The following is a 55405-nucleotide window of genomic DNA, read 5'->3' on the forward strand; positions in this document are numbered from 1 at the left end:
ACCTGGGCGTCAACACCACCGAGCCGGAGCAGTTCGAGCGGCTGCTGGATGTTGCCAAGAGCAACGCCGCGGCGAGTGCGGCGACGGTGCCCGAGGCTTTCCTGCTGTGAACAGCGTCATCAACCTGGGGTTGCTCAGCGAGGTCTTCGTCACGCTGTTCGTGATCATGGACCCGCCGGGCACGGTGCCGGTGTTCATCTCGCTCACCGCGGGCCAGCCGCGCGCGGTGCGGAAGAAGGCCGCGTGGCAGGCGGTGCTGGTCGCGTTCGGGGTGATCGTGGTGTTCGCCGCCTTCGGGCAGCAGATCCTGCACAACCTCGGCATCACGCTGCCGGCGCTGCAGTGCGCGGGCGGTCTGCTGCTCCTGCTGATCGCGCTGCAGTTGCTGACCGACACCGCGGAGGATCCGGTCCAGACGAAGAACGTGAACATCGCCTTCGTCCCATTGGGTACGCCGTTGCTGGCCGGGCCGGGCGCGATCGTCGCCACGATGGTCTTCGTGCAGCAGGCGGACGGCGCGGTCCCGGACGTAGTCGCGATCGCGGTCGGCATCATCGCGATCCACCTGGTGCTGTGGCTGACGCTGCGATTCTCTGGTGTGATCATGCGGATCCTCGGCGAGAACGGCGTACTCCTGGTCACCCGGATCGCGGGTCTGCTGCTGAGCGCGATCGCCGTACAGCTCGTCGCGGACGCGGTGACCGACTTCATCAAGGCCGGCTGATGGACGACATGCTGCCGGGGATGCCGACGAGGTTGTTCGTCGCGACGCCGACGAAGCTGCTCAACTTCGCGGATTGCAAGCGGAAGTACCGCTACACCTACCTGGAGACGCCACGGCCGCCTAAGGGTCCGCCGTGGGCGCACAACACCGTCGGTGCCGTCGTCCACGAGGTGCTCGCCGACTTCTTCGGTCGCTGGCCCGCTGCCCGTCGTACGCCGGATGAGGTCGTCGCCAAGATGCGGTCGAGCTGGCGGAGCGAGGGCTTCCGGGACGAGGTGCAGTCGCTGGATTGGCGGGATCGCTCGACGTCCATGGTGCTGACGTATTTGCGGGATTCCGACCCGTACTACGAACCGCGCGGCGTGGAACGTACGGTCGCCTTCACCACCACGCGGGCGTCCCTGCGCGGCCGGGTGGACCGGATCGACGAGCGCCCTGCCCCGGACGGAAGTGGCGAGACGGAGCTGGCGATCGTCGACTACAAGACCGGTCGCCGGCCGCTGACCTCGACGGATGCGCGGTCGTCGCTGGCGATGGCGTTGTATGTGCTGGGCGCTCGGCGTGTGCTGCACAAGGCGTGTACGCGCGTCGAGCTGCACCATCTTCCGACCAATTCGGTCGCGGCCGCCGACCACGACGACGCTTCGCTGTCTCGGCACCAGGGCCGCGCCGAGTCCATCGCGGATGACGCGGCCGCTGCTGAGGCGCGCTGGCATGAAGGTCTCACGCCGGCCGAAGCCGATGCCGTCTTCCCACCTGAGCCTTCCCCTCTCTGCGGGTGGTGCGACTTCGTCCGTATCTGCCCCCAGGGCCGCCGAGTCGCCCCACCCCGCGACCCCTGGTCCGGCCTCGACGACCTCACTCCCATCCCGGACGCCGAAGCCAGCTGATCCCTTATCCGGGTCATGCCAGCGGCGTGTGCGTGGGATGACAGCGAGAGGTCGGACAGTTTGGGGGTGACTGAGAGGGGTTGCCTGCCATGACTGCGAAGACCGTGAACAAGCTGGCTGTGCCGGGGGCCACGTTGCATTACGAGATCACCGGATCCGGCCCGGTGCTGCTGCTCATCCCGGGCGGCGGGACGGATGCGGGGATTTTCGACGGCATCGTCGGGCAGCTCGCCGCCGACTACACCGTGGTGGCCTACGACCCGCGCGGCAACTCCAGAAGCCCGTACGACGGTGAGCCCACCGACGAGCGGGTCGACCAGTCGGCCGAGGACGCGCTGGCCCTGATCACCGAGGTCGGCCGCGGCGAACCGGCGTACGTGTTCGGCAGCAGCTCAGGAGCGATCACCGGCCTCGAGCTGATCACCCGGTGGCCGGACCGCGTGCGGATGCTGGTCGCACACGAGCCGCCGGCGGTCGAAGTACTGCCGGACGCCGAGGACGCGCGCGCGTTCTTCGAGGACGTCTACGACACGTACCACCGCGACGGCCTCGATGCCGCGGACCTGCTGTTCGGGGTCGGGACCGGCATGGACCAGGACGAGCTGCCGCCGCCGGAGGACCTGCTGCCGGAGTTCCTCGAGCTGTTCCGCCGGATACGGGCGAACGCGGGGATCTTCTACGAGCACAAACTGCTGCCGTACACCCGGTACGAGCCGGACCTGGCCGCGCTGGAGGCCGTCGCGGACCGGATCGTTCCCGCGGCGGGACTGGTCTCCGCGGAATACCTCCCCGGTCGGCCGATCCAGGTGATCGCCGACCACCTCGGCTGGCCGGTCGTCACGTTCCCGGGCGGCCACGTCGGGTACTCGAGCCATCCGGTCCCGTTCGCGACCCTGCTGGCTCGCGTGCTCGAGGCCGAGCTCTGATCCACCGGCCCGGGCGCGGTCTGAGGGGTCCTCGCCCGGGCCGGTTCGCTATTTGAGTTGACGCCCGACCGTTGCACGTCGTACGGTCCGATCCTTTCCTTGACAACGGCGTGGATCACCCATGCCTGTCACAGTGGTGTCCGAACCCCCGGGTCCTGACGGATTCGGGGCAGTTCCGCGTGCCGCTGGACGTCTCGGACACCACCTCTAGCTTTAGGAGAGGAGGTTTGTCGTGGGCGTCTACTGGGCGATCGGCGTACGGTCGTTCCGCCGGTTCTCGACGTACCGGATCGCCACTGCGTCCGGCGCGTTCACCAACACGGTCTTCGGGTTCATCCTGTGCGGGATCTATCTGACCCTGTGGCACGAGCGGCCGGGGCTCGGCGGGTACGACGTATCGGATGCGTTGACGTTCGTGTGGTTGCAGCAGGGACTGCTGATGCCGATCGGGATCTTCGGCGCGACCACCACGGTCGAGTTGGGGGAGCGGGTGCGGTCCGGCGAGATCGCGGTGGACCTGTACCGGCCGACGCATCTGATGCTGTGGTGGTTGTCGGTCGATCTCGGGCGGGCGATGTTCCAGTTGATCGTGCGTGGTGGTGCGCCGCTGCTGGTGGGTGCGTTCGTCTTCGACCTGAAGTTCCCTTCGGGTGCGCTGACCTGGCTCGCGATCGCGCTCGGGCTGGTGCTGGGCATCCTGGTGAGCTTCGGGCTCCGGTACCTGGTGGCGCTGTCGGGGTTCTGGATCACCGACTCGCGCGGCACCGAGCATCTCGCGCTGGTGCTGTCGCTGTTCTTCTCCGGGACGGTCCTGCCGCTGGTGGTGTTCCCCGGCTGGATCGGCGACTTCGCCCGGGCGACGCCGTGGGCCGCGACGCTGCAGGTGCCGATCGACATCTGGCTCGGCCGGAATCCGGGTGGGGTCGGGGCGGCGTTGCTGTTCCAGCTCGGGTGGATCGTCGTACTGCTGCTGATCGGTCAGCTGGCGACGTCGTTCGCGACCCTGAAGGTGGTGATCCAGGGTGGTTGAGCGACCCTTTGACCGGCTGCGCAAGGTCCCGGGCCAGTACTGGATGCTCGTGCTGATGTGGATCCGGTCCGCGCTCGCGTATCCGGCGTCGTTCGTGTTCATGGTGGGTAGTTCGATGCTGATCACGGTGCTGGACTTCGTCGTGATCGTGATCATGTTCAACCACATCAAGTCGTTCGGCGGGTTCTCGCTCGGGGAGATGGCGTTGCTCTACGCAACGGCGTCGATGACACTCGGGATCGCCGACCTGTTCACCGGGTCGATCGAGCGCGTCGGCGAGCGCATCCGGACCGGGTCGATGGACGTCTACCTGATCCGGCCGGTGCCGGCCTTCGTCCAGGCGGCCGCGGATCAGTTCGCGCTGCGCCGGATCGGACGCCCGCTGCAGGCCGGGGTCGTGCTGGTGTTTGCCTTCAGCCACCTCGAGGTCGACTGGACCGTTGCCAAGGGCATCATGCTGGCGCTGTCGATGGTTGTCGGAGGCATCATCTTCGCGGCGATCTTCGTGCTCGGGGCATCGTTCCAGTTCGTCGCGATCGATTCGGCCGAGCTGGCCAATGCCTTCACCTACGGCGGTCAGACGCTGACGCAGTACCCCTTGTCGGTCTTCGGCAAGGACATCGTCCGGGCCGTCACCTTCGTCGTACCGCTTGCCTTCGTCAACTATTACCCAGTGCTGTACGTGCTGGGCAAACCGGCGCCGTTGGGGTTGCCGTCCTGGATCGGCCTGCTGTCGCCGGCGGTCGCTGTCGCGATGGTCGCGCTGGCGTCACTGGCCTGGCGGGGCGGTCTCCGTCGCTATCGCAGTACAGGGAGCTGAGCAGTGGCAGTCATCGAGTTGTCCAACGTGTCCCGCGCTTTCACCGTCACGTCGCGGACCGGGTTCCGCCGTACTCGCCGCGAGGTCCGCGCGGTGGACGGGCTGTCCTTCACCGTCGAGCCGGGCGAGGTGGTCGGCTACATCGGGCCGAACGGTGCCGGGAAGTCGACCACGATCAAGATGCTCACCGGTATCCTGGTGCCGACCGGCGGATCGATCCGGGTCGCGGGCGTCGACCCCTCGCGCAACCGGCTCAAGCTGGCCAAGCGGATCGGCGTCGTCTTCGGCCAGCGCACCACCCTGTGGTGGGACCTGCCGCTGAAGGACTCCTTCGCCGTACTGCAGAAGATGTACGACGTACCGCGGGCCCGGCATCGCGAGAACCTGGCGACGTTCGTGGAACTGCTGGACCTCGGCGACCTGCTCGACGTACCGGTGCGGCAGCTGTCACTCGGGCAGCGGATGCGCGGCGACATCGCGGCGGCGCTGCTGCACGACCCGGAGATCGTCTACCTGGACGAGCCGACGATCGGGCTGGACGTGATCAGCAAGGCCCGGCTGCGCGAGTTCCTGGCCCAGGTCAACGCCGAACGCCGTACGACGATCATCCTCACCACCCACGACCTCGACGACATCGAGGCCCTGTGCTCCCGCGTCATGATCATCGACCACGGCCACCAGATCTTCGACGGCACCCTGGCCCACCTCCGCGCCAGCCAATCCGCCCCCCGCACCCTGGTCGTAGACCTCGCCACCTCCCTCCCACCCATCGAGGTCCCCGGCGCCACCGTCACCAAAGTCAACGGCCCCCGCCAGCACCTGACCTTCCCCACCACCACCAAAGCAGCCCCCTTGCTGGCAGAGATAGCCGCCAACTACCCCCTGGTCGACCTCTCCGTAGCCGAACCCACCATCGAATCCGTCATAACCCAGCTCTACACCCCCACCCCGACCTCATAGCCGATCGCTCCGCAAGGCCGCCGTCGCACTGAACACGGCTCGTGCGAGGCGTCAGACCCGGACGGTGTTGGCGACGTGGGCGCTAGTGGGTCAGGCGAGGTCCGCGGCCATCGAGGCGAACACGACCTCGGCGTCCATCGGCTCGGTGTCTTGCTGCCAGCGCTGAACCGAGTCCGGGAACTCCGCCTCGTCCACCTTGCCCACGCCCGCGCGAATCAGCCGCTGAGCCTCCGCGATCCCGATCTCGACGTACTCCAACTCATTCAAGAAGTAGTAGTCGTGCCGAGCCCCCTCGTTGCGGTGGAACTTCCCCGTGTTCCCGACGTACGTCCAAACATCCTCATCCACCAACGCCGCCACCCACAGCTCGGTCTCCCCATCCTTAACCAAGAACAACCGCGTCATCTCGAAGTTCCGTTCTCTCGGTTCTGAACCCGCTGCTGGATGTGCTCTGGCGCGGCGCTTGCGATGGTCGGGGTTTCGGCCAGGTCGAGGCGTTGCGCCGGACGTTTCTTACCGTAGCTAATCGCACGGACCTCCACCCCGCCGAGTTCCTTCAGATCGTCGATTCCCGCGGGCTGGGACATCTGGTCGGACAAGGCGATACATTCCCGGCGGGCCGCGTCGCGCGCCACGGGATCCTGCTGGACATCGCGTTCGATCTCGTAAAGCGGAGTCGTCCGTTCCTTGACGTCGATCGACTCGGCCGAGTGCACCTGCAGCTCGACCCGTTCGCCCCAGCTCCGCAGGAAGGCGTGCAGCCCTTTGTAGCGGCTACCTTCGACGTACGAATGGTGGGCGGAGTCCATCTGCCAGTGCTGCTGATTGAGTCGATCGATGGTTCTGACTGCTGCCCGCGTCAGCTCGTCCGGATGCTTCACCGCCGCTGTGTAGCGCAGCACGTCCTCGGGCACCTGCTTGGTGCGTCGGTAATAGTCGGCGTACTTGACGAACTTCCGGGCAAGCGACTGTGGGGACTTCACTCTGTTGGCCAGGTGGTATGGAGTGGCCTGGTCGCTCATGGCTGCAAGCATGCTGTCGGTGACCCGTTCCTCCACCGATGCGGCGCGGGCGAGCAGGGTCAGGCTCTGGATGGTTGCTTGAGGGCCGTACTGGGCTGCGATCTCTGATTTTGTCGGGATGGCGTCGCCCCAGTCGAGCGGGCGGGTCGCGCTCAAGTGGGCGTGTAGGTCGGCTGGTTCTGGGAGGTCTTGCAGACCGGGTGACATCGATCCCCCTGACTAGGTCGTTTCCTTGACCGTAGTTAGGTGGGGAGGGGTTGTGGGGTGGTTTTGGGGATTTGTGGATAACTCTCTCGGGTGGGTTACGAAGTGGGGTGGGGCATGACTCGGTGGGGTGGGGGTCGTTGAAATGCGGGTAGGACCCAACCGGGAGTGGGATTCGGGGGTAGACAGGGTATGCCGACGATGACGGATGAGGTGGTGAGTTCGGCGCCGCCGGGGGATGGAGCCGGGTTCGTCGAGTGGGTGCGGCCTCATCTGCCGGCGATGGCGCGGTTGGCGGCGCGGCTTGCGGTGGGCGCGGACCGGGACGACATCGTCCAGGAGTCGCTGGCGCGGGCGTGGTCGAAGCGGAGTCAGTACGACGCCGATCGCGGTACGGCGTCCGCCTGGCTGCTGGCGATCACCGCGGACCAGGCCCGGAAGTCGGTACGGCGATTGCGGCCGGTCGCGGAGCTGGACGATCACGACGGGCCGGTGTCGCGGCCGGATCTGGATGCCCGGATGGACGTCGATCACGCGCTCGCCACGTTGTCGGCCCGGCAACGCCTTGCCGTGGACTGCTACTACTTCGCCGACCTGTCGATCGCCGATACGGCCGCGGTGATGGGCTGCTCCGAAGGCACCGTCAAGTCCACCCTGTCCGACGCGCGGGCCCGCCTGCGCACGCTGCTGGAGGTCACCGAATGAACCCGACCGACGAGGTCGACGAGCTGCTGACGCGCGCCGGCGCACGGTGGCGCGCGGACCAGCCCTCAGCGCCCGAACCAGACCTGGACCATATTCTCGGCGGCCACCGGCGCCCGCGGCGCTGGGTGCCGGCCCTGGCCGCCGCCAGCGTCGCCGCGATCGCCGCCGCGGCGCTCATCGTCCTGCCCGATGGCGGTAAGGAGCCGCTCGCCGGAACGTCGCAGTCAGTTGCTGAAAGCAAGCAACCCGCGAGTGCCCAAGGCGAGCAGGCGAATGATGATCTGCTCATCCGCCCCGGTGACAAAGTGCAGGTCAGCGGTCAGGTGATCGCCGCGCCAGGGAAGGCGCCTGTGTTCTGTCCGCCGCTGCCGACGCCATCGATCGGCTACCTCCCGGGCAAGGAACCCGCACCGACCTGTGCCGCCGACTTCGCGGTGACGTTGAAGGGCGTCGACCTCGACAAGCTGACCGGCGTCAAGATGACGAGGGGCGTGCGTACCGGCACCGCCACGCTGATCGGGACCTGGGGTGATCAGAGCATCGACGTCCAGGAGCAGAAGGCGCCTGCGGCTCCGGTCGGACTGGAGTGGCCGCCGCTGCCGTGCGCGGCACCGACGGGCGGCTGGGTGTCGAAGCCGAACAACGTCAACTCCGCCGCGGTGACCGCCTTCATGGACGCTCACGCGGATCAGCTCTTCGGGCCGGTCCTGTTCCACCCGAAGGGACACGGACGCAACGCCCCCGTGGTCACGATGATCGGCGTCGCCCACGGTGACCTCGCGACGCTGAAAGCCGCGTTCGAGAAGGTGTACGACGGCAACCTGTGCGTGGCACCGGTCCTGCTGAGCCGGGCCGATATCGAGCGGATCAGTCAGGCAGTCGGACAACTCATGTCGCGTCAGGAACTTGGTATCTGGAGCGCGGGTGGTTCCGCGATAGACGGTGGCCCGGTCGACGTCAGCCTGCTGGCCTACACCGAGCAAGTGAAGGCCGCGCTCGCTCCGATCGGCCTCGATCTTCTGAAGGTGGAGCCGGCCGTCAAACCAGTCCGCTGAGGCCTACTCGACGAATTGGTTGAAGCGGTCGACGTCGTGGAAGAAGTCGACCAGCAACCGGGCCGTGGCGGCAGGCTGTTCGATCGCAGGGGAGTGGGCGGCATCCGGCACCACCTGGGCCTCGACGCCCAGCATGTCGGCCATCGCGCGCTGCACCGGGATCGGCCAGCCGTCGTCCGCCTCGCCGTACACCACCTGCGTGCGTACGCCGGACTTCGCCAGCCGTTCGGTCTTGTCCTCCGCGTCCATCAGCCGGCGGGTGATCGCGGCGAGGCTCGCCGGCACGTTCCCGGTGAACCGCTTCCGCAGGAAGGCCGCGATGTCCTCCGCCGGCGCCACGTACGCAGGCGCCTTGCTGTCGTGCTCCAGCTTCAGGTCGTACACCTGCTCGATCGGCAGGTTGTCCAGCCCGAAAGCCAGCATCTGCAGCGCCTGCCGCTTCACGTCGTCGGTGAACGCGCCAGGCCCCGAGCACAGCAGCGTGATCGTGGAGAACACCGACGGGTCGGTCAGCACCGCCTCCCGCGCCACCAGCCCACCGAACGAGTGTCCGACCAGCTGGCTGTAGCCGCCGAGCGCCTTGCTCATAGCCACCACGTCCGCACCCAGCTCTTCCAGCGTGTACGCCGATGGCTCGGCGGGCCCCGCTGTCTCGTACTGACCACGCTGGTCCACCGCAACCGTCCGCCAGCCGTAGCGGCACAGGTGGTCCACCAGCGGAGTGAAGTCCTCCTTGCTGCCAGTCCACCCAGGCACGAGCAGTACGGTGCCAAGCGGCGTACCGAGCTCGGGCACTGCCATCAAGGTGGCAAACGAACCACGGTCGGTCTCGAGGGTCGCGGGGTGAACCCCGTCGGGCAGCGTCAGCGTGCGCGGCGTACTCACAAGTAAAGAGGGTAGCGGCTCAGTCCGTACCTACCAGTGCGGCTGTGGCCACGGCGAGCAGAACGACGATCCCGGCGCACACCACAGCAGCCAGCTGGACTCCGTTCGTGTAGGCATCACGAGCCAGCACCAGCAGCTCCCGCCCCGCCGGAAGGGGAGAAGCCGTACACGTCAATGATCCAGAGCAGTTGGGACGAGCTGGGCGCCAGGTCGGCGCTGAGCGCCGGCGCCGCGAGGTGCAGCACGGTCCCATCGATGCCGATCAAGATGGTCGGCAGCGCGAGGGCCGCGAGCCCGAACCACTCGCGCCGCCCGGCCCTCGCCTGAGTCGTCACCGTCGAAGTCATGCCCAACATGCTGAAAGTTAAAGGATAGTTGAAGTCAACAGGTCGCCCGCCGCGACCTTGCGGGCCGGGTGCGGCACAATGGCCGGGTGCCTCGCACTCTGGCGGTTGCCAATCAGAAAGGCGGCGTGGCCAAGACGACCACTGTCGCGACGCTCGGCGCTGCGTTGGCCGAGCTCGGTCAGCGCGTGCTGCTGGTGGATCTGGACCCGCAGGCCTGCCTGACGTTCTCGGTCGGTATCGACCCCGAGGACCTGGACAAATCGATCCACCACGTCCTGCTCGGCGGCGTGAAAGCGCGTGACGTGCTGATCGACTTCGAAGACGGGCCCGATCTGCTCCCGGCGACGATCGAGCTGGCCACGGCGGAGGTACAGCTGGCGCAGGAGAGCGGCCCGGAACAGGTGCTGCGAACCGCCCTGCGTCCGCTGCGATCGTCGTACGACTGGATCGTCGTCGACTGCCCACCGACGCTCGGGCTGCTGACAGTGAACGGGCTGTCCGCGGCGTCCGACGTACTGATTCCCTTGCAGTGCGAGACGCTGGCACATCGTGGCGTAGGGCAACTACTTGACACGATTCACGACGTCCAGCGGCTGACGAACCCGGGCCTGCGGGTGCTCGGCGTACTGCCGACCCTGTACGACGGCCGGACGACGCACGCCCGGGCGGTGCTCGAGACCATCGCGGACACGTACGACCTCGACGTACTGGAGCCGGCGATCCCGAAGTCGATCCGGTTCGCGGAGGCGCCGGCGATCGGGGACACGATCCTGAGCACGTCGCCGGCCTCGCCCGGTGCGAAGGCCTACCGGGCGCTGGCCGGCGCGCTGCTCTGACTACTTGCCGTCCGGGGGCGGCGTGGACGCCGTGGCAGTAGCGGTGGCGGGAGCCGGTGTCATCGCCGGCTGACGACGCAGACGGTTCCGGAACTTCCACAGCGGTACGACGATCAGCGCGAGCAGTACCGCGAACGGCAGAATCGCGCCGACCGCGGTCGCCAGCGCGGCGAATGTCGCGGTGAACGCGTCCCAGCCGCCCTTCAACCCGGCGACGAACCCGCGGTCCGGGTCCTTCTTGACCGGCGCCTCGCCCTTCTCGGCGATCGTGAGCGCGAGCGTGGCCAGCTCGGTCTGCAGCGCGAGGTTCTTCTGCTTGGCCAGCAGGGATTCGAGGTCGGCCTCGCGCCGGGTCAGCTCGGTCTCCACCGAGACGATCTCGCCGATGGTGTTGGCTTTGGTCATCAGGGCGCGCATCCGCGCGAGGCTGGCGCGCTGCGAGGCGATCCGGCTCTCCACGTCGACGACCTGTTCGGTGACGTCGGTGGACTCCTGGTGGATCTGGGTCCGCTTGCCGAGCTCGGACAGCCGCTGAATGGCGGTCTCGTACGACGCTGTCGGCACTTTGAGCACAAGGTTCACCCGGGTGATCCGGCCCTCGTCGTTGCTGCCGGTGTCCTCGGACGCGATCTGTCCCCTGAGGCCGGAGACGGCGGTGATCACCTTCTGCCGCGTACCGTCCACGTCGTCGGCCTCGAGGGTGAGCGATCCGGTCTTGATGATCGCCCGGGTCACCGTCGGCTCCGCCTGCGGCTTGTTCTGTGACTGCGGTGCGCCGCCGGTCGAGCTGCCGTCGGCCGCCTCACCCGAGTCCTGCTTCTGCACCGGCGCGGCCGCTCCGGAGCTCGAACCACTACTCGAACCACTCGCCCCGCAGCCCGCCAGCAGCGCCACTCCCAGCAGCGCTACCCCCGCAACGGCGCCTCTGATCCGCCTCATCGCACGTACCCCTCTCTCGTGGTTACCGCTAGGACGGCCCACGAGAGGCGGGGTGTTGCAGGCTCAGATCACCTTTCAGCCACGGTCAGGCGACAGGCAGATCACTCCGGCGCGGTGAACGTCGGGATGGTCGGACTCGTGCCAGGCTCCGGCGCCTTCGCCGCCTCGGCGGTCTTCGGCTCAGCGGTCTTCGGCTCGGCGGTCTTCCGGGTCCGCGTGCGCTTCACCGGCGCCTCCGCAGCCGCGTCACCAGCTCCAGCCGCGTCGCCGGCCTCGGCGTCCACGGCTTCGGCCCGCTTCCGGGTCCGCGTGCGCTTGACCGGCGCTTCAGCCGCCGTATCGCCGGCGTCGTCGGCGGCGGGCTCGGCCTGCTTGCGGGTTCGCGTGCGCTTCACCGGCTTCTCGGCCGGCTCTTCCGCGGGAGCTTCCACCGCGGCAGGTTCAGCGGTCTCGACTGCGGTCTCCTGCGACACGGACTTCCGGGTGCGGGTGCGCTTGCGGGCCTTGCGTGGTGCCTCGGCGGCCTCGGTCGAGGACTCCTCGGTCGGCGGGACCTGGGTCTTGGTGGTGACATCGGACTCGGACTTCTGCTCGACCCCTTCGACCACCTGCCCGGAACGCGTCCGCTTGCGGGTCCGGTTCCGGTTCCGCGCCGTACGTTCCTCGCCGCCGGATTCGGTTCGCCCCTCTTCGGTACGGCGTGCCGGCCGCTCCTCGCGGACCTCGCGAACAGGCTTGATCCGGCCCTTGGCCTCGCTCGGGATGCCGAGGTCGTGGTACAGCTCGGGCGACGTCGAGTAGATCTCCTGCGGCTCGTCGTACGGGAGATCGAGCGCCTTGTTGATCGTCTTCCACCGGGTCACGTCCGGCCAGTCGACGAAGGTGACCGCGATCCCGCTCGCACCCGCGCGCCCGGTCCGGCCGATCCGGTGGATGTAGGCCTTCTCGTCCTCGGGGCAGGTGTTGTTGATGACGTGCGTCACGCCCTCGACGTCGATGCCGCGGGCCGCCACATCGGTACAGATCAGTACGTCGATCTTGTCGCCGCGGAACCGCATCAGCGCGCGCTCGCGGGCCTGCTGGTTCAGGTCGCCGTGGATCGCGGCCGCCTTGAACCCACGGTCGGCCAGGTCGTCGGTGAGCCGGGACGCCTCGCGCTTGGTGCGGCAGAAGATCATCACCCGGCCGCGGTCCTCGGCCTGCAGGATCCGCGCCACCACCTCGGGCTTGTCCAGCTCGTGCGCCCGGTAGACGAACTGTGCCGTGGTCGGCACCATCTCGGTGTCCTCGTGCGACTCCGCCCGGATGTTCAGCGGGTGCCGCATGTGGGTGCGGGCCAGCGCGATCACGGCCGACGGCATCGTTGCCGAGAACAACATCGTCTGGCGCAGCTCGGGTGTCTTGCGCAGAATGCGTTCCACGTCGGGCAGGAAGCCGAGGTCGAGCATCTCGTCGGCCTCGTCCAGCACCAGCACCTTGATGTGGCTCAGGTCGAGCACGCCCCGGTTGGCCAGGTCCAGCAGGCGTCCCGGGGTGCCGACGACGACGTCGACGCCCGTCTTCAGCGCGTCCAGCTGCGGCTCGTACGCCACCCCGCCGTACACGGTCAGGATCCGGACGGTGCGGACGGTGGACGCGGTCGACAGGTCCTTGGCGACCTGGATGGTCAACTCGCGGGTCGGCGTGACGACCAGCGCCTGCGGCTTGCCGGGCGCGGCGAGTTCCTCGTAGTCGGCCTCACCGGGGGAGATGGTGCGCTGCAGCAACGGAATGCCGAAGCCGAGCGTCTTGCCGGTCCCGGTCCGGGCCTGGCCGATCAGGTCGGTGCCCATCAGGGCGATGGGGAGCGTCATTTCCTGGATCGGAAACGGCTCCACGATGTTGACGCGGTCGAGCGCGTCGCAGATCTCGGGCAGCACGCCGAGCTCTCGGAAGGTGGTCAGGCTGATCGCCTCTCACATGCTTGGTACGGACAGTTGCATCAGTGGCCGGGCGCCTGAGGCTTTTCAGCCCCCTCTGTGAGGCGCGGGGACACTGTGCAAGCACCTCGCACCAGCTTGCCCATGTGGGCGCGTCACCGGCGAATCGCTCACCAGTGTAACCGCACAAGCTGTCAACGCCGCTTCGTGTGGTTTGCGCCACTCCCGGTGGGTGGTCTGCGGCGTCCCAGTGCGCTTTGCGCCACTGGCGCCGGTGTGCCGATAAGGTGCCGGGCATGGAGCAGACGGCCTTTGATGATCCCGCCTACCGGGCCGCGGCGGTGGATCTGCTGGGAGTTCTCGCGTACGGCGAGCTGACCGCCTTCGAGCGGATGGCCGAGGACGCCAAACTGGCGCCGACCCTGAACGACAAAGCGGAGCTGGCCGCCCTGGCCACCAAGGAGTTCGGGCACTTCCAGCAGCTACGGGACCGGCTGATCTTTCTCGGGGTGGACCCGATGGAGGCGATGCGGCCGTTCGTCACCCCGCTGGACGCGTTCCACGACCACACCGCGCCGTCGGACTGGCTGGAGGGCCTGGTCAAGGCGTACGTCGGCGACGGTCTGGCGAACGACTTCTACCGCGAGATCGCGTCGTACGTGGATGCGGAGACCCGGGGCCTGGTGCTCGAGGTGTTCGCCGACTCCGGGCAGGCCGAGTTCGTGGTGGACCGGGTCCGGGCCGCGATCGAGGAGGACCCGAAGCTGGGCGGCCGGCTGGCACTGTGGGGCCGCCGCCTGGTGGGCGAGGCCCTGAGCCAAGCGCAGCGGATCGCCGCCGACCGCGACTCCCTGGCTGCTTTGCTGGCCGGCTCGGTCGACCGCCCGGGGCTGGACCTGGCCGCGATCGGCCGCATGTTCACCCGCCTCACCGAAGCCCACACCGCCCGCATGACCGCGCTGGGTCTGCAGGCCTAGGTCCACAAAACACCGGCCGGCCGCCACCAGAGGTGACGGCCGGCCGGAGGAAGCGACGGTCAGGCGGAGCTGGCCTTGCCTCGCCCGGTGACCATTGCGGCCACCACGACGAGGATCGCGGCGACGACGATGCTGACGATCCAGCGGATCCAGTCGATCCCGCTGGTGGCTTCGACGCCGAGGGCCGCGGCGACGTAGTAGCCGATCAGGACACCACCGATGCCACACAGCACGGTGAGCCACAACGGGATGTTGTCCCTGTCCCCAGGGGCGACGAACTTGCCGAGCAGGCCGATAATGATGCCGGCAACGATCACACCGATGATTTCCATGACGCTGGCTCCTCCTTGTGACGACCGCGTCCACGCGGCGTGACGATTGTCTCGCCGCACCGAAACGGTTACCGGCACCCGACACGCCCAAACGTGGTTGCGGTCAGGGTTCGCCGGATTGCAACCGAGCGTCAGGAGGACTTCGGTCAGATTGCGCCGAACCCGACCTTGCGGATCGAGACCTCGCCGATCTCCACGTACGCGAGCCGGTCGGCCGGGATGATCACCCGGCGGCCCTTGTCGTCGGTCAGCTGCAGCAGACCGGTCTTGCCGGCGAGCGCGTCCGCGACCGCCTGCTGGACCTCGTCCGGGCTCTGCTCGCTCTCCAGCACCAATTCACGATTGGCGTGCTGCACGCCGATCTTGACCTCCACGAAACCCTCCGGGCACGTTCCGACCGGCGGCTCTCGCCGGTGTGGTTCGAGCCTATCCGCTGCCGCCCATCAGCTCTCACCCGTCCGCCAAGAGCAGAACCCGGAGTACGACGTACGCCGGGCTGACCGCTGTACGTCGTACGGGCTCAGCCGTCGGTGCGGGGGAAGCCGCGGATGCCGCGCCAGGCCAGGGAGGCGACCAGGTCGGCGGCGTGTTCCTGGGGGAGCGTCGGGTTGTCCGAGGCGAGCCAGTAGCGGGCGCTGACCTGCGCCATGCCGACCAGGCTGACGGCCAGCACCATGGACTGCTCGCGGTTGAGCCCGGCGTCCGCGCTGATCACCTCGGAGACCGCCTCGGCGCAGGCGTGCGTGACCCGGTCGACCCGCTCGCGGACGGCTGTCTCGTTCGTCAGGTCCGACTCGAACACCAGCCGGAAGGCCCCCTGCGCGTTTGCCACGTAGTCGTAGAACGCGTGCATGGTCGCCGCGACCCGCTGCTTGTTGTCCTCGGTCGACTTCAGCGCGTCCCGGACCGAGGCGATGATCGCGTCGCAGGAGGTGTCGAGCAGCGCCAGATACAGCTCCAGCTTGCCCGGGAAGTGCTGGTAGAGGACCGGCTTGGAGACACCGGCGCGGTCGGCGATGTCGTCCATCGCGGCGGCGTGGTAGCCGTTCGCGACGAAGACCTCCTGGGCCGCCTCGAGCAGTTGCGCGCGGCGGGCCAGCCGCGGCAGGCGGCTGCCGCGCTTGGGCGCGGTCTCGGGTGTCGTCGACACGTCGGCTCCTTCGGTGGTGCGGCGCCGGCGGTCACCGCCGCCGGGTCGTTCCCCGAATCCTACCCACCGGTCCTCCCGGTCAGTAGCTTCGCCACCACTCGAGATTCCATCGTGGTAGCGATGACCGCTCGGCAGAGCGTCACCAAGCCCTCACCGGTAGTCAGCGGTAGGCGTCCTCGTCGTCGTCGCCGATCTCGCGGCGCTGGTCGTCGACATCGGCCGGGTCGGCCTCCGGCGGTACGCCGGAGTCGTCGTCGCGGTCGTCCACCACGGTGGAACTCTTGCGCTGTTCCAGTACGTCGGCCTCGGGCGCGTCGTCGGGGACGCTGCCGAAACCGGGGCCGTCGTACTCGGGCTCGCTGGTCATGCGACTCTCCAATCGGTCAACGACGGACTGTTACGACGGTAGCGGCTGTGGATCGTCGTACAAGCCCGCCAGGACGTCGCCGTACTCCTCGATCCGGGCCAGGACCTCGTGCGGGAGGAAGCGCAGCTCTTCCGGCTCCGTCGCGGACGCCACCTCGTCCCAGTCGATCGGGGTGGACACCCGCGGCTCCTCGGCCCCGCGCAGCGAGTACGGCGCCAGCGTGGTCTTGGCACTCGCGTTCTGGCTCCAGTCGATGAACACCTTGCCGGGGCGGAGTGCCTTGGTCATGTTCGCCGTCACGTTCTCCGGCAGTGCCTCGGCGAGCTGTTCGGCCAGCTGCTTGGCGAACGCACTGGTCTTCCTGGACGACGCCGGCTCGATCGGCACGTACAGGTGCATGCCCTTGTTGCCGGACGTCTTCGGCCAGCCCTCCAAGCCGTAGTGGCTCAGCAGCTCCCTCAGTGCCAGTGCGACGTCGCAGCACTCCACGATGGTGGCTCCCGGCCCTGGGTCGAGGTCGAACACGATCAGGTCGGCCTGCGGGTCCTTGCCGACGTCCGACAGACCGATCCGCCACTGCGGCACGTGCAGCTCGAGTGCGGCCAGGTTGGCCAACCACACCACGGTCTGTACGTCGTCGGCGACCACGAAGTCGGCCACGTCGCGCCCGGTCGAGCTCCCCGGCGTTGGCAGCGTCACCGTCCGCACCCAGGACGGCGTACCGCGGGGTGCGTTCTTCTCGAAGAAGTACGACGCATCGGTGCCGTCCGGCCAGCGCTTGCGGGTCAGGGGCCGGTCGGACAGGTGTGGGAGGAGCAGTGTCGCGACCTGGTGGTAGTAGTCGATCACCTCGGCCTTGGTGAAACCTGTCTGCGGGTAGAGCACCTTGCTGAGGTTGGTGAGCTTCATCGTCTGCCCGTCAACCTCAGTAGTCAGCTGCTGCTGCGCACCGGCCATAGCTCCCAGTCTCCACCCCGCCACGCCTCCTAACGGGGTCTTACCATGGTTCCGTGGAGAGTTACGCGGGAGTAACCGGTGCTGCGGTGTCGTTGGGGGCGCAGGAATGGCCGGCGCGAACGGTGCCGGTCGCTGGGGTGGAGCTCCACGTCAGAGACGTCCCGGATGCGGCGGTAGACCTGCCGCCCGCGCTGTTCGTCCACGGCCTCGGCGGGTCGTCGCTGAACTGGACCGCCCTCGGCTGGCTGCTCAACGACACGGTTCGCGGCATCGCGCCCGACCTACCGGGCTTCGGGCGTACGCCGCTCACCGGAGCAGCGGGCATCAACGAACAGGCCGACGTACTGATCCAGCTGATCGAGCGGGAGTTCGACCAGCCGGCGCATGTGTTCGGCAACTCCATGGGCGGGGCGGTCTCGGTGGTGCTGGCCGCGCGGCGCCCGGACCTGGTCGCCTCGCTGACGCTGATCTCGCCGGCCCTGCCGCATCCGCGTGCCTCGGCCAGCGCGCTGTGGTTCGCCGCTGTCGCCACGCCGCGGCTGGGCCAGGTCGTGCTGGAGCGGACTCGGCGGCTGCCGTTCGACCGGCGATTCAAGGCGTCGCTGGCGATGGTGTTCGGTGATCCTCGATCGCTGCCGCCGGAGGTGCGGGCGGCGTACGAAGCGGAGTTGCGGCGACGCGACACGGATCCGTGGGGGATGCAGGCGACGGTGACCGCCGCCCGGAGCATCCTGCGGTCGTCGGTGACGCCGCCGCGGCGGTCGCTGTGGGCAGACGCGGCCCGGGTCGAGTGCCCGGTGCAGCTGATCTACGGCGGGCGGGACCGGCTCGTCGACGCCCGGATCCGGATGAAGGCGCAGCGCAGCTTCCCGAACGCGCGACTGCTCTACCTGCCGAAGTCCGGCCACGTCGCGCAGATGGAACACCCCGAAGAGGTCGAGAAAGCCTTCCGCCAGCTGATCGCCTGATCGTCTGATTCGAGACGCGATTGCGTAGGTGACTGAGACACAACTGTGTGTCTGGTCCGATCAACTTTCCTCCGCACCGGGGGAGTCCTACGAACAATCGTGTCCGCCAACGAGAGGGAATCCACGTGCGGGTGATCGGCAGGTTCATGCTGTCGCTGGGGATGGGCGCACTACTGGGGGTGGCGGCAATGGTACCGGCGCCGGCCGCGCCGCCTCCAGCTGTTGCTCTAGGCAATCAATGGGATGTGACACCGGTGGCCGGCGGCTACCAGTTGACGTTGCGGCTGGATGCGCCGGCGCCGATGCGGGCGTCGTTGCCGTTGCTCGCCGTCGACGGCGTACCGATCGGGGTGGCGAGGCAATCACCTGATCGCCGGACGCTGAGACTGGTGACGACGGATCCCGCCGTACTGAAGGCGAAAGACGTTCGGTTGGTGTGGTCGGGGGATGTTGGCAAGGGCAATGGACAGCGGGGATTCCAGGCCGGCGGGCAGACTGATGCCGACTGGTTGAAGGCGCGGCGTGGACCGTTGCTGAAGGACGATCCCGGTGCTCTCGGCAAGTACCAGGTGGAGACAGCCGAGTACAACCTCGGCGATGAGACCGTCTATCTTCCGGGCCTCAAGCAACGTTCCGAGCTCCGCGGCAAGGTCTACACGCCGAGTGGTGCCGTCGGTCCGCGGCCGCTGGTGATCTTCCTGCACGGCCGGCACGAGTACTGCTACGGCAACGACAGCGCGCCATCGGAGAAGCCATGGCCTTGCTCGGGCGGCACGAAGCCGGTGCCGAGCTTCCGCGGGTACGACGCTCCCGCCAAGGCGCTGGCCAGCAACGGCTACGAGGTCGTTTCGATCAGCGCCAACGCGGTCAACGCGTACGACGGCGACGTCTACGACTCGGGTGCGCAGGCACGGGCCGAGTTGATACTTGATCATCTGGCGCTGTGGAAGAGGTGGTCGACGATCGGCGGCGGACCGTTCGGTGACAAGTTCGTCGGCAAGATCGACCTGCGGAACGTCGGCCTGATGGGTCACTCCCGCGGCGGTGAGGGCGTCGCCCGGGCCGCGGTGCTCAACGCCGATCGCGGCGGGCAGTACGGCATCCGAGCCGTCCTGCCGCTGGCGCCGACCGACTTCGCTCGTGCCACTGTGCCGGGCGTTGCGATGAGCGTCGTGCTGCCGTACTGCGACGGAGACGTCTCCGACCTCCAAGGCCAGAAGTTCTACGACGACACCCGCTACTCGGTCACGGGCGACCCGGCGCCGCGGTCGACCGTCACTGTCCTCGGCGCCAACCACAACTTCTTCAACACCGAGTGGACGCCGGGTCAGTCGGAAGCGCCGTCGTTCGACGACTGGTTCGGCGAGGGCAAGGAGTCGCCGTGCGGTCCGAAGTACGCGGGACGGTTGACGGCTAAGGAGCAGCAGGCGGTCGGTACGGCGTACATCGCAGGCTTCTTCCGGTTGCAGCTGGGCCACGAGAGGAAGTTCCTGCCGCTGCTGGACGGTTCTGACTCCCGGGCCGCCTCGGCCGGTAAGGCCGTCGTACGGGTGGTGTCGCAGGCACCGGCCGCGACGCGACGGGATGTGAACCACCTCGACCAGGCACTACCGGCCGGGCCGCTCACAGGTAAGGCCTCGGCGACGGTGTGTGCAGGGGTGAGCCAGTCTGGTCTGGCCGCAGCCGGGACCTGCATGGCGACTGATGACTGGTCGAACGCTCCGCACTGGGTTCCGTCCTGGTACGCCGCTCGGACGCCAACCACTCCGGTCACCAAGCTGAGCTGGACCGGGACCAACGGGGTACTGCGACTCAACCTGCCCGCATGGCAGCGCGACGTACGGCGGTATGCGGCTCTGTCGTTCCGTGCGGCGCCGGACGCGGCTGGTGCGCCGAGGACTGACCTGAGTGTCCGAGTGGTCGACGGGCACGGCCGGCCAGCCGTCGTACCGGTGTGCGCGGTGAGTGACGCGCTGGTGCGGATGCCGGGGCGCGCGGAGAGCGGTCTGCCGAAGAACTTGCTGCGGACTGTACGGATCCCGGTGTCGTCGTTGAAGGGTGTGGACCTGCGTGACGTGCGTGCCGTGGAGTTGCGGACGGACCGCGTCGCGCGTGGGTCGGCGTACGTGAGTGATCTGGCGTTCTCCTCGCCTGGGCTGGGCTTCTCGGCTCCTGCGGCCTTGCTGCCGCGGCTGTCGGCGTCCAACGTGACAGTGAAGGAAGGGGACAGCGGCACGAAGAACATGGACTTCTGGGTGACGCTGTCGCGGCCGAGCATCCGCCAGGTCAAGGTGTACGTCGAGACGAATGGGGAGCTGGGCGAGACGGTGGGGGATGTGACGCGGCAGCTGCTGTTCAAGCCGGGGCAGGTGCGCCAGAAGGTCAGTGTGCCGGTCGCGGGGAACAAGCGAGACAGCTACGACCTGCCGTTCAGTCTGGTGCTGTCGGCGCCACGAGAGGCGTTGCTGGACCGGCCGTTCGGGCACGGGCTGGTGGTCGACGACGACCCGACACCGACGCTGACGATCGGCGACGCGCGCACGGTGGAGAAGGCCGGCGTACTGCGCTTCCCGGTCAAGCTGTCCGCGCCGAGCGACAGGTATGTCACATTCTCGGGCGTGCTGAAGGACGGTACGGCGGTGATCCGCAAGGACTACACCAGCGCGTACGACGACGGCACCAACCCGCCGGACCGCACCGCCGACGGCTACGTCGAACCCGGCAAGACCACGGGCGACCTCTCCGCCCTCATCGTCGACGACAAGCTGAAGGAACCCACCGAGACCTTCACCATCCAGCTCACCTCCGTCGACGGCGCCACCCTGAAGCTCCCGAAGACAGTCACCGCCACCATCACCGACAACGACTAGAAACGCGCGCCGGGTGCCGTCCGGGCACCCGGCACACGACTGTGGGGAGGCGGGCGGCGGCCTCACGAGCGGGCTCGACCGGGGAGACGCGGGCTGGCGATCGATAGGGCGAGGCGGAGAGCGGACCGCCAGGCCACATCAATGGCGGGGTGGGGCGGCGGCTGAGCGTGAGACCGCTCGCGGTGGCCACATTGTGATGGCCTGGGCGTCCGGGGCGGACCGCTGGCACTCACGACCGGGCTCGGGTGGGAGCGGGTGGGTCGTCCTTGGCGGACCGGGGGCAGTCACCACCTGGCTCGAGTGGGGAGCCGAGTGGGTCGTCGGGGCGAATCGGGGACACTCATCAAACGGGGCTTGGATTGGGGGACGGGGGTGGGGTGAGCGTGTGGGCGGAGGTCGGGTGGTGGATGGTGAGTGGCTGGCGTTCGCTCGGCGGGCTGAGACGTGGGTCCCGCGATGTGGACCCGGGCGGGGGTGGTTGGGGATGTGCGGGAACATGGAGGAGGGAACGATGGTTGAAAACCGGAGAGCCCGTCTGACGTCTTCTTGAGGAGCCGATACGTGTCACTTCCACCGCTGGTCGAACCGGCCGACGAGCTGACCATCGACGAGGTCCGCCGGTATTCGCGGCATCTGATCATCCCCGAGGTCGGGATGGCCGGGCAGAAGCGGCTGAAGAACTCCAAGGTGCTGGTGATCGGTGCCGGCGGCCTGGGCAGCCCGGCGCTGCTCTACCTGGCCGCGGCCGGCGTCGGCACCCTCGGCATCGTCGAGTTCGACACCGTCGACGAGTCGAACCTGCAGCGCCAGATCATCCACGGCCAGTCCGACGTCGGGAAGTCCAAGGCGCAGTCGGCCAAGGAGTCGATCCTCGAGACCAACCCGAACACGAACGTCGTCCTGCACGAGACCCGGCTGGACAACGACAACGTCTTCGAGATCTTCGAGCAGTACGACCTGATCGTCGACGGCACCGACAACTTCGCCACCCGGTATCTGGTGAACGACGCCGCGGTGCTGCTCGGCAAGCCGTATGTCTGGGGTTCGATCTTCCGGTTCGACGGCCAGGTCAGCGTGTTCTGGGCCGAGCACGGTCCGTGCTACCGCTGCCTCTACCCCGAGCCGCCACCACCCGGCATGGTCCCGTCCTGCGCCGAAGGCGGCGTACTGGGCGTGCTGTGCGCGTCCGTCGGCGCCGCGCAGGTGACCGAGGCGATCAAGCTGCTCACCGGCATCGGCGACCCGTCGCTCGGCCGGCTGAACATCTACGAGGCGCTCGACCTGAACTGGCGCACCCTGAAGGTCCGCAAGGACCCGAACTGCGCGATCTGCGGCGAGAACCCGACCGTCACCGAGCTGATCGACTACGAGAGCTTCTGCGGCGCGCTGACCGAGGAGGCGGCCGACGCGGCCGTCGGCTCGACCATCTCGGTGAAGCAGCTGAGCGAGTGGATCAAGCTGAAGGACAACGGCGAGAAGGACTTCGTCCTGATCGACGTCCGCGAGCCGAACGAGTACGAAATCAACAAGATCCCGGGCTCGGTGCTGATCCCGAAGGCCGACTTCCAGACCGGTGTGGCGCTGGAGAAGCTGCCGCAGGACAAGCAGCTGGTCTTCCACTGCAAGTCCGGCGTCCGCTCCGCCGAGGTGCTCGCCATCGCCAAGGGCGCCGGCTTCTCCGACGCCGTCCACGTAGGTGGCGGGGTTGTCGCCTGGGTCGACCAGATCGACCCAAGCCAGCCGTCGTACTAACAGCCGTCGTACCAACAGACAGTTGCTGAGGGCTGGAGCGCAATGCTCCAGCCCTCAGGCATGTCTAGAAGGGCATCCGGCAGGTGGCGACTGCTTCTACGGCGACTGGATCGCCGGAGACGACGGGTGAGTCGTCGCGGCCGGACAGGGTTCGCATGTAGCTCACGGCGTCCACCGCGGCACGTCCGACCGGCTCGTCCCTCCCGAGTCGGTAGATCCCGCCGCCCTGTCCGGTGAGCTCCAGTACGATGGCCGGCCGCTCACCCCAGAACGGCAGCGTGTCCACGTCGTACACGACCTGCGCGATGACCTCCTCGGCGTACGGCCCGGCGTCGAACGGCCGCCCGAGTGCCTGGCACACGTCGTCGCGATGCATCCACAGATCCCGGGCCAGCAGGATGTCCCAGACATAGCCGAGGGCCATCGGGAGTCCCTCGACGTTCATGGTCACCCGCCGGATCAGCTCGGGATTCCGCGCGATCGCCCGCGTCGCCTTCCCCCAGGTCCGGTCGAACAACGCCCGCAGTTCGGCCGGCGGCGTACCGCGGTGTTCGTCGGCCTGGACCATCATGTGCGCGTCGAACCGGGGCACGCCGGGGTAGACCCGCTTGCCCTTGCGGAACCGGCGCGGGAACGACCACGGCTTGATCACGTCCTCGGCCTGGCCGATCAGATGCCCGGCGATGTCCGCGACATCCCACGCGTCGCAGACCGTACGGCGGTGCCACTCGGTCCCCTCGAGTGACGCCAGCAAGTCGTGCCACGCCTGGATCTCGGAGTCCCGGTGGACCTTGGACCGTTGCCGATCAGCCCGGCCGATCTCCCCCGCGAGTACTGCAAACATCACTACCCCCTGGTTGGTGCGTATCGCTGATAGAACATCTCGAGTACGACGGGCAGCAGCCGAATGAACCGCCCGTCCTCGAACGACGCATCCGGCTCATTCGCCAGCTGCTGCGAGAGCAGGCCGGCTGTCATCGACGTGTAGAGCGCGATGCCCTCGTCGCCGGCCGCGTCCGGGTGGAGCAGGCCGGCGTCGATCGTCGCCTGTAGCCAGTCACGCAGGTCCTGGATCGATTCCTGTGCCGGGGCGAACGCCTCCGGGCTCGGCACGAAGCCGGGAATCGTCCGCCAGAACAACAGCTGGGCGTACACCTGGTGCTCCAGGCACCAGCGGCAGAACGCGGTGGCCGCGATCAGGTTGAGCTCGAGCTGATCGTCGGTGCCCGCCTCCGCGTACGCCGACCGGTACGCGTCCCGCACCAGCTCGTTGCCGCGCTGGAACAGGGCGTCGTAGATCGCCATCTTGGACGGGAAGTACTGGTACAGCGACGGCGGCTGCATGCCGAGCCGCCGCGCGACCGCGGACAGGCTGAGCGCCGCGACGCCCTCGGTCTCCATCAGCTCGATGGCGACCTCGAGGATCTCCTCGATGGTCTCCTGCCGGCGACGGGTACGGCGGTCAAGGCCGGCTGTACTGCTCATGGAATGAGGAAAACCTAAGACCATTAGGGAAGTCAATACCCCGTAGGTGTCGAGTTGGAATGTCCCTCCCGGCGCGTAGTGTCTTGGCATGTGCAGAAACATCACGGTTCTCCGGGGACTCGAGCCGGCCGCGACCTCTGAGGAGATCTACGCGGCCGCGCTGCAGTACGTGCGCAAGGTGACCGGCGTCGGCTCGCTGAGCTCGACCACCCGCGGCCCGATCGAGCGGGCCGCGGCCGAGGTCGCCAAGATCACCGAACAGCTGCTGGCCGAGATGCCGGAGCGCAAGGTGCCACCGCAGACCGTGCCACCGCTGCGGCGTCCCGAGGTGCGGGCGCGGCTCGGTCTCGACTGAGAGCCACCTGTGGGGCAGGAAGCGGGCACCAGCCGCCGCCGTCAAGGACTGGTGCTCGGGCTGATCGTCGTCGGCGTTCTGCTGTCGTTGACGAATACCAACGCACAGAGCGAGTTGGTGCGCCGGCGGGAGGACACGTGCGACGGGTCGCTACCGCTGCCGACCGGCGCGTATGTGCTGGGGTTCACCGGGCTCGCAGTCGGCAGCGTCGCGCTCGTACTGCTGGTGCGCTGGTTCGGGGGAAGCCGTGAGCCGATCGCGCTCATCCTCTTCGCGACCGCGATCGCCGCTGTCGTCGTCGAGATCTTCGCCGTCGTGACCGCGTTCCAGGAGGGCCAGCCGGTCTACCCGATGTGCGGCGGTTAGCCGGCCACCTGCGGGAGGAACGCCGCGAGCGCGCTGATCAGCAACGGCGCGAATACGCTCAAGATGGTCAGCGGGTTCCGCAAGATCGAGATGTCCAGATGGAGCAGCTGCTCGATCCGCTGCCGCGACTCCACCCACTCCGCGGTGGGCTTCCCGTCCGGCGGTAGTGGACAGGCATGCTCGACCAACTGCTGCGCCCGATTCCGCCACTGCACAGCCATCGGTACGGCGATGATCGAAAGCCCGAGCGCGAACAACAAGCCGTACATCAGCACATTCGCCGGCGGGAACTCGTCGGCCCGCTCGGGATAGGCCGCGACGAACGCGCCGCGCAAGGCACCCGAGCTCGCGACGGCCGCGACCACGCCGAAGGTGAAGGCACCCACGCTGAACAACAGCAGTTGCCACAGTTGCTCGAGCCGCTCGACCGCGGACCGGAGGTGCTCCGATTCGCCCGGCTCGTCCTGCATGGCGGCCATGTAGTTGTTCTCCAGATGACCGTTCGTACCCCGGGGGATCTCCTTCTCCAGGTCGTGGCACTCGGCATGCGCCAGCCAGACGATGGTCAGCCAGGGAACGCTGGCGACCATCCCGGCGATCAGGACAGTGCGGGTCCGCCACCCGAGACCCTGCACAGGCAGTTCGAGGCCACCCACGGGGTGGCGCACCCGGAACCACACGACCGCGCCGGCACCGATGGCCGCCAGCAGCAGGTAGCGACGGCGACGCCCGGGGGCCCGGAAGATGCCCCACTCGTTCGGACGCTGCAAGATCCGGAGCGCCTGGACGGTGAGGACCACGAACACCGCAAGCGCCGCACCGGCGATGGTTCGCCAGATGGTCCACGGCACCCCCTCCACAAACGCGTCGCTTTCCTTGCCGCCCTTCGATGCCGCGATGCCGAGCAGCGCGGTAAACCCGAACAGCAGCGCGAACACGATCATGCTCCGAATCGGCGGTGGCAGCCGGACCCAGAACGGATCCTCCACCAGCTCTTTCGGCAGTTCCACCGGCATCGCGCCCCCTCACCCCAGACTTGCCCCAAGTTTCCCGGTTCGCCGGTTCGCCCGTCGTCCGAATCCAGCGCGTCCTGCCCTTTCGGGCACCCGCATTTGATGGGTTCACCCGTCAAATGCGGGGTTCCCCCACCGCATGCCAGCGGGGAACCCACAACCCGATCGGTGAACCCATCAAATGGGGACGGATGGGCGGGGTAAGGTCGCACCTGGGAAACGGTTACCTAGGAGGCGGGCATGCGGTTCGCGATCAAGACCAGGCCTGAGCACACGACGTGGCAGCAGTTGCGGGATGTGTGGATCGCCGCGGACGACTTCGAGATCTTCGAGTCCGCCTGGCACTGGGATCACTTCTACCCGCTCAGCGGTGACATGGCCGGGCCGAACCTCGAAGCCTGGACGACGCTCGCCGCGCTGGCCCAGGCGACGCAGCGGATCCGCGTCGGCTGCCAGGTGACCGGCATGATCTACCGGCATCCCGCCGTACTGGCGAACATGGCCGCGACCACCGACATCATCTCCAACGGCCGGCTCGAGCTCGGTGTGGGCGCGGGCTGGAACGAGATGGAGACGGCCGCGTACGGCATCGAGCTGTATCCGCTGAAGGAGCGCTTCGACCGGTTCGACGAGGGTGTGCAGGCGATGATCGCGCTGCTCACCGAGAAGGTCGCGAACTTCGACGGCAAGTACATCAAGCTCACCGACGCGTACTGCGAGCCGAAGGCCGTGCAGACTCCGCATCCGCCGATCACCATCGGCGGCAAGGGGCCGAAGCGGACGCTGCGTGCGGTCGCCAAGTGGGCCCAGCACTGGAACGTGATCGTGCCGAGCCCGGAGGAGTGGAAGCCGCTCAAGGACGTGCTGGTCAAGCACTGCGAAGACATCGGCCGCGACGTGAACGAGATCACCTGCTCGGTCAACGTCCGCATCGACGCTGATCAGCCCCTCGATGCAGCGGTCGCGTCGGCGGCAGCGTACGGCGAAGCAGGTGTCGACCTGGTCGTGATGAACCTCCCGCTCGACGCCGCGCCGTCCGTCGTCGAACCCCTCGCCAAGGCGCTGGCTCCGCTGGCCTAAGTTTGGGCCCGTGGACCGGGAGGAGTACGTCGAGGCGGTGCTGCAGGCAGTGGAGTCGATCCCGCCTGGCAGTGTGGCGACGTACGGCGACATCGCCGAGTACGTCGGACAGGGCGGACCTCGCCAGGTCGGTGCGGTCATGCGCGAGTACGGCGGAGGCGTCGCATGGTGGCGGGTCATCCGGGCCAGCGGCGTCCCCGCGGACGAGGTGGGCGACGAACAGCTCCACCTCCTCCGCGCCGACGGCGTCCGCATCACCAACGGCCGCGTCAACCTGCGCCAGGTCCGCTGGGACCCGGAAATCCAGGAGCATTAACAACCTCGACTTGGCACACTGCGAGGGGTGAACACCTGGTCCGTCAAGCCCGCGTCCGTCGACTCCGCCGAGGCGCTGGCGTTGCTTCGTGACTTCTACATCACCGTCGCCGATCGCTGGAGCACGCTCTATCTCGGCCGGCCGAACACTCCCGAGGAGATCGAGACCGGGCTCGCCGAGTACCCGAGCACACACCTCGCGCCGCCGACCGGCCTGTTCCTCATCGGTCGATATGGCGGTGCCGTCGCCGGTTGTGTCGGCCTCAAGATCAAGGATGCCGACACGGTCGAGTTGTCCCGCGTCTTCGTCCGGCCGGCGTACCACGGCACGGGCGGTGGCGCCGCTCTGCTCGCCGCCATTGAGAGTGCGGCCCGCGAGCTGGGCGCTAGTCGCATCGTCCTCGACACCCGCCTCGACCTGAGCGAGGCCCGCGCCCTGTACCTGAAGCACGGCTACCAGGAGATCCCGCCGTACAAAGAAGAGAAGTACGCCGAGGTGTTCTACGCCAAGGAACTCGCCGGACCGCCAGGCCATCACAACTGAGCTGCCGGCATGGGCCTGTGCGTGGGGTAGGCCCGGGCGTGCTGATTGTGATGGCCTGCAGGTCCGCGCGTCCGCAGTGCGGAGAGGTTTGGGGTCGGCGGTGTGTGCCGTCGGGGTTTGTCGGTGGGGTCTGGTGAGATGTGGCGGTGGTCAGCAGACAGGGGTCCCGATACCGGTTGGTGCGGGCGGAGGGGCGCAGCGCGGATGCTCCTGTTCTGGATGCGGATCAGCAGGCGGTGGTGGATCATCCGGGCGGACCGCTGCTGGTGCTCGCCGGGCCTGGAACGGGTAAGACGACGACATTGGTCGAGGCGGTCGTCGATCGGGTGCGCAATCGTGGGCTGAGCCCCGACGAGGTGCTGGTGCTGACGTTCGGGCGCAAGGCCGCGACCGAGCTCAGGGATCGCATCACCGGCCGGCTCGGGCGGACCACGCGGGTGATGCCGTCGATGACGTTCCACTCGTTCTGCTATGCGTTGCTTCGACGCTTCACACCCGCCGACGCGTTCGACGTACCGCTGCGACTTCCGTCCGGTCCGGAGCAGTCGCTGCGGTTGAGCGAGGCGCTGTCAGGCAGTCGCGAGGTTGGCGCGGTGCACTGGCCTCGGAGCTTGCATCCGGCCTTGAAGACTCGTGGGTTCACCGACGAGGTCCAAGCCGTGATCGGCAAGGCGCGGCAGCTCGGGCTCGACCCCGAGGATCTGTCCGCGATCGGTCGTTCGGCGGAACGGGCGGAGTGGGTCGCGGTCGGCGACTTCTTCGAGGAGTACCTGCAGATCCTCGACCACGAACAGGTCCTGGATTACTCCGAGCTGATCCACCGCGCGGTGATCCTGGCCCAGCAACCGCAGGTCCAGGCCAAACTGCGGACCGAGTTCAAGGCCGTCTTCGTCGACGAATACCAGGACACCGATCCGGGCCAAACCCAGCTCCTGCAAGCGATCGCGGGCGACGGCCGCGACCTCGTCGTCGTCGGCGATCCGGACCAATCCATCTACACGTTCCGCGGAGCCGACGTCCGCGGTCTGCTCCGGTTCACCGAGGAGTTCCGTACGGCGGACGGCGCGGAAGCCGCCCAGATCGCCCTCGGCACCACCAGACGATTCGGTACGACGATCTCCCGCGTCTCCCGCAATGTCGTCAGCCGGCTGGGCGTGCCGGGCACTCTCGACCGCGACACCTTCGAACGCTTCCGCAATCCAGACGCCAGTGGCTGCGTCTACGGTCACGGCAAGGTCGAGGCCAACGTCTACTCGACCAGCGGCGCCGAGCTCGAGCACATCGCGGACCTGCTTCGGCGCGCGCATGTCCAGGACGGCGTCGGCTGGAACGAGATGGCGGTGCTGGTCAGATCCGGCAGTCGCTCGATCCCGCCCTTGCGTCGTGCTCTGGCCGCGGCCGGGATTCCGGTTGATGTGGCCGGCGACGAACTCCCGTTGTCGCGTGAGCCCGCCGTACGTCCGATGCTTCTTGCTTTGCGTGCCGTCGCGGATCCGTCCACGTTGACGGTCGACGTCGTACGGGCGCTGGCGTTGTCGCCGTTGGGGGCGATGGATGCGGGGCAGTTGCGGCGGTTGGCTCGGGTGCTGCGGCGGCGGGACCGGGAGGCGGCCGGTGGGCAGCGGTTGCCGCGGTCGTCGGACGAGCTGCTGCGGGAGGCGTTGCTGAATCCGCTGCTGCTGGACGCCGAGGCGTCGTCGGCGGAGGCACGGTTCGCGGCGCTGGGTGAAAGGTTGCTGAAGGCAAGAAATATCGTGACCGCGGGCGCGGCACCGGACGAGGTGATGTGGTCGCTGTGGTCGGATTCGCCGTGGTTGCGCCGGTTGCGCGCGCAGGCGAACTCGGGTGGTGAGACGGCGCGAACGGCCAACCGGGATCTGGACTCATTGTGTGCGTTGTTCGACGCCGCGAGCCGGGCGGAGGAGCAGGTCGGGTTCAAGGGGGTGTCGGCGTTTCTTTCCGAGCTCGAGTCACTGGACATCGCTGCGGATCACCGGTTCGACGCGACGTATCGCGAGGCCGGCGTACAGCTGATGACGGCCCACCGGTCGAAGGGGCTGCAGTGGCGGCTGGTGGTTGTGGCGAGTGTGCAGGAAGGGCAGTGGCCGGATCTGCGGCGGCGGGGGTCATTGCTGGAGCCGGATCGGCTCGGGCCGGACGGTTTGGTGGAGCCCTTGTCGGCCGGGGCGTTGCTGGCGGAGGAGCGGCGGTTGTTCTACGTCGCGATCACGCGGGCTCGGGAGCGGTTGATCGTGACGGCGGTGCAGGCGCCGGAGGCGGATGGGGATCAGCCGTCGCGGTTGTTGGCCGAGCTGGACATTCCGGTGAAGCTGGTGGCTGGTCGTCCGCGGCGGCCGTTGTCTTTGCACGGTCTCGTCGCTGATCTTCGGTGTGTACTCGCGGATCCGGCGTCGTCGCCGGCGTTGAAACGGGTCGCGGCGGATCGGCTGGCTGTGCTGGCGGATGCGGCGGACGATCGCGGTCAGCCGTTGGTGCCGACGGCCGACCCGGCGCGGTGGTGGGGTGTGCGGGAACGAACGCGGTCTGCCGTGCCGATCGCGAATCCGGAGCTGCCGGTGCCGCTGTCGGGGAGCGCGCTGACGACGATCGTGGACTGTCCGTTGAAGTGGTTCCTCACCCGGCGAGCGGGTGGTGAAACGCCCAGTACGTCGGCGATCGGGTTCGGCCAGGTGCTGCACACGCTGGCGGATGCGGTCGCGAGCGGGGCGTTGCCGCCCGACGCGGACGAGCTGAACGGGTGGCTCGACAAGGTGTGGACGCAGCTCGAGTTCGAGTCGGCGTGGATCTCCGACCGGGAGCGGGTCGAGGCCGAGCAGGCGTTGCGGCGGTTCGTCGCGTGGCATCAGGGGCGGCCGGATCGGGAGTTGATCGGGACCGAGGTGGAGTTCGACGTACTGCTGCCGGATGCCGACAAACCCGCTGTACGGGTGAAGGGGCGGATGGACCGGATCGAGGCGGACTCCGAGGGGACGATCCGGGTGGTCGACCTCAAGACCGGCCGGTCGATGCCGACCAAGCCGGCGCTAGAGCGGCACGTCCAGCTCGCGATCTACCAACGCGCGATCGCCTCCCGGCAACTTCCCGTCGTCGGCCAGGACCCGGTCGCCGGCGGTGCCGAACTCGTCCAGCTCCGCCACGACGACAGCGGCTTCCCAAAGGTCCAGCACCAAGGCCCGCTGGAATCGGACGACGACGGCCGCACCTGGCTGGACGAAGCCGTCGACGACGCCGAGGCAATGGTCCGCTCCGAGGAATTCGTTGCCAAACGCAACGACGGCTGCACTCGCTGCGAAGCTCGCCCGCTCTGCCCCATCCAACCCGAAGGCCGGGAAATCCTCTGATGCGCGCTCACCTGACAACTACAGCTGAGTTGTGTGATCTGCTGGGGATTCCGTTTTCTGATCAGCAGTTGGCGGCGATCACCGCGCCGCTGGCTCCGGGTGTGATTGTGGCGGGGGCTGGGTCGGGGAAGACGACGGCGATGGCGGCTCGGGTGGTGTGGCTGATTTGCACCGGGCAGGTGAAACCCGAGGAAGTGCTGGGGCTGACGTTCACCAAGAAGGCGGCGAACGAGCTCGACGTACGGATCCGCGAGGATCTGACCAAGGCCGGCGTACTCGGATCGACCCTCCCGAAGGACCAGCACCCGATCCTCGCCGCGCACCTGCGCAGCAACATCCCGAACTGGGAGCAGGAGGAGCCCGGCGAGCCCGTCGTCTCGACGTACCACGCCTTCGCCGGCACGCTGATCGCCGAGCACGGCCTTCGCCTCGGTCTCGAACCCGACGCCCGCGTCCTCGCCGACGCGACCCGCTTCCAGTTGGCGGGTCGCGTCGTACGACGATCGTCCGGGCCCATCCGGTTCGCGTCGCACCACGTGCCGACGCTGGTCAACAGCCTGCTCTCGCTCGACGGCGAGCTGGCGGATCACCTGCTGACGGCGGACGCCGTACGGGAGCATGACGAGGGAGTACGACGGGAAGTCGCGGCGGCGGCGAAGCAAACGGTCGAGGTGCGCAAGCTCGCCGAGACTGCGTTGAAGCGCGGCGAGATCCTGCAGTTGGTCGAGGAGTACCAGGCGTACAAGGCCGAGCGCGGCGTCGTCGACTTCGCGGATCAGATGGCGCTCGGCGCGCGGCTGGCGGAGGAGTGCCCGGAGGTCGCGGTCGTCGAGCGGTCGCGGTACAAGGTCGTGCTGCTGGACGAGTATCAGGACACGTCCGTCTCGCAGCGGCGCATGCTCACCGCTTTGTTTGCGGGCCCAGGCGGGCAAGGGCATCCGGTGACCGCAGTCGGCGATCCGTGCCAGGCGATCTACGGCTGGCGAGGTGCGTCCGTCGCGAACCTGGACGAATTCCCTGAGCACTTTCCCAATGCGGACGGCACACCGGCGCAGCGCTACGTGCTCAGCATCAACCGCCGCTGCGGCAGCCGCATCCTCGCCGCGGCCAACCAGCACGCGACCGAGCTCTACGAGCAGCATCCCGGCGTGATCCCGCTCGAAGCGCCGCCGGACGCGCCCGAGGGAGCGATCACGGTCGGGCTGTTCGAGACGCGCTCGCAGGAGATCGAGTGGGTCGCCGACGCGATCGTTGCCGCGCACAAGACGCCGAACCGCCGGTGGAAGGACATCGGCATCCTGATGCGTACGAACGTCGACCTCAGCGCGGTCCACGAAGCCCTGATCGCGCGCAAGGTCCCGGTCGAGGTGGTCGGCCTCGGCGGTCTGCTCGCCCTGCCCGAGGTCGTCGACGTCGTCGCGACCTTGCAAGCCGTCAACGATCTGACCGCGAACGCGGCGATGCTGCGGATCCTCACCGGTCCCCGCTACCGGATCGGCCATCGAGACCTCGCACTGCTGGCGAACCGCTCCCGGATTCTCGCCGACGCCGGCGACCGTCCGGCGGCCGACGACCTGGTCGCAGCTCTCGACGCCGCCGTCGCCGGCATGGATTCGACCGAGGTGATCTCACTCGCCGAGGCCGTCGATGATCCGGGGTCGCTGGAGTACTCGCCCGACGCTTTGGTCCGCTTCAAGGAACTTTCGGCCGAGTTGCGAGAGTTGCGCGCCCACGCGGCGGAGCCGCTGCTCGACCTGGTCCGCCGAGTGATCAGTACGATCGGCCTGGACGTCGAACTCACCGCGACCCCCGAGCACGTCGACTCCGCCCGCCGCGATCACCTCGCCGCCTTCTTGGATGCCGTCGGCAACTTTGTCTCCACCGAGTCGGACGGTTCGCTGGACGGCCTGCTGGCGTATCTGGCCGCCGAGGAGGAGTACGCCGCGGGTCTCGACCTCGCCGTACCGAGTGAAGCCGATTCGGTGAAGCTGCTCACCACGCACCGGTCGAAGGGGCTGGAGTGGCCGATCGTCTTCGTGCCGACGCTGGTTTCGAAGGTATTCCCTTCGGATCGTGGGCGGGACAAGTGGACGACGAACGCGAAGGTGCTGCCGTGGCCGCTGCGCGGTGACGCCGACACGCTGCCCGACTTTCACGATCTGTCCAACGCCGGGCTGAAGGCGTTCGCGGACGAGTGCAAGGACGTGAACGCGCTGGAGGAACGGCGGCTCGGGTACGTCGCTTTCACCCGGGCGAAGGAGATCCTGGTCGCGACCGGGCACTGGTGGGGCCCGACGCAGAAGCGGCCGCGCGGGCCGTCGTCGTACCTTTCTCTCTTGAAGCAGCACGCCGGCGAGCGGGTGATCTCGTGGGCCCCTCAGCCTGAGTTGTCTGAGGAGAATCCGGAGCTCGCGGAGCAGACCCAGGCGCCGTGGCCGACGCCGTACGACGCTGCGTCGTACGAGCGGCGGCTGGAAGCGGCGGCGCTGGTTTCTCTTGCACGCGCGGAGGGTCCGTCGCTGGAGGCGGAGGAGTCGCTCCTGCTGGACGAGCAGGCGACGGTCGCACGGTGGGATTCCGAGATCGAGCGATTGTTGTCCGAGGCAAGGGAAAGCCGGAGCCGGAAGGCGTACGACGTCGCGCTGCCGGCCGCGCTGTCGGCGACGCAAGTGATGCGGCTGGCGAAAGACCCGGACGGTCTCGCCTCGGAACTTGCCCGCCCGATGCCACGCAAACCCAACCGGGCCGCACGTTTCGGCACCCGCTTCCACGCCTGGGTCGAGAGCTATTTCGGCCAGCAGCTGCTGCTCGATCCCGACGACCTCCCCGGCGCCGCCGACGAAGGCATCGTCGACGACACCGACCTGACCGAGCTGATGGACGCCTTCCGCACCGGCCCGTACGGCGAAACCACGCCGTACGAGATCGAGGCCCCCTTCGCCCTGGCCATCGGCGGCCGGGTCATCCGCGGCCGCATCGACGCCGTCTACCAGGTCGTCCGCCCCGACGGCTCCCGCGGCTACGACGTCATCGACTGGAAAACCAGCCGCTCCGAAACCGCCGACCCCCTCCAGCTAGCCATCTACCGCCTCGCCTGGTCCGAACTCCACAACATCCCCCTGCACAACGTCACCGCCGCCTTCTACTACGTCCGCACCGCCGACATCATCCGCCCCGCCAACCTCCCGGGAAGACAGGAACTGATCACCCTCCTCAACGGATGAGCTCCGCCGGAACAACCTTCACAGGAAAGGGAATCTCAGCCTCAAACACCTCATCCTCACTCACCACCGCCCGCTCGACATACCTACCCTCCTCCAACTCGAGCGCCGTCAACCGCACCTCGTCCGGATCGAACATCCAGTACGACGCAACACCGGCCGTCTCGTAGAGCTTGCGCTTGAACACCTGGTCGACCGTACGGGTCGCCGGCGAAAGAATCTCAACAGCAAGCAGCAGCGGCCCCTCCAGCCATTGCACTCCGATGTCGTCACACCGAAACACCACCAGATCAGGCACCAGCGCCAGACGACTGTGCGGCCGAAACTCAACCCCATGCAAGACCTCGAGATCCTCAGGGCAGACGGGTGCTAGTAGGAAGCACAGCTCGCCCAGAGCTCGCTGATGAATCGTCGGTGGAGTTGATGTGATTATGAGAACTCCATCGACTAGCTCATACCGCATGCCGTCGTCAGGCGTGACCTCGAGATCCGCCGTCGTGAATTCATCTGGTTCGATCGGTCGCATGCTCCAACCGTGGACCGGCTCGAACCGAGTCAGAAGGGCAGATCATCATCTGCCCGGGCCTTGCCCTGACCTCAGCATTCGCGTAGCAACTCGGCCGGGACGATTCGAACCGGAAACGGCAGCTCCGCGTCGAACGCTTTCTCGCCGGTGACTACATCCCGCTCGACGTACGCCCCGTCCACCAGCTCCAGGACGGTCAGCGCCTCCTTGTCGGGATCCAAGATCCAGTAGGAGCGCACACCGGCCTGTTCGTACACACCACGCTTCAAGAGCAGATCGAGCATCTTGGTACTCGGTGACAGGATCTCGACCGCGAGAAGCAGCGGCTTCCGTAACTTGTCCGACCCGCGATCTTCGGGATTGCAGACGAGCACATCGGGCTGGAGCGAGCGCTCCGACGTCGGCTGGTAATCGAACGGTGCGACGAGGACCTCGAGGCCTGCAGGGCAGGAGAGGTTGAGCTTGCCGCCGAGGCGGATGACGGCTCTCTGGTGGATCCTCGAAGGTGAAGGCGTTACGCACAGTCCGCCGTCGATGATCTCGCGCCGTCTCCCGTCGTCAGGCGCGGTCTCGAGATACGCCAACGTGTAGGGGCCTGAGGCAATGGGTTCCACGGGGGTGCCCCCTTCCTGGTCACACGACCAGCATGGTGGTTCCCGAGGAGTGGTTGGTGCGATTTCGGCGATCTGCCCCTATCTGCCCCGGGTTGCCCTTGGATCTGCCCCGTCATCTCGTCAGATCGGCTGGGGTGAGGGTGACTGGGAAGGGGTGGGTGGCGTGGAAGGTCTCCTCTGACTGGAGTGCGGCGCGGCAGGTATAGCCCGTTTCTGTCAGCTCCAGGATGGTTAGTTCGTGGTGGGTGGGGTCCAGGAGCCAGTAGGAGGGGACGTGGTGGGTTTCGTAGAGGGTTCGTTTGAGGACTACGTCGGTGGTTCGGGTGGTGGGGGAGAGGACTTCTACGGCTAGCAGGGGTGGATGTTGCAGGAGTTGGCGGCCGGCGTCTTCGCGGCGGCAGACGAGGAGGTCGGGGCGGAGGGAGATGTCGACGGCGGGGCGGAAGTCCAGGGAGCCTACGGAGACGAGCAGGTCGGGTGGGCAGGCTTGTTTCAGGACGACCATGAGCGCCACAACGGCGGCGTGGTGGGCGGGTGGCTGGGCGCCTGTGATCAGCAGGCGGCCGTCCACGACCTCGTAGCGGCGTCCGTCGCGTGGTACCTCGACAACCTGTTCGCTCGTCACCCCATCAGCTTGACCGATTTCGCCGTACCGCCGCGGGAGTTATCCACAACCCTCGCTCCGCAGCGTAGAGGTCCGGCCTTGAGAAGCCACCGATCATTTCTCGGCGCCGAACGTGGTTGGCGGGTTCTCAAGGTGGAGCGTCAGCCTGCGGCTTCCGTGACGAGTGGATTGTCCAAGGTGCCTACGAACTGGAGTGAGCCGGCGACGTCGGTCAGGTCGACCATTTGCTGGTTGTTCTTCAGTTGCAACCTGTTCAGACACGACAGCGCGAACGAAGGCGCGAAGATGTCGTACTTCGCGAACGCCGAAGCCAACTCAGGTGTCGCCGCCTGGTAGTCGCGCACTGCCGACGCGACCACCGACCAGAACTCCGCGGGCGCCAGCAGTCCCTCGCGGTCGAGCAGCGGTGAGAGGAAGCGGAAGATGCAGTCGAAGACGTCGGTGAAGATCGACAGCAGCTTCTCGTCGTCCGGCACCTCGGCGCGGACGCGTTCGGCGTCCGGCGGCAGCGGTGTCGCCGGGCTGAGCACCGCGATCTCCTCGGCAATGTCCTTCATGATGACCCGGGTCGGCACCGAGTTCCGCAAGACGAGGATCAGGTTCTCGCCGTGGGGCATGAAGACCAGTTCGTACGCGTAGAAGCTGTGCAGCAACGGGATCAGATAGACGTCGATGTACGCGCGGAACCAGTCGGCCGGCGCCAGGCCCGAGGCCCGGATCAGCGCGGCGGCCAGCGAGGCGCCGTGCCGGTCGACATGCAGCAGGCTCGCCATCGTGGCCAGTCGCTCGCCCGGCTCCAGCGCCGGCACCGGGCTCTCCCGCCACAATGCGGACAACATCTTCCGGTACGGCGAAGTCTTCTCGGTGGCGGATTCGTAGTACCGGTTGTGGTACCCGGCGGCCGCGATCTCGCGCAATACGGAAAAGCCGTATCGCTTGAGGACCAGGTCGTTCTCGACCAAGCGGTACACCCAGTCGTTGATCGCCGGCGTCGCCGCCATGTACGTCGGCGACAGACCGCGCATGAAGCCCATGTTCAGCACCGACAGCGCCGTCTTCACGTAGTGGCGCGACGGTTCGGACCGGTTGAAGAAGGTGCGGATCGACTGCTGCGGCTGGTATTCGTCGTCACTCGACCCGAGCTGGATGATGTGCCGCTGCGCGATATCGGCCGCGAACGTGATCGACGTCTTGTGCTCCCATTGCCACGGATGCACCGGCAGGTAGACGTAGTCGGCCGGATCGGCGCCGACGGCAACGATGCGCTGGGCGAACCGGCGCAGCGCGTCGTAGCCGAGCTCGGTCTGCAGCAGTTCGTCGTACGTGATCGTCGTGCTGTGCGAGATCGTCGTCCGATCGCGGCGTACGGCGATCCAGGTCAGCCGCACGGCTTGCCGGTCTCGGGCGCGAAGGCACGGTAGTCGGTGGCGCCGAAGCCGAGCCGCCCGTTGTTCGCGACGAAGCACGGGTGGCCCTCGGTCATCGCGGCCTCGATGGTCTGGAAATCGGCGGCGACCAGATCGGAAGCGGTCAGATCAGGCTTGCTGAGCTTGTACGACGCACTCGCCAGCGTGCTGCTGATTTCCTCGAGATACACCGGCAGCATCTCGGCGCCGATGCCGAGCTGCTGGTGAAACTCGGTGATGAAGTCGAGCGCGTCGACCGGAGCGGCTTGACCGTCGACGAATCGTTCGATGCTCGCGGCATCGACTTCCCAATGGTTGAGCGGATAAAGCTTGGCGGTAAAGGTGTATTGGCTCGTCCCACCAGACAGTTGGTATCCGTTGCCGGTGGCAACCGGTTCGAGAATGCGTTCGTGAATGAACTCGGCCAGGGCCTTGCGGACCAGCGCGCGATTGGCGACGGCCCAGGTGTCCGGGTTGAGATGCTCGGTCGTCATGGTTCAGCCCGCCTCGTTCATCCGGGTCGCTTCGGCGTACTGGTCGCGGGTGCACAAACTCAGCCAGGCCTGCTTGTTCGGCAGGTCGACGATGCTGTGCTTGCGGAACCCCATCCGCTCGTTGAGCGCATGGATCTTGGTGTTGCGGACGTCCGGCTCGACCACGATCCGGTCGATCAGCGGGTCTCTGAACAGGCAGTCCAGGATCGTCTCGAACACCGCGCCGGTGAAGCCCGGGATGCGCTGGTCCGGCGGTGCGACCAGTACGTGCATGCCGATGTCGCCGGGCGCGACGTCGTACAGCTTGCCGACCGCGTCGTACGACGGCTCGTAGCGCTCCATCAGGAACGCGGGCCGGCCGTCGTGCTCACCGAGGAAGGCGCGGTGATGACCGGATTGCGCGATCCGCAGGTACTCGGCGTGGACGTCGTCGACGGAGGCGTTCAGCAGGCCCCAGTAGCGCGCATAGGGTTGGCTGACCCAGCCGTGCAGGGTGGTCACGTCCTCGGTCAGGTCGAACGGCCGGAGGCTGAGGGTACCGATACCGGCGAAGAAGCGCCGGTGTGACAGTGCTCTGGTCATGGCGGTCTGCTTTCGAGGTGGGCGAACCTGTTAGCTAAGCCTTACCTTACTTACCGACGAATCCGCCCTTGACAGGGGGTCCGTATCCTGGCGTCCCGCGCGACAGCGTGCTGAAGGTGGGCAGGCAGCCGGACGAGCGGACTGGTGCGCTGATCGCTTTGCTGAGCGCCCTGAACGTCGTACCGAAGGTGGTGACCGACGCAGTCGACAAGAGGGCGCTGAGGAAGCGGGCGAAGGAGATCGCCGCGTCTGATTGGGCGGCCGATGCGGTGAAGAAGGCTGTCGCGGAGATGCAGGCCGCGGTCACCACCGCGGTTGTCGTCTCGGCGAGCGCCGCGGCCTCATCCGGCAGCTGACTCCGCGGCGGACAGGCGGGCCTTGATGTCGGGCTTGAGGACTTTGCCTACCTTGGAGCGGGGGAGGTCTGGCCAGAGCAGTACTTCTTTGGGGGCCTTGACGCTGCCGATGCGTGCCTTGACGAAGGAGATCAGCTCAACGGGGTCGACCGTGGTGCCCGGCTGGGGTTGGACGACGGCCACCACCCGCTCGCCCCACTTTTCGTCCGGTTGGCCGATCACCGCGCAGTCCTGGACCGCGGCATGGGCCATCAGGGCCTGTTCGACCTCGGTGGAGTACACGTTGAAGCCGCCGGTGATGATCATGTCCTTGGCCCGGTCGACGATGTACAGGTAGTTCTCGTCGTCGAGGTAGCCGATGTCGCCGGTGTGATGCCAGCCGTACGCGGACGCCGCCGCAGTGGCCTCCGGGTTGCGGTAGTAGCCCTTCATGACCAGTGAGCCGCGTACGACGATCTCGCCCCGCTCGCCGCGCCCCAGCAGTGAACCGTCCGCGCCCATGATCGCCGTCGTCACGAGCGGCGACGGCCGGCCCGCCGACGACAGCCGGCCCACCGCAATGTTGCCAGAGGCATCGAAATGGTCCGACGGGGGCAAGACAGAGATCATCATCGGCGCCTCGGTCTGCCCGAATAGCTGGGCCATCACCGGTCCGATCCGGTGCAGCGCCTCCTCGAGCCGCGACACCGACATCGGCGCGGCGCCGTACCAGAAGCAACGCAGCGACGACAGATCCGTCGCATCGAGCTCCGGAGCGCCGAGCACCATGTAGATCAGCGTCGGCGGCAGGAAGGTATGCGTGACGCGACAAGTAGGGATCAACGACAGGAACAAGTGGACGTCGGGCGTCCGCATGATGACGACCTCGCCGCCGAAGGCCAGGATCGGAAAGCACAGCACACCGGCTGCATGCGTCAACGGCGCGAGCGCGAGGTAGACGGGCCGGTCGCCGAACGGATAGCTCATCAGCGTCAGCGCCGTCATCGTCTCCAGGTTGGTGTTGCTCAGCATCACGCCCTTGGGCCGCCCCGTCGTACCACCGGTGCCGACGATCATCGCGAGGTCGTCAGGATCGGTCAGATCGGGTGCCGGCTGGGACGCGGAACCGCAGAACGCGTCCCAGCCGTCCGGGTCGTCCAAGCAGACGAAGGTGTGCACCTTCGGCAGCGCGTCCCGGATCCGGTCCACCAGCGGCGCGAACGCCGCCTGGTAGATCAGCACTTCACAGTCGAACTGGTCGAGCAACTCGCGGTTCTCCGCCGCCTCGTTGCGCGGGTTGATCGGGCACCAGATCGCCCCGGCCCGGCTGATCCCGAACACGCAGCTGAACGCGATCGGGTCGTTCGCCGCCAGGATCGCCACCTTGCCACCCGGACGTACGCCGCTCGCCGCAAGGCCGGCTGCGATCCGGCCAGACAGCTGCTGGACTTCGGCGTACGTCAGAGTCTCGCCGTCGGTGGTCAGGCAAGCTGCGCCCGGATCGAGCGAGGCGCCCTTGTCGAGGTAGTCGACCAGTCGCACAGCAACTCCTTAGTGCAGCACTGTCAGCTGTGGTTCGGACACCAGGCCGAAGCTGCGCAGTACGCCGAGCAGCTCCCGGTGGCCGAATGCCTGGCAGCCACTGGCGAAGCCGACTCGCTTCGGTGGTGTCTGCAGCAGTGAGTACGCCGCGTACGCCTGCAGCAGACCGGTCTGCTGGTAGTTGCTGTTCCCGTGGATGACGCAGTGAGCCCGGCCGAGCGGACCGGAGGCGTGGACGGAGTCCAGTGACTTGTTCACCCGTGGGTTCTCGCGTGGCGGCATCTGGTTCATCACCTGGCGGGCTGTCTCGGTCAGGGCCGCGTTGCGATCGTCCGGAGCCATGTCCTTGGTCGCTTCCAGAGCGGCGGCGACGATCTGCGGTACGCCGTTCATCAGTGCGGCGTTGAAGACTCCACCCTGCGCCTTACAGTTGGCCACTCTGGGATCACGCTTGAACCATACCGGATGCGACGTACCACCCCAGGGCAGCGACAGCGCGAGTTCGTGTTGCCCGGGCACCACCAGCGGCACAAGGCCCTGCTCGGGAAACTCGACGTACGCGTTCTGCTCCAGGTAGTGCGCTTTCGACGTGGCTGCGTTGACCAGGATGGTTCGGGTCGACGCGATCGTCGGGCTGCCGCCCCAGAACACCGCAATGTCCAGGGTGTCCAGGCCGGGCTGCTCCAGGCAGAGCTGTGCGGCGATCTCGCCGGTGGTGTACATCTGCGCGATACCTGGAGCCAGCAGCAGACCGGCTGCGGCGAAGTCGGCGCCGTACTTCTCGTCGCAGGTGATCAGCCAGTCCTGCTCGCCAGTCGTGTCGGTGTAGTGCGCTCCGGCCGCCAGGGCCGCCTCGACCGCGGCGGGGCCGAGTTCGCTGAACGGTCCGACCGTGTTGAGCACTACTGAGGCGCCTTTGAACAGATCGGTCAGTGCGTCGACGTCGTGCTCGACACCGGCGACCTCGTAGTCGGCCGTCTCGATCCCGGCCACGTGGGAGTCCATCGACTCCTTCAGCTTGTCCTCGCTGCGGCCGGCGGCCACGAACGGGACGTGATACTGGCGGAGGTACTCACACACCAGCCGGCCGGTGTAGCCAGAGGCGCCGTACACAACAACAGGTTTGCTGGTCATCACATCCCCATTCCGCCGTCGACGGGCAGGCCGATGCCGGTGATGAAGCGGGCCTCGTCCGACGCGAGGAAGACGACTGCGTCGGCCATGTCGGTGACTTCGCCGAGCCGGCCGGCAGGTGTCAGCCCGACCACTGCGGCGACTGCTGCCTCGGGGGACTCGAACAGGCCGAGCCGTGCGACGTCGTTCGCCAGTCCTGCGCCCATTGCCGTCGGCACCAAGCCGGGGTAGATGCAGTTGACGCGTACGCCGTACCCGAGCTTGCCGGACTCCATCGCCGCGACCCGGGTGAGCCGGTCGACCGCGGACTTGGTCGCGGAGTAGACCGCGATGCCGGGGAAGGCGATGGTGGCGGCGACCGAGGCGACGTTGACGATCGCACCGCCCTGCCCGGCCAGCCCGCCGGGGCGCATCGTCCGCAGGCCCCACTTGAGCCCGAGCGTGGTGCCGAGCACGTTGACGTCGAGCATCTTGCGGATGTCGTCGCTGGTCACCTCGGTGAGCAGGCTGGTGATCTCCACGCCGGCGTTGTTCACCAGGATGTCCAGCCCGCCGAGGATGTCGCTCGCCGCGACGACGGCGTTCTCCCAGCTGCCCTCGTCGGTGATGTCGTGGGCGACGAAGCCGTTGCCGGCGCCGTACTCGCTGTCCAGTGCGTCGGCGACGGCCTCGCCGAGGTCCTTCTGCAGATCGCTGATCACCACTTTGGCGCCGGCCGCCGCGAGCGCCTTCGCCATTCCTTCGCCGAGCCCCTGGGCTCCGCCGGTGACGAGTGCCTTGCGGCCGGTGAGATCGATTCCGCCCATCTGAAGCTCCTTGCTCGAAGGGGACCACCGGAAATCACTCTGATATTTCCTTTGACAGTCGTCAAGACTTTGCTTGACACTTGTCAAGAAATCTCCTCGCCACGGATGCGCCTGATCCGTGGCGAGGTACTCTGACGCGAACGAACCGGCGAGAGTGGGGTGGTGCGCGTGAGCTCAGCGAGCGCGGCGGAGCCGAGCCGGCCAGCCCGGGTCTCCGGGATCGACAAGATTGAGCGCCGCCGGGTCGCGCTGGCCGAGTCGGCGCTGAAGACGCTCGGCGAGCTGGGGTACGCGCGGACCAGCCTGCGCGAGATCGCGAACAACTCCGAGTTCACGCACGGCGTCGTGCACTACTACTTCCGCGACAAGGTCGACCTGATCAGCTACTGCGTGCGCTACTACAAGACGAAGTGCGCGCAGCGGTACGACGAAGTCGTGGAGACGGCCGGGTCCGCGGAAGAGCTGGCGGCCGGCTTCCTGAGCAAGATGGCACAGACGCTGGTCGAGGAAACCCCGATGCACCGGCTCTGGTACGACCTGCGCGCCCAGAGCATGTTCGAGGAGCAGCTACGGCCAGACGTCGCCGCGATCGACCAGCTGCTGGAGGAGATGATCTGGCGCATCCTCACCCGGTACGCCGACCTCTCCGGCACCGAACCGGCCGTCGACGCCCCCACCGCCTACGCCCTGGTCGACGGCCTCTTCGAACAGGCTGTCGTCAACTACGCCGCCGACCCTGCGGGGGCGCGGGACCTGCTGACTGGCAGGGTCGAGCAGGTCCTGCCGAAACTCGTCTATTCAGCCTGACAGTTCGTCTTGCAGAGCTTGTCGGTCAGCGTCAGGTGTACGCCGGGCTCGTCGGTGTCCACCTCGACGATGTAGTCCACCAGCCAGTCACCGGCGGTCAGCTGGGCCGAGGCCGTGCTCTTCTGCTTGCCGAACCAGTCCGTGATCTGCTGGCGCTCGTTGATGTGTGCGATCTCCAGTGCCTGCGGCAGGACCTTGGCGATCGCGGCCGACGCCTTCTCCGCCGGGCCGGCGGAGTGCAGCGACACCACTGGTGGCCGTGGGTGGTTTCCGGTCAGTACCCAGACCGATGCGGCTCCCGCCGTACAGGTGGCGTAGGTGACGTCGGTGCTGCACTTGTAGCCGGCGTTGGTGAGGCCGGTGACCACTTGGGCCGCGTTGATGGTCGGCAACACCGCGGGAGTCGTCGTCGGAGTGCTGCTTGCCTCGGGCGTGCCGGCGTCGGAGCCGTCCGAGCCGTTGGAGCTGTTCGGGCCGTTGGAGCTGTTCGAGCAGGCAGTGAGGAGAAGCAGGGTAGCCAGGGCGGTGGCGACGCGCTTCAGACCGGCACCTCGATCGCCGCATCGAGAGCGATGGTGATCATCTCGGAGAACGTCGTCTGCCGTTCCTCCGCGGACGTCACCTCGTGGGTGATCAGGTGGTCCGACACCGTCATGATGCCGAGCGCCCGGCGCCCGAACTTCGCCGCCAGCGTGTAGAGCGCGGCCGCCTCCATCTCGACGCCCAGTACGCCGTACTCCGCCGTACGCGAGACCAGGTCCGGCCGGTCGTTGTAGAACAGGTCGCCGGAGAACACCTGGCCGACGTGCACGTTCAGCCCGGCCGCCTCGGCAGCGTCCACAGTGGACCGGAGCAGCTGGTAGTCGGCCGTCGGCGCGTACTCGATGCCGTGGAAGCGCAGCCGGTTCATCTGCGAGTCGGTGCTCGCGGACATCGCCACGATGACGTCGCGGACCCGGACCGACTCGGTCAGCGCTCCGCACGTACCGACCCGGATCAGCGTCTGTACGTCGTACTCCGTGAACAGCTCGTGCGCGTAGATGGACGCCGACGGCTGGCCCATGCCGGAGCCCTGCACGGAGATCCGCTCACCCTTGTAGGTGCCGGTGAACCCGAACATGTTCCGGATCTCGGTGTAGCAGATCACGTCGTCCAGGTAGGTCTCCGCGATCCACTTGGCCCGCAGCGGGTCGCCGGGAAACAGGACGCGCGGTGCGATCTGCCCCTTCTCGGCGGCGATGTGAATACTCATGCGGGGATGCTCTCACGGTCTCGGCGCAGCGCCTGGCTCACGGTGCCGGGATATGTTGAGGAGGTGGCCTACTCCATCGCTTCTGGTTCCCTAGCCCTGTCCCGGTCCGTACTGGACCGCGCTGCCGATCGGAGGCGCGACGAGGAGTGGCTGGAGAAGGCCTGGCACGCGCCGGACACGCAGGTGGCGGTGGTGGCCCAGGACAAACTGGTGGTGACCGCTGACCGGACCGCTCTGAAGCTGGTGCCGTCTTCTGAGGCGCCCGAAGGTACGCGCGTCTTTCTGGGGATCGATCGGGAGTCAGGAGCCGGTCAGACCGCTGAGGGCCGGGCGGTGTTCGCCGTACTGGTCGATGGGGAGCCAGACGAGTCGTACGCCGGGCTGCGTGAGATCGGCGCCGTACTGAACGACCGTGAGGCCGGTATCGCAGTCCACGTGGTCGGTCTGTCCAACTGGCATGGCGTGCATACGCACTGCGCCAACTGTGGTGAGCACACCGAGGTAGTCGAGGCAGGGCATGTGCGGGACTGTCCTGCGTGTGGCGCGAAGCACTTCCCGCGCAGCGACCCGGCGATCATTGTGCTGGTCACCGACGACCAGGACCGCGCACTACTCGGCCGCAACGAGGCGTGGCCTGAGGGCCGGTACTCGACCCTGGCCGGCTTCGTGGAGCCGGGTGAGTCGCTGGAGGCCGCCGTACGACGTGAGGTGCTTGAAGAGACCGGTGTGATCGTGGGGCCCGAGATCGAGTACGCCGGTAGTCAGCCGTGGCCGCTACCGTCCAGCCTGATGCTCGGCTTCTACGCGAAGGCGGTGGGCTTCGAGATCGAGGTCGACGCCGACGAGATCGCAGAGGCCCGCTGGTTCACCAGGGAGGACCTCCGTGCCCTGGTCGAAGCCGGCACGATGGCCCTCCCCGGCAACATCTCCATCTCCCGCCGTCTGATCGAGGGCTGGTACGGCGAGGAGCTCACCGGCAGCTGGTGATCACCAGCCGGCATCCGAGAGTCCATAACTCGGGCGCTAGGGATCAAGCGGCCGCGCGCGCAGGTCAGGCGGCGAGCTTCTCGGCGACCTGGGCGAGGGAGGGGTTGGTCATCGCGGTGCCGTCGGGGAAGACGACGGTCGGGACCGTCTGGTTGCCGTTGTTGATTTTCTCGACCAGCGCCGCGGCGTCCGGGACCTGCTCGATGTCGACCTCGGTGAACTCGATCCCGGCTCGCTTCAGCTGCCCCTTCAACCGGTGGCAGTAGCCGCACCAGGGGGTCGAGTACATCGTGAATGCCGCCATCAACTGGCTCCTTCTGCTCCGGCGCGGTTTCTGTCCGGCCGTCCGTCTAGGGTTGCTCTCGTCGTATCCGAACGATGCCGCAGGTGGTGCGCTTCCCAAATGTCCCCGTCCGTGAGCGATCTCACACGATCCGCATCCGCGGATAGCCTCTTGGAGGCGCTCGACCCTGAGCAGCGGGCGGTGGCGACGACGCTGCACGGGCCGGTGGTCGTGATGGCCGGCGCGGGGACGGGCAAGACGCGTGCGATCACCCACCGGATCGCGTACGGCGTCCGGACTGGGACCTTCGACCCACTGCGCGTACTCGCGGTCACGTTCACCCAGCGTGCCGCGGGGGAGATGCGCGGCCGGCTCGCGCAGCTCGGGGTCGAGGGCGTCCAGGCGAGGACGTTCCACTCGGCGGCGCTGCGGCAGGCGAAGTGGTTCTGGCCCAAGGTGTACGGCGGGGAGCTGCCACCGATCGCGGATCGCAAGTTCCCGCTGCTCACCGAAGCGGCGTCGCGCTGCCGGGTCCGGGTGGACACGCCTGCGCTGCGCGACCTCGCCGGTGAGGTCGAGTGGGCCAAGGTGAGCAACGTCCGGCCGGACGATTACGCCCGGCTGGCCCCTCGCTCGGGCCGCACGCTGGCGGCTTTCGACCCGGCCACCATCGCCCGGATCTTCGCGGCGTACGAAGACGTGAAGCTGGAGCGCGGCCGGATCGACCTGGAGGACGTGCTGCTCTGCGCGGTCGCGCTGCTCGCGGAGGACGAGCGGGTGGCGGCGGAGATCCGCCGGCAGTACCGGACGTTCGTCGTCGACGAGTACCAGGACGTCAGCCCGTTGCAGCAGAGCCTGCTCGACCTGTGGCTCGGCGGCCGCGAGGACGTGTGCGTGGTCGGGGACCCGGCGCAGACCATCTATTCGTGGGCCGGCGCCGACCCGGAGAACCTGGTGCGCTTCGCCTCCCGGCATCCGTCGGCCTCGGTCATCAAGCTGGTCCGTGACTACCGGTCGACGCCGCAGATCGTGGACGTCGCCAACAAGATCCTCGACGCGGCCGGTCCGTCCGGGCTGCCGGGGCGCGTGACACTGCGGTCGCAGCGAGAGGCCGGTCCGGCGCCGACCTACCGGGAGTACTCCGATGAGGTCGCCGAAGCCGATGCGGTGGCCCGGGCCATCTCGCGGCTCCGCGATGACGGGACGGCGTTGCGCGATATCGCCGTACTGTTCCGGACCAATGCGCAGTCGGAGAACTTCGAGCAGGCGCTGGCCGAGCGGAAGATCCCGACGGTGCTGAAGGGCGCCGAGCGGTTCTTCGAGCGGGCCGAGATCCGGCAGGCCGCCGTACTGCTGCGTGGTCAGGCGAAGGCCGGTGACGTGTCCGACGATCTGGTCTCTACGGTGACCGGAGTGCTGGGCGGAGCCGGGTGGACGCCGGAGCCGCCGACCGGGACCGGCGCCGTACGGGATCGGTGGGAGTCGCTGAGCGCGCTGGTGACGATGACCTCCGACTTCGCTGCTGCTCATCCATCGGCCGGGCTGGTCGATTTGATGGCGGAGCTGGATCGGCGGGCGTCGATTCAGCATGCGCCGCTGGCGGAGGGCGTCACGCTGGCGACGCTGCACGCGGCCAAGGGGCTGGAGTGGGACTGTGTCTTCATTGTGGGGGCGCACGAGGGGACGCTGCCGATCAGCTACGCCCAGACGCCGGCGCAGGTGGAGGAGGAGCGGCGGCTGTTCTATGTCGGCGTGACGCGGGCAAAAGAGCAACTGTTTGTTAGCTGGTCGATGTCGCGCTCGCCGGGTGGCCGCGGGACGCGTGGGCCGACCCGGTTCCTGGATCCGATCGGTGTCCGTACGTCGCGCACCTCGTCAACTGAGTGGGAGCGGCCGCCCGCGGAGGCGCGCGCGCCCCGGTCTGGCAAGCCCATCCCCAAGTGCCGGGTCTGCGGCCGCGGCCTGCTCGACCCCGGCGCCCGCAAACTCGGCCGCTGCGAGGACTGCCCGTCCTCCATCGACCAGGACCTGTACGACGCTCTGATCGCCTGGCGCACCGAACAAGCTTCGGCTGAGCGCATGCCGGCGTTCGTCATCCTCACCGACGCCACCCTGACCGCGATCGCTGAGACCCGGCCGACCGACGAGCAGGCGCTGCGCCGGATCCCGGGGATCGGCCACGCCAAGCTGACCAAGTACGGCGAGCTCATCCTCAACCTCTGCACCCGCTGATTCCCCAACGGGCAGTCACCGGATAAAGGTGTTGCCATACCTGGGCCGCGAGGCGCATGGTGGAGGACGTGCCGCATTCTGCCGACGGCAGACGTGGCATATAGGTGACAGAGGCAACGATCCCGGAGCGTGCGGATGGCGTCCCGGAGCGTGCTGGAAGCCTGTCGTGGCAGCTGGTTCCGGCCACCGCGGCGGCAACTTCCGGCCAACTTCGCGAACTGGCGATAAATAGTTTGCGGGCTCCGGCGAGGACGGCGTACTGTTCTTTCTGCGGTCGAAGCCTGGCCGAAAACTTCAAACCACCATAGCGATCGAGCTAACCGCCCGCTTCGCCACAACGAGAGGAGGTGCCCTGGAATGAACATCAACACGGTCAAGAAGCCGTTCAGCGACGTTGTCGCGCTGCCGTGCGCCCCGATTCAGGGTGCCTCGCCGCGTCTGCACGTCGCGACCGTTGTGCTCATGGCCTCCGGCGCTGCCCAGTTCAAGGGCGGAGCTGTCGGCGATGTGAAGTACGGCGGTTCGGGTTCTCGAGCATGGAGTCCACCGGTCTGACAAGCGTCAGCGCCGGCACCTCCAGGCCGCGGAACCCGAAAGGGTCCCGCGGCCCTTTTGTTTGTCCCTGATTTTGGCGGTCATCAACCGTTGACCGTCACCGACGACAAGAGATCAGCACCAAAGTCACTTGGGAGGTGACCGGAATGAGCGTGAGCTTCCTCGATGTCTTCACCGAGGTGGCCTCGTCGCAGGACCTGCCCTGTCGGTCCTACGCGCCAGAACTCTTCTTCGCCGAATCGCCGGCGGACGTCGAGTATGCAAAGTCTCTTTGCACCACCTGCCCGCTGAAGGCCGAGTGCCTGGCCGGAGCGCTCGAGCGTTCCGAGCCGTGGGGAGTGTGGGGCGGCGAACTGTTCGTCCAGGGTGTGGTGGTTCCGCGCAAGCGGCCCCGTGGGCGTCCCCGTAAGAGCGACACCGTGACCGCAGCCTGACGATCCAGATCCGAATCGAGACTTCGAACCATGACCAACCAGACTTCGCACAGGAGAATTGAGATGCATTTACTTCACGAAGATCTCGCCCGTGCTCATTGTCGGGCCAAACTGCACGACGCCGAGCAGAACCGGCGCTTCCGCCTCGCTCAGCAGATCGAGCGGGCGCAGAAGCAGGCCGAGCGGGCCGGCCGGCGAGCTGAGAGGGCCAGCGCACGCGCGCGCCTCGCACTCGCCCGCCTCGTCTGAAACACCCAGGCCTCACCGGCTCCGGCCGGAGGCCTACAGCCTGACCAGCTGAAACACCGAGGGGCGGCACCCACCGAGGGTGCCGCCCCTCGCCACGTCGTCGGGCCCTCAGATGGTTTGGGCCAGGAGGGTCTGCTGGAGGCCCAGGAGGGTGATGCCGGAGAGGATTTCGTGCCGGGTGATCATGCCGGGGATGTCCGGGAGCGGGATCCACTCGATCCGGTCCGACTCGTTGCGTTCGACCGGTGGGCCGACGTACGACGCGGACGTCGTACGGAAGACGTGGTGGGTCGAGTCCATGATCCCGGCGCCGGGCTGGGAGCGGATGAGCTCCGTCAGCGGCCCCGGGCGCCAGCCCGTCTCCTCCTCGACCTCCCGTGCGGCGGCAGCGACCGGAGCCTCGCCGGGCTCGACGATGCCCATCGGCAGCTCCCAGCCCCAGGTGTCGGTCAGGAAGCGGTGCCGCCACATCAGGAGCACGCTGGAGTCGACCATGACGACCGCCGCCGCCACGTCGCTCAGCCGGATCGCGTGGTAGTCGACCCGCTCACCGTCGGGCTGTTCGACGTCCAGCCGCCGTACGCTCAGCCACGGACTTGACCAGGCCTCTTCCTCTCCGTGGATGTGCCAGCGCATGCTGAGGAGCATAGGCCGGACGAGGGGGTACCGGCCGGGGAGGCTTCGAGAGGTGGAGCTGGTCGACGTCGGTGGGCGGCGGATCGCCTACCACCGGGCCGGCGCTGGGGAACCGGCTGTGCTGCTCCACGGGGGTTGGAGCGACGGCCGGGCGTGGCAGCGGCAGCTGGCCGGGCTGGCTGGGTTCGATCTGATCGCCTGGGATGCACCGGGCTGCGGCGGCTCGGCGGACCCCGCGGCCAGGATGACCCTGTCCGACTACGCCGACGTGCTGGCCGAGGTGGTCACAGCTCTGGGCGTCGAGCGGGCGCATCTGTGCGGCCTGTCCTGGGGCGGTGGCCTGGCCATCGCTGTGTGGCAACGCCACCCCGAGCTGGTGCGCTCGCTGGTCCTGGCAGGGGCGTACGCCGGCTGGAAGGGCTCCCTGCCGCCGGACGAGGTGGAGGCCCGGGTACGGCGGATCCGCGCCGAAGCTGAGCGGCCGCCGGCAGAGTGGATGGACGGCTACCTGCCCAGCTTCTTCGCCGGCCCGGTGCCGGCCGAGGCGACCCAGCTGATCCGCACGATGATGGCGGAGAGCCGTCCGGCCGGCTCGCTGATGATGTTGACCGCGTTCGCCGAGGCCGACCTCAGCGCGGTGCTGCCCACGATCGACGTACCCACGCTGTTGCTGTGGGGTGAGTGCGACCAGCGCGCACCGGTCGGCACGGTCGCGGCGACGCTCTGGGCGAGGATTCCCGGTGCGGAACTCGTGGTGCTGCCCGGAGTGGGTCACTACAACAACCTCGAGGCACCGGAAGAGTTCAACGCCGAGGTACGACGTTTCCTCGGCGACAGCAGGAGATAGGCCGGCAGGGGTACCGGCGTGGGGGAGGTGCACACTGATGCGCATGGTGAGAGCGACCTGTGGGTTGTGTGGTCAGCAGGCGGAGACCGAAGAAGCGCCGCTGACCTGGGTGACGTCCGTGGAGAATGGCCGGAAGCTGCTGTACTGCGACCGCTGCGCCCGGGAGAACGTCCGCAACATCGAGGGGAAGCTGGACTCCGTCTACTGGTAGAGAATTCTGAGCCGGATGTCGATCCGGCGGTGATCCGGCCGACGCAGGAGTAAAGGCACTCCAGCGGAAGGACCCGGATCATGACACTCACCGAGAGCGCGGACGTGGCGACCAGTCGCCGCCAGTGGATCGGGCTGGGCGTGCTGTGCCTCGCCACGCTACTGGTGTCACTGGACCTGTTCGTGATGCTGCTGGCCGTTCCGGCGGTCACCGAGGCCCTCGGCGCGACCGGTAGCCAGCAGCTGTGGATCCTGGACGTCTACGGGTTCATGGTCGCCGGACTGATGATCACCATGGGCAACCTGGGTGACCGTCTGGGCCGGCGTCGGCTGTTGCTGGTGGCCGCTGCTGTCTTCGGTGCGGCGTCGATCGTGGCGGCGTACTCGGTCAGTCCAGGCATGCTGATTGGTGCCCGGGCCGTGCTTGGGGTCGCGGGTGCGGCGATCGCGCCGTGCACGCTGTCGCTGATCTCCACCCTCTTCCCGGACACCCGGCAGCGTGCCAAGGCACTCGGCGTCTGGGCGGGCTGCTTCACTGTCGGCGCCGTGGTCGGTCCAATCACGGGAGGCGTCCTGCTGGAGCACTTCTGGTGGGGCTCGGCATTCCTGATCGGCGTACCGGCGATGGCTGTGCTGCTGGCGGTGGGGCCATTCCTGCTGCCGGAGTACCGCGACGAGAAGGCAGGCCGGATCGACGTACCGAGTGTGGTGCTGTCGCTGGCTGCGATCCTGCCGGCCATCCACGGGCTGAAGCAGCTGGCCTCACACGGTGCCAGTCCTCAGGCGTTCGCCGCTCTGGTCGGGGGCGTTGCCTTCGGTTGGATCTTCGTACGGCGTCAGCGTCGCCTGGCCGACCCGCTGGTCGACGTACGGCTCTTCACTCGCCGGACGTTCAGCGTGACGCTCGGCAGCATGCTGTCCTTCTCGATGCTGTCCGGTGGGGTGATGGTGTTCGTCGCGCAGTACTTCCAGCTGGTGCGGGGCATGACGCCGCTGGCCACCGGCATCGCACTCGTGCCTGGCATGATCACCACCACCGTGGCCTTTCAGGTGGCGCCGCGGCTGGCCCATCGGGTCCGTCCCGGCGTACTGATCCCGGCTGGCATCGCCTTCACCGTCGCTGGGATGACCGTGATGGCTCTGACCACCTCGACCGCCGTATTCGTGGTCGCCTTCGCAGTCCAGTGCGTCGGCCCCGCCCCGCTGGTGACGCTGGGCACGAACCTGGTGATCGGCTCGGTGCCGCCGGAGAAGGCTGGTGCCGCCGGTGCGCTCACGCAGACGAGTAACGAGTTCGGCTACTCGCTGGGGATCGCCGTACTGGGCAGTGTGGTCACAGCGACGTACCGCAGCCAGATGCACGGGCAGGGCGGCAGCTCGCTCGCTGAGGCGCCGGCCGACGTACTGGACGCGGCCCGTGACGCCTTCACTGACGGACTCCACGTGGCCGCAGCCATCGCTGCCGTCGCTCTGACGGTCGTCGCGGTCCTGCTGGCCCGCACGCTCCGCTCGGCTAGTCCTCTGTGAAGCCCGGCAGTAGCTCGTCCAGGACAGAGCGGAATGGCGCCTTGGCCTCCAGTTGCGACAGCACTGCCATGCCACCGATCCAGACGCGGTGGATGAGCAGGTACGACGGCGGCAGGTTCATCTTGAGCGCCAGCGACGCGTTCGGCGACCGGAAGTCACTGGTCCGGTTCGCCTGCGCGCGCATCCAGGCCCGGCTGAACTGAAACGTCTCTTCCCGGGCCGGCTCCGCGAAGGGCGCCAGGTAGTCCATCAGCTGATCCGGATCGATCTCCATCCGCGGCTTGATGAACCCCTCGGCCTTGAGCCCGTCCCGTACGGCGATGCCGTCGCCGTCCAGCGAGATCCGCAGCAGCCGCCCGATGGCCGGTGGCAGACCGTCCGGCAGCCGTGCGCAGAGCCCGAAGTCGACCACGCCGAGCCGTCCGTCAGGCATCACCCGGTAGTTCCCGGGGTGTGGGTCGGAGTGCAGCAGACCGGCGTACTTGGGACCGCTGAACATGAACCGGGCGTACTTCAGCCCGATCTCGTTGCGCTCCTTCCTGGTGCCGTCGCTGATGATCGACGACAGCGGCCGGCCTTCGATCCACTCGGACACGATGACCGATGGGGAGTGCTTGATGACCCGGGGTACGACGAACTCCGGGTGGTCCTTGAACGCGTCGGCGTACTGCTGCTGCGCCTGCGCCTCGCGGTCGTAGTCGAGCTCTTCGCCGATCCGCTCCTGCAGCTCGGCGACGAGCGGCTTCATGTCGAGGCCGGGGACCAGGCTGCCAAAAGTCCGGGCGAAGCGGCCGAGCTGGCGCAGGTCCGCGCGGAGGGCCTCGGCGGCGCCCGGGTACTGCAGCTTGATCGCGACCTCGCGGCCGTCCTTGAGCGTACCGCGATGCACCTGGCCGATCGACGCGGCCGCCGCGGGCAGATCGTCGAACTCCTCGAACCGGTCCCGCCAGCGCCTGCCCAGCTCCCGCGACAGGATCGTGTGCACGGTCGAGGCCGGCATCGGCGGGGCGGAGTCCTGCAGTTTGGTCAGCGTCGCCCGGTACGGCGCCGCGAGCTCCTCCGGCATCGCCGACTCCATCAGGCTCAGCATCTGCCCGAACTTCATCGCGCCGCCCTTGAGCTCACCCAGTACGGCGAACAGTTGGTCGGCGGTCCGGCGCTGGAACTCCGCGATCACGGTCTCGGCCGGCGCACCGCCGATCCGCTTGCCGAGCCCGACCGTGGCCCGGCCGGCGGCACCGAGCGGCAGGCTGGCGAGCTTCGCGGTCCGGCTCAGCGCCTTGCGGGGGAGGTCCGACACCCTCCCATTCTGTCGGGTCGCCCAAGCCTGGACGACGGAGGGGCGGTGCCGGACACACTCTGCGTGTCCGGCACCGCCCCTACGACTTGGTGCGTCAGGCCTTGCCGAGGATCCGGTTCAGGTTCGTACCGCACTCGGGGCACTTGGCCTTGGCCATGCGCGTGCCCTTGTCGTTGACCTTGACCTCGCCGTCGGCGGTGCGCTTGGCCTTGCACTTGACGCAGTAGAACTCGCCGCTCCAGGTCTCTGCCATGAGGGCCCTCTCCTTGCTCTGAATACCAGCCCGGGGTTCCCACCCCGGGCAGTCGTGGATGCTAACGGCAGACCGTCCTGCCGTAGGCCGTTCGGCCCAGTCGGGATTCACCCTACGGCAGCCAGGCGCACGCTCAAGCGCACCTCCCGGCTCGCGCGCCGCTGGGAACAGCCGAGGAAAGCCTTTTCCGAACCTGCCGGCAGCACAGAGCAGGCTCCCGGTGGTCCGCCTTCGGAACCGCTCGGCTTCCCCTCCGAACGGCCCCGGAGGCGGTCCGGGAGCCTGCTGTCTTCGACGCTAGGAGGCGGCCGCGGTGCTGGCAAGCCCCGGTTGTCCACCCCTGTGGATAACCCTGTGTGCAACCTGTGGGACGCGCCGTCCGCGACTGTGGACGGGCAGGGGAACAGGATGTGAACAACGATGGTCGAAGGGTTCAAGATCTGGCATCTGACCTGCGGAAACGTCGATGCACAGGATGTGGACGGAAGAAAGTTGTCGGATTCGGGGGGTACATTTTTGAGCCATGGCCGACTCTCCACCGCGCCCGATCCCGCCGTATGTGGATATCCGCCGCAGCAAGCGGCGCAAGCGGACCGTCAGCGCGTACCGGGACGGCGAGCGGGTGGTCGTGCTGATGCCCGACCGGCTGTCCGCCACCGAGGAGGCACGCTGGGTCGAGACCATGCTGGCGCGGCTGGACAAGCAGCGCAGCCGATCCCGCGTGTCGGACGAAAAATTGTTGGCCAGAGCACACGAACTCGCGTGTCGCCACCTCCCCGAAGTGCCCGAACCTGCGTCTGTGAGGTGGGTTTCGAACCAAAACAGACGGTGGGGATCGTGCACTCCGGCGGACCGGTCGATCCGGTTGTCGACCCGTTTGCAGTCGATGCCGGGCTGGGTCGTCGACTACGTCCTCATCCACGAGCTGGCCCACCTGGTCGAACCGGCCCACAACGCCGCCTTCTGGGCGCTGGTCCACCGCTACCCGAAAGCCGAGCGCGCCGAGGGCTACCTGGAAGGCATCTCCGCCGCCTCCTCCCTCAACCCCGAGGACTTCTGACCCGCCACTGAAGCCACCGTGCCGCCGCCAGTGACACCGTGCGAGGGGAGGGGGACCCGGGGAGCGTAGGGCGTACGGGAAAGGGTGGGGTGGGGTTTTCCTCAGGGTGAACTCGGTGGCTTCCTGCATGGTCGTGACCTGCCTCCGCCAGCCAGGCTTTGTCCCGTAGCCAGCGTCGCGCCAGGCAGCGCTGGGTGGGGCGCCGAGGGGGCGCAGAGGGGCAGGGAAGCATGTCCAGGGGACAGATCACGGTCCGGGCGGCGCGATGGAGTGCCACCCATCCGTGGCGGGCGATCGCGATGTGGGTGGCCGTCGTGATCGCTTGCTTCGCGA

At 67.7% G+C, this 55405-nt stretch carries 60 protein-coding genes and 2 pseudogenes (2 of these 62 only partly in view); 33 read left to right on the forward strand and 29 right to left on the reverse strand.

The features are described from left to right. From EV646_RS22570 to EV646_RS22600, 7 genes and pseudogenes are all read left to right on the forward strand, one after another. A protein-coding gene (locus EV646_RS22570) for a PHP domain-containing protein (protein WP_132151710.1) crosses the window boundary here: on the forward strand, window positions 1-110 show its 3' end. The gene continues 772 nt to the left of window position 1, outside the view; 110 of the gene's 882 nt are visible here — the last part of the coding sequence; the start codon falls outside the window, past its left edge; it ends in the stop codon at window positions 108-110. Further along, on the forward strand, window positions 107-724 hold the full coding sequence (locus EV646_RS22575) for a MarC family protein (protein WP_132151712.1): 618 nt from the start codon (window positions 107-109) through the stop codon (window positions 722-724). Before EV646_RS22570 ends, EV646_RS22575 begins: the two co-directional genes overlap by 4 nt. Further along, complete coding sequence (locus tag EV646_RS22580) at window positions 724-1614, forward strand: RecB family exonuclease (protein WP_132151714.1); 891 nt, start codon at window positions 724-726, stop codon at window positions 1612-1614. The genes EV646_RS22575 and EV646_RS22580 overlap by 1 nt, the downstream gene beginning before the upstream one ends. Before the next feature lie 89 nt (window positions 1615-1703). Next, window positions 1704-2540, forward strand: coding sequence for an alpha/beta fold hydrolase (locus tag EV646_RS22585; RefSeq protein WP_132151716.1), 837 nt, complete (start codon window positions 1704-1706; stop codon window positions 2538-2540). Between the two features lie 232 nt (window positions 2541-2772). Further along, the gene (locus EV646_RS22590) at window positions 2773-3570 is read left to right on the forward strand and encodes an ABC transporter permease (protein WP_132151718.1); all 798 of its coding nucleotides are present in this window, start codon (window positions 2773-2775) and stop codon (window positions 3568-3570) included. Continuing rightward, complete coding sequence (locus tag EV646_RS22595) at window positions 3563-4390, forward strand: ABC transporter permease (RefSeq protein WP_241996257.1); 828 nt, start codon at window positions 3563-3565, stop codon at window positions 4388-4390. Before EV646_RS22590 ends, EV646_RS22595 begins: the two co-directional genes overlap by 8 nt. Before the next feature lie 90 nt (window positions 4391-4480). Then, window positions 4481-5350 (forward strand): annotated as a pseudogene (locus EV646_RS22600) (ABC transporter ATP-binding protein); the annotation flags it as partial. A 90-nt stretch (window positions 5351-5440) separates the two neighbouring features. Here the strand turns inward: EV646_RS22600 and EV646_RS22605 are convergent. Beyond that, window positions 5441-5755 (reverse strand): hypothetical protein, encoded by a 315-nt coding sequence (locus EV646_RS22605; protein WP_132151722.1) that lies wholly within the window; start codon window positions 5753-5755, stop codon window positions 5441-5443. After that, window positions 5752-6528, reverse strand: coding sequence for a hypothetical protein (locus EV646_RS22610; protein ID WP_132151724.1), 777 nt, complete (start codon window positions 6526-6528; stop codon window positions 5752-5754). The genes EV646_RS22605 and EV646_RS22610 overlap by 4 nt, the downstream gene beginning before the upstream one ends. Before the next feature lie 249 nt (window positions 6529-6777). On the opposite strand from EV646_RS22610, the gene EV646_RS22615 reads away from it, so the two are divergent. Then, the gene (locus EV646_RS22615; RefSeq protein ID WP_241996258.1) at window positions 6778-7281 is read left to right on the forward strand and encodes an RNA polymerase sigma factor; all 504 of its coding nucleotides are present in this window, start codon (window positions 6778-6780) and stop codon (window positions 7279-7281) included. Continuing rightward, window positions 7278-8336, forward strand: a complete 1059-nt coding sequence (locus EV646_RS22620; RefSeq protein ID WP_132151728.1) for a hypothetical protein — start codon at window positions 7278-7280, stop codon at window positions 8334-8336. Before EV646_RS22615 ends, EV646_RS22620 begins: the two co-directional genes overlap by 4 nt. Before the next feature lie 3 nt (window positions 8337-8339). On the opposite strand, the gene EV646_RS22625 is transcribed toward EV646_RS22620, so the two are convergent. Both EV646_RS22625 and EV646_RS22630 read right to left on the reverse strand, forming a co-directional pair. Next, complete coding sequence (locus EV646_RS22625; protein ID WP_132151730.1) at window positions 8340-9221, reverse strand: alpha/beta fold hydrolase; 882 nt, start codon at window positions 9219-9221, stop codon at window positions 8340-8342. A gap of 116 nt (window positions 9222-9337) precedes the next feature. Next, window positions 9338-9568: a hypothetical protein gene (locus tag EV646_RS22630; protein WP_277875127.1), complete on the reverse strand. Its 231-nt coding sequence runs from the start codon at window positions 9566-9568 to the stop codon at window positions 9338-9340. Between the two features lie 86 nt (window positions 9569-9654). On the opposite strand from EV646_RS22630, the gene EV646_RS22635 reads away from it, so the two are divergent. Then, window positions 9655-10404: a ParA family protein gene (locus tag EV646_RS22635; RefSeq protein WP_132151732.1), complete on the forward strand. Its 750-nt coding sequence runs from the start codon at window positions 9655-9657 to the stop codon at window positions 10402-10404. Here EV646_RS22635 and EV646_RS22640 read toward each other — a convergent pair whose 3' ends face one another. Then, a complete protein-coding gene (locus EV646_RS22640; RefSeq protein ID WP_132151734.1) occupies window positions 10405-11343 on the reverse strand; it encodes a DUF4349 domain-containing protein in 939 nt (312 codons plus the stop codon). Window positions 11344-11444: 101 nt separating this feature from the next. Then, window positions 11445-13262, reverse strand: a complete 1818-nt coding sequence (locus tag EV646_RS22645) for a DEAD/DEAH box helicase (RefSeq protein WP_241996259.1) — start codon at window positions 13260-13262, stop codon at window positions 11445-11447. Between the two features lie 296 nt (window positions 13263-13558). Here EV646_RS22645 and EV646_RS22650 point away from each other — a divergent pair, with 296 nt between their 5' ends. After that, window positions 13559-14239: a ferritin-like fold-containing protein gene (locus EV646_RS22650; RefSeq protein ID WP_132151735.1), complete on the forward strand. Its 681-nt coding sequence runs from the start codon at window positions 13559-13561 to the stop codon at window positions 14237-14239. Window positions 14240-14298: 59 nt separating this feature from the next. On the opposite strand, the gene EV646_RS22655 is transcribed toward EV646_RS22650, so the two are convergent. From EV646_RS22655 to ligD, 5 genes are all read right to left on the reverse strand, one after another. Beyond that, window positions 14299-14571 carry a GlsB/YeaQ/YmgE family stress response membrane protein gene (locus EV646_RS22655; protein WP_132151737.1) on the reverse strand — a complete coding sequence of 91 codons (273 nt, stop codon included), beginning with the start codon at window positions 14569-14571 and terminating at the stop codon, window positions 14299-14301. Between the two features lie 146 nt (window positions 14572-14717). Then, window positions 14718-14945: a DUF3107 domain-containing protein gene (locus tag EV646_RS22660; RefSeq protein WP_132151739.1), complete on the reverse strand. Its 228-nt coding sequence runs from the start codon at window positions 14943-14945 to the stop codon at window positions 14718-14720. Window positions 14946-15091: 146 nt separating this feature from the next. Beyond that, the gene (locus tag EV646_RS22665) at window positions 15092-15721 is read right to left on the reverse strand and encodes a TetR/AcrR family transcriptional regulator (protein WP_132151741.1); all 630 of its coding nucleotides are present in this window, start codon (window positions 15719-15721) and stop codon (window positions 15092-15094) included. Window positions 15722-15881: 160 nt separating this feature from the next. Beyond that, window positions 15882-16088, reverse strand: coding sequence for a hypothetical protein (locus tag EV646_RS22670; protein WP_132151743.1), 207 nt, complete (start codon window positions 16086-16088; stop codon window positions 15882-15884). Between the two features lie 30 nt (window positions 16089-16118). Then, window positions 16119-17045, reverse strand: coding sequence for a non-homologous end-joining DNA ligase (ligD, locus tag EV646_RS22675; RefSeq protein ID WP_132151745.1), 927 nt, complete (start codon window positions 17043-17045; stop codon window positions 16119-16121). Between the two features lie 53 nt (window positions 17046-17098). On the opposite strand from ligD, the gene EV646_RS22680 reads away from it, so the two are divergent. The 3 genes from EV646_RS22680 (at window position 17099) to moeZ (ending at window position 22635) form a co-directional block, all read left to right on the forward strand. After that, window positions 17099-18013: an alpha/beta fold hydrolase gene (locus tag EV646_RS22680; protein ID WP_132151747.1), complete on the forward strand. Its 915-nt coding sequence runs from the start codon at window positions 17099-17101 to the stop codon at window positions 18011-18013. 125 nt (window positions 18014-18138) lie between these two features. Further along, window positions 18139-20883 (forward strand): Calx-beta domain-containing protein, encoded by a 2745-nt coding sequence (locus EV646_RS22685; RefSeq protein WP_132151748.1) that lies wholly within the window; start codon window positions 18139-18141, stop codon window positions 20881-20883. 561 nt (window positions 20884-21444) lie between these two features. After that, window positions 21445-22635 (forward strand): adenylyltransferase/sulfurtransferase MoeZ, encoded by a 1191-nt coding sequence (gene moeZ, locus EV646_RS22690; protein WP_132151750.1) that lies wholly within the window; start codon window positions 21445-21447, stop codon window positions 22633-22635. Between the two features lie 64 nt (window positions 22636-22699). Here moeZ and EV646_RS22695 read toward each other — a convergent pair whose 3' ends face one another. Both EV646_RS22695 and EV646_RS22700 read right to left on the reverse strand, forming a co-directional pair. Next, on the reverse strand, window positions 22700-23479 hold the full coding sequence (locus EV646_RS22695; protein WP_132151752.1) for a maleylpyruvate isomerase family mycothiol-dependent enzyme: 780 nt from the start codon (window positions 23477-23479) through the stop codon (window positions 22700-22702). A 2-nt stretch (window positions 23480-23481) separates the two neighbouring features. Continuing rightward, window positions 23482-24120, reverse strand: a complete 639-nt coding sequence (locus tag EV646_RS22700; RefSeq protein WP_158291001.1) for a TetR/AcrR family transcriptional regulator — start codon at window positions 24118-24120, stop codon at window positions 23482-23484. 88 nt (window positions 24121-24208) lie between these two features. Here EV646_RS22700 and EV646_RS22705 point away from each other — a divergent pair, with 88 nt between their 5' ends. Beyond that, window positions 24209-24475: a DUF2277 domain-containing protein gene (locus tag EV646_RS22705; protein ID WP_132151756.1), complete on the forward strand. Its 267-nt coding sequence runs from the start codon at window positions 24209-24211 to the stop codon at window positions 24473-24475. Between the two features lie 9 nt (window positions 24476-24484). Then, window positions 24485-24841 (forward strand): hypothetical protein, encoded by a 357-nt coding sequence (locus EV646_RS22710; RefSeq protein ID WP_132151758.1) that lies wholly within the window; start codon window positions 24485-24487, stop codon window positions 24839-24841. Here EV646_RS22710 and EV646_RS22715 read toward each other — a convergent pair. Further along, on the reverse strand, window positions 24838-25857 hold the full coding sequence (locus tag EV646_RS22715) for a hypothetical protein (RefSeq protein ID WP_132151760.1): 1020 nt from the start codon (window positions 25855-25857) through the stop codon (window positions 24838-24840). The genes EV646_RS22710 and EV646_RS22715 overlap by 4 nt on opposite strands. 237 nt (window positions 25858-26094) lie before the next feature. Between EV646_RS22715 and EV646_RS22720 the strand changes: the two genes are divergently transcribed. The 5 genes from EV646_RS22720 (at window position 26095) to EV646_RS22740 (ending at window position 34379) form a co-directional block, all read left to right on the forward strand. Then, window positions 26095-26934 carry a TIGR03560 family F420-dependent LLM class oxidoreductase gene (locus tag EV646_RS22720; protein WP_132151762.1) on the forward strand — a complete coding sequence of 280 codons (840 nt, stop codon included), beginning with the start codon at window positions 26095-26097 and terminating at the stop codon, window positions 26932-26934. 10 nt (window positions 26935-26944) lie between these two features. Next, entirely contained in the window at window positions 26945-27250 is a 306-nt protein-coding gene (locus tag EV646_RS22725) for an MGMT family protein (protein WP_132151764.1), read from the forward strand. Between the two features lie 27 nt (window positions 27251-27277). Beyond that, entirely contained in the window at window positions 27278-27793 is a 516-nt protein-coding gene (locus EV646_RS22730; protein ID WP_132151766.1) for a GNAT family N-acetyltransferase, read from the forward strand. A 239-nt stretch (window positions 27794-28032) separates the two neighbouring features. Then, window positions 28033-31155: an ATP-dependent helicase gene (locus EV646_RS22735; RefSeq protein ID WP_241996260.1), complete on the forward strand. Its 3123-nt coding sequence runs from the start codon at window positions 28033-28035 to the stop codon at window positions 31153-31155. Further along, window positions 31155-34379 (forward strand): ATP-dependent DNA helicase, encoded by a 3225-nt coding sequence (locus EV646_RS22740; RefSeq protein WP_132151770.1) that lies wholly within the window; start codon window positions 31155-31157, stop codon window positions 34377-34379. Before EV646_RS22735 ends, EV646_RS22740 begins: the two co-directional genes overlap by 1 nt. On the opposite strand, the gene EV646_RS22745 is transcribed toward EV646_RS22740, so the two are convergent. From EV646_RS22745 to EV646_RS22765, 6 genes and pseudogenes are all read right to left on the reverse strand, one after another. Then, window positions 34369-34902, reverse strand: coding sequence for a Uma2 family endonuclease (locus EV646_RS22745; protein WP_241996261.1), 534 nt, complete (start codon window positions 34900-34902; stop codon window positions 34369-34371). The two genes, EV646_RS22740 and EV646_RS22745, sit on opposite strands and share 11 nt — an antisense overlap. A 71-nt stretch (window positions 34903-34973) precedes the next feature. Beyond that, window positions 34974-35516, reverse strand: a complete 543-nt coding sequence (locus EV646_RS22750) for a Uma2 family endonuclease (RefSeq protein WP_132151772.1) — start codon at window positions 35514-35516, stop codon at window positions 34974-34976. Between the two features lie 112 nt (window positions 35517-35628). Continuing rightward, window positions 35629-36141 (reverse strand): Uma2 family endonuclease, encoded by a 513-nt coding sequence (locus tag EV646_RS22755; RefSeq protein WP_132151774.1) that lies wholly within the window; start codon window positions 36139-36141, stop codon window positions 35629-35631. Between the two features lie 140 nt (window positions 36142-36281). Next, the gene (locus EV646_RS41010; protein ID WP_422386724.1) at window positions 36282-36980 is read right to left on the reverse strand and encodes an IucA/IucC family protein; all 699 of its coding nucleotides are present in this window, start codon (window positions 36978-36980) and stop codon (window positions 36282-36284) included. After that, a pseudogene (locus tag EV646_RS41015) lies at window positions 36957-38041 on the reverse strand (IucA/IucC family protein); the annotation flags it as partial. The gene EV646_RS41010 and the pseudogene EV646_RS41015, both read right to left, overlap by 24 nt. 3 nt (window positions 38042-38044) lie before the next feature. Further along, the gene (locus EV646_RS22765) at window positions 38045-38623 is read right to left on the reverse strand and encodes a GNAT family N-acetyltransferase (protein ID WP_132151776.1); all 579 of its coding nucleotides are present in this window, start codon (window positions 38621-38623) and stop codon (window positions 38045-38047) included. Window positions 38624-38739: 116 nt separating this feature from the next. On the opposite strand from EV646_RS22765, the gene EV646_RS22770 reads away from it, so the two are divergent. Continuing rightward, entirely contained in the window at window positions 38740-38979 is a 240-nt protein-coding gene (locus tag EV646_RS22770; RefSeq protein WP_241996262.1) for a GPP34 family phosphoprotein, read from the forward strand. Here the strand turns inward: EV646_RS22770 and EV646_RS22775 are convergent. Genes EV646_RS22775 through EV646_RS22785 form a run of 3 tightly spaced genes read right to left on the reverse strand, consistent with a single transcriptional unit; the run spans window position 38965 to window position 42440 of the window. Next, window positions 38965-40500, reverse strand: a complete 1536-nt coding sequence (locus EV646_RS22775) for an acyl-CoA synthetase (protein ID WP_132151780.1) — start codon at window positions 40498-40500, stop codon at window positions 38965-38967. The two genes, EV646_RS22770 and EV646_RS22775, sit on opposite strands and share 15 nt — an antisense overlap. 9 nt (window positions 40501-40509) lie before the next feature. Continuing rightward, the gene (locus tag EV646_RS22780) at window positions 40510-41634 is read right to left on the reverse strand and encodes a DUF5938 domain-containing protein (protein WP_199237130.1); all 1125 of its coding nucleotides are present in this window, start codon (window positions 41632-41634) and stop codon (window positions 40510-40512) included. Continuing rightward, window positions 41634-42440 carry an SDR family NAD(P)-dependent oxidoreductase gene (locus EV646_RS22785; RefSeq protein WP_132151784.1) on the reverse strand — a complete coding sequence of 269 codons (807 nt, stop codon included), beginning with the start codon at window positions 42438-42440 and terminating at the stop codon, window positions 41634-41636. The genes EV646_RS22780 and EV646_RS22785 overlap by 1 nt, the downstream gene beginning before the upstream one ends. Window positions 42441-42608: 168 nt before the next feature. Between EV646_RS22785 and EV646_RS22790 the strand changes: the two genes are divergently transcribed. Then, complete coding sequence (locus EV646_RS22790; RefSeq protein WP_241996263.1) at window positions 42609-43247, forward strand: TetR/AcrR family transcriptional regulator; 639 nt, start codon at window positions 42609-42611, stop codon at window positions 43245-43247. On the opposite strand, the gene EV646_RS22795 is transcribed toward EV646_RS22790, so the two are convergent. Beyond that, on the reverse strand, window positions 43235-43642 hold the full coding sequence (locus tag EV646_RS22795; protein ID WP_241996264.1) for a hypothetical protein: 408 nt from the start codon (window positions 43640-43642) through the stop codon (window positions 43235-43237). The genes EV646_RS22790 and EV646_RS22795 overlap by 13 nt on opposite strands. 143 nt (window positions 43643-43785) lie before the next feature. Beyond that, complete coding sequence (gene deoD / locus EV646_RS22800) at window positions 43786-44499, reverse strand: purine-nucleoside phosphorylase (RefSeq protein ID WP_132151788.1); 714 nt, start codon at window positions 44497-44499, stop codon at window positions 43786-43788. Between the two features lie 63 nt (window positions 44500-44562). Between deoD and nudC the strand changes: the two genes are divergently transcribed. Next, window positions 44563-45486 carry an NAD(+) diphosphatase gene (nudC, locus tag EV646_RS22805; protein WP_241996265.1) on the forward strand — a complete coding sequence of 308 codons (924 nt, stop codon included), beginning with the start codon at window positions 44563-44565 and terminating at the stop codon, window positions 45484-45486. A 64-nt stretch (window positions 45487-45550) separates the two neighbouring features. Here the strand turns inward: nudC and EV646_RS22810 are convergent, their stop codons facing one another. Next, window positions 45551-45790, reverse strand: coding sequence for a mycoredoxin (locus EV646_RS22810; RefSeq protein WP_132151792.1), 240 nt, complete (start codon window positions 45788-45790; stop codon window positions 45551-45553). A 99-nt stretch (window positions 45791-45889) separates the two neighbouring features. Between EV646_RS22810 and EV646_RS22815 the strand changes: the two genes are divergently transcribed. From EV646_RS22815 to EV646_RS22830, 4 genes are all read left to right on the forward strand, one after another. Further along, window positions 45890-48001, forward strand: a complete 2112-nt coding sequence (locus EV646_RS22815; RefSeq protein WP_132151794.1) for an ATP-dependent DNA helicase UvrD2 — start codon at window positions 45890-45892, stop codon at window positions 47999-48001. Window positions 48002-48358: 357 nt separating this feature from the next. Next, on the forward strand, window positions 48359-48556 hold the full coding sequence (locus EV646_RS22820; RefSeq protein ID WP_132151796.1) for a hypothetical protein: 198 nt from the start codon (window positions 48359-48361) through the stop codon (window positions 48554-48556). A 146-nt stretch (window positions 48557-48702) separates the two neighbouring features. After that, window positions 48703-48990 (forward strand): WhiB family transcriptional regulator, encoded by a 288-nt coding sequence (locus tag EV646_RS22825; protein ID WP_132151798.1) that lies wholly within the window; start codon window positions 48703-48705, stop codon window positions 48988-48990. A gap of 63 nt (window positions 48991-49053) precedes the next feature. Next, window positions 49054-49239, forward strand: coding sequence for a hypothetical protein (locus EV646_RS22830; RefSeq protein WP_132151800.1), 186 nt, complete (start codon window positions 49054-49056; stop codon window positions 49237-49239). Between the two features lie 108 nt (window positions 49240-49347). Here EV646_RS22830 and EV646_RS22835 read toward each other — a convergent pair whose 3' ends face one another. Beyond that, complete coding sequence (locus tag EV646_RS22835; RefSeq protein WP_132151802.1) at window positions 49348-49875, reverse strand: NUDIX hydrolase; 528 nt, start codon at window positions 49873-49875, stop codon at window positions 49348-49350. A gap of 52 nt (window positions 49876-49927) precedes the next feature. Between EV646_RS22835 and EV646_RS22840 the strand changes: the two genes are divergently transcribed. The 3 genes from EV646_RS22840 (at window position 49928) to EV646_RS22845 (ending at window position 52459) form a co-directional block, all read left to right on the forward strand. After that, complete coding sequence (locus EV646_RS22840; protein WP_199237131.1) at window positions 49928-50722, forward strand: alpha/beta fold hydrolase; 795 nt, start codon at window positions 49928-49930, stop codon at window positions 50720-50722. 37 nt (window positions 50723-50759) lie between these two features. After that, window positions 50760-50933, forward strand: a complete 174-nt coding sequence (locus EV646_RS38930; protein WP_158291002.1) for a hypothetical protein — start codon at window positions 50760-50762, stop codon at window positions 50931-50933. Between the two features lie 80 nt (window positions 50934-51013). Beyond that, window positions 51014-52459, forward strand: a complete 1446-nt coding sequence (locus EV646_RS22845; protein WP_132151806.1) for an MFS transporter — start codon at window positions 51014-51016, stop codon at window positions 52457-52459. Here the strand turns inward: EV646_RS22845 and EV646_RS22850 are convergent. Together EV646_RS22850 and EV646_RS39425 are read right to left on the reverse strand one after the other, a co-directional pair. Beyond that, complete coding sequence (locus tag EV646_RS22850) at window positions 52446-53759, reverse strand: ABC1 kinase family protein (RefSeq protein ID WP_132151808.1); 1314 nt, start codon at window positions 53757-53759, stop codon at window positions 52446-52448. The two genes, EV646_RS22845 and EV646_RS22850, sit on opposite strands and share 14 nt — an antisense overlap. A 94-nt stretch (window positions 53760-53853) precedes the next feature. Next, window positions 53854-54012 (reverse strand): DUF5679 domain-containing protein, encoded by a 159-nt coding sequence (locus tag EV646_RS39425; RefSeq protein ID WP_012922897.1) that lies wholly within the window; start codon window positions 54010-54012, stop codon window positions 53854-53856. Window positions 54013-54535: 523 nt separating this feature from the next. On the opposite strand from EV646_RS39425, the gene EV646_RS22855 reads away from it, so the two are divergent. Both EV646_RS22855 and EV646_RS22860 read left to right on the forward strand, forming a co-directional pair. Further along, window positions 54536-55072 carry a M48 family metallopeptidase gene (locus EV646_RS22855; protein WP_132151810.1) on the forward strand — a complete coding sequence of 179 codons (537 nt, stop codon included), beginning with the start codon at window positions 54536-54538 and terminating at the stop codon, window positions 55070-55072. 230 nt (window positions 55073-55302) lie between these two features. After that, on the forward strand, window positions 55303-55405 hold the 5' end (the start) of the coding sequence (locus EV646_RS22860; protein WP_132151812.1) for an MMPL family transporter. Its footprint extends 2087 nt past the window's final position; the window shows 103 of its 2190 coding nt (coding positions 1-103); the start codon lies at window positions 55303-55305; its stop codon lies beyond the right edge, outside the window.

It is taken from the genome of Kribbella antiqua (genome assembly GCF_004345665.1).
GTDB lineage: Bacteria > Actinomycetota > Actinomycetes > Propionibacteriales > Kribbellaceae > Kribbella > Kribbella antiqua.

What these genes read in the sequence shown, in the direction of transcription:
- EV646_RS22620 (WP_132151728.1), top strand. Translation starts at nt 7,278, where the DNA reads ATGAACCCGACCGACGAGGTCGACGAGCTGCTGACGCGCGCCGGCGCA.
- EV646_RS22820 (WP_132151796.1), top strand. Translation starts at nt 48,359, where the DNA reads ATGAACATCAACACGGTCAAGAAGCCGTTCAGCGACGTTGTCGCGCTG.
- EV646_RS22580 (WP_132151714.1), top strand. Translation starts at nt 724, where the DNA reads ATGGACGACATGCTGCCGGGGATGCCGACGAGGTTGTTCGTCGCGACG.
- EV646_RS39425 (WP_012922897.1), bottom strand. Translation starts at nt 54,012, where the DNA reads ATGGCAGAGACCTGGAGCGGCGAGTTCTACTGCGTCAAGTGCAAGGCC.
- EV646_RS22830 (WP_132151800.1), top strand. Translation starts at nt 49,054, where the DNA reads ATGCATTTACTTCACGAAGATCTCGCCCGTGCTCATTGTCGGGCCAAA.
- EV646_RS22835 (WP_132151802.1), bottom strand. Translation starts at nt 49,875, where the DNA reads ATGCGCTGGCACATCCACGGAGAGGAAGAGGCCTGGTCAAGTCCGTGG.
- EV646_RS41010 (WP_422386724.1), bottom strand. Translation starts at nt 36,980, where the DNA reads ATGTTGTCCGCATTGTGGCGGGAGAGCCCGGTGCCGGCGCTGGAGCCG.
- EV646_RS22585 (WP_132151716.1), top strand. Translation starts at nt 1,704, where the DNA reads ATGACTGCGAAGACCGTGAACAAGCTGGCTGTGCCGGGGGCCACGTTG.
- EV646_RS22765 (WP_132151776.1), bottom strand. Translation starts at nt 38,623, where the DNA reads ATGACCAGAGCACTGTCACACCGGCGCTTCTTCGCCGGTATCGGTACC.
- EV646_RS22815 (WP_132151794.1), top strand. Translation starts at nt 45,890, where the DNA reads ATGTCCCCGTCCGTGAGCGATCTCACACGATCCGCATCCGCGGATAGC.
- EV646_RS22630 (WP_277875127.1), bottom strand. Translation starts at nt 9,568, where the DNA reads ATGACTTCGACGGTGACGACTCAGGCGAGGGCCGGGCGGCGCGAGTGG.
- EV646_RS22640 (WP_132151734.1), bottom strand. Translation starts at nt 11,343, where the DNA reads ATGAGGCGGATCAGAGGCGCCGTTGCGGGGGTAGCGCTGCTGGGAGTG.
- EV646_RS22650 (WP_132151735.1), top strand. Translation starts at nt 13,559, where the DNA reads ATGGAGCAGACGGCCTTTGATGATCCCGCCTACCGGGCCGCGGCGGTG.
- EV646_RS22605 (WP_132151722.1), bottom strand. Translation starts at nt 5,755, where the DNA reads ATGACGCGGTTGTTCTTGGTTAAGGATGGGGAGACCGAGCTGTGGGTG.
- EV646_RS22785 (WP_132151784.1), bottom strand. Translation starts at nt 42,440, where the DNA reads ATGGGCGGAATCGATCTCACCGGCCGCAAGGCACTCGTCACCGGCGGA.
- EV646_RS22705 (WP_132151756.1), top strand. Translation starts at nt 24,209, where the DNA reads ATGTGCAGAAACATCACGGTTCTCCGGGGACTCGAGCCGGCCGCGACC.
- EV646_RS22700 (WP_158291001.1), bottom strand. Translation starts at nt 24,120, where the DNA reads ATGAGCAGTACAGCCGGCCTTGACCGCCGTACCCGTCGCCGGCAGGAG.
- EV646_RS22825 (WP_132151798.1), top strand. Translation starts at nt 48,703, where the DNA reads ATGAGCGTGAGCTTCCTCGATGTCTTCACCGAGGTGGCCTCGTCGCAG.
- EV646_RS22745 (WP_241996261.1), bottom strand. Translation starts at nt 34,902, where the DNA reads ATGCGACCGATCGAACCAGATGAATTCACGACGGCGGATCTCGAGGTC.
- EV646_RS22845 (WP_132151806.1), top strand. Translation starts at nt 51,014, where the DNA reads ATGACACTCACCGAGAGCGCGGACGTGGCGACCAGTCGCCGCCAGTGG.
- EV646_RS22780 (WP_199237130.1), bottom strand. Translation starts at nt 41,634, where the DNA reads ATGACCAGCAAACCTGTTGTTGTGTACGGCGCCTCTGGCTACACCGGC.
- EV646_RS22740 (WP_132151770.1), top strand. Translation starts at nt 31,155, where the DNA reads ATGCGCGCTCACCTGACAACTACAGCTGAGTTGTGTGATCTGCTGGGG.
- EV646_RS22695 (WP_132151752.1), bottom strand. Translation starts at nt 23,479, where the DNA reads ATGTTTGCAGTACTCGCGGGGGAGATCGGCCGGGCTGATCGGCAACGG.
- deoD (WP_132151788.1), bottom strand. Translation starts at nt 44,499, where the DNA reads ATGAGTATTCACATCGCCGCCGAGAAGGGGCAGATCGCACCGCGCGTC.
- EV646_RS22720 (WP_132151762.1), top strand. Translation starts at nt 26,095, where the DNA reads ATGCGGTTCGCGATCAAGACCAGGCCTGAGCACACGACGTGGCAGCAG.
- EV646_RS38930 (WP_158291002.1), top strand. Translation starts at nt 50,760, where the DNA reads ATGCGCATGGTGAGAGCGACCTGTGGGTTGTGTGGTCAGCAGGCGGAG.
- EV646_RS22670 (WP_132151743.1), bottom strand. Translation starts at nt 16,088, where the DNA reads ATGACCAGCGAGCCCGAGTACGACGGCCCCGGTTTCGGCAGCGTCCCC.
- ligD (WP_132151745.1), bottom strand. Translation starts at nt 17,045, where the DNA reads ATGGCCGGTGCGCAGCAGCAGCTGACTACTGAGGTTGACGGGCAGACG.
- EV646_RS22615 (WP_241996258.1), top strand. Translation starts at nt 6,778, where the DNA reads ATGACGGATGAGGTGGTGAGTTCGGCGCCGCCGGGGGATGGAGCCGGG.
- EV646_RS22810 (WP_132151792.1), bottom strand. Translation starts at nt 45,790, where the DNA reads ATGGCGGCATTCACGATGTACTCGACCCCCTGGTGCGGCTACTGCCAC.
- EV646_RS22715 (WP_132151760.1), bottom strand. Translation starts at nt 25,857, where the DNA reads ATGCCGGTGGAACTGCCGAAAGAGCTGGTGGAGGATCCGTTCTGGGTC.
- EV646_RS22655 (WP_132151737.1), bottom strand. Translation starts at nt 14,571, where the DNA reads ATGGAAATCATCGGTGTGATCGTTGCCGGCATCATTATCGGCCTGCTC.
- EV646_RS22855 (WP_132151810.1), top strand. Translation starts at nt 54,536, where the DNA reads ATGGCCGACTCTCCACCGCGCCCGATCCCGCCGTATGTGGATATCCGC.